We start from the raw sequence: 57,671 nt of genomic DNA on the forward strand, positions 1-57,671 counted from the left end.
GTTTCAACAGCACGATCAACAGCCTCATCTTCAAGAACGACGCCGTCCGCGGCGCGCTGGTCGACGGCCAGCCGATCGACGCCGACCTTGTGGTCGTGGCGCTGGGCAGCTACAGCACGCCGTTCCTGAAGAATCTGGTGAACGTGCCGGTCTACCCGCTCAAGGGTTTCTCAATCACCGTACCGATGACGGATGCGGAGAAGAGCCCCGTGTCGACCATCCTGGACGAGACCTACAAAGTGGCCGTGACGCGCTTCGACGACCGCATCCGCGTGGGCGGCATGGCGCAGATCGTCGGCTACGACAAGCGCCTCGACCCGGGCAAGCGCAAGACGCTGGAGTTCGTGGTCAACGATCTGTTCCCCGGTGCCGGTGATGTGTCGCGCGCGTCGTTCTGGACCGGCCTGCGCCCGATGACGCCGGACGGCACGCCGATCGTCGGCCAGACGCCCGTGCGCGGCCTGTGGCTCAACACGGGGCACGGCACGCTGGGTTGGACCATGGCATGCGGCTCGGGCAAGCTGCTGTCGGATCTGGTGTCGGGGCGCTCACCTGCCATCCGCTCCGATGACCTCTCGGTGTATCGCTATCTGGGCGGCACGCCGACGCCCGCAACCAAGCCTGCGCTGGCCTGATCGCCTGCGCTGCATGCAATGAAAAAGGGAGGCCGAAGCCTCCCTTTTTTGTCCTGCTGGTGCCGCTCAGAACTGGACTTCCGGCACCGCGCCGATCGTCTCGCCGCCGGTCAGGATCGACTGTGCGATACCCGGCGCCTGCGTGAGCAACACGTCTGCAAACACGCGCGCTGTGGCGATCTTCGCGCCGTAGAAGTTCGGATCTTCGCTTTCGCGGTCGATGGCCACCAGCAGCGCACGCGCCATCTGCCAGCCCGACAGCACGATGCCGCACAGCCGCAGATAAGGCACGCTGCCCGCAAACACGGCGTTCGGCTGCGCCTTGGACTGCTCGACCACAAAGCGCACCACCGATTCGAGCGCCTCGCGGCCCGCCGCCAGACGTGCACGCATCGCGTCGCAATGCGCACCGCCCTTCGCCGCCAGGGCCGCTTCCACCTTGGCGATTTCCGCGCAGATGCCCAACGCCACCGCGCCACCGTCACGCACCGTTTTGCGGCCGATCAGGTCGTTGGCCTGGATGGCCGTGGTGCCTTCGTAGATCGGCAGGATGCGCGCATCGCGATAGAACTGCGCGGCGCCCGTCTCTTCGATAAAGCCCATGCCGCCGTGCACCTGCACGCCCAGGCTCGTCACGTCGATCGACATCTCGGTGCTCCAGCCCTTCACGATCGGCACCAGGAATTCGTACAGCGCTGCGTTCTGCTTGCGTGCAGCGTCGTCGGCAGCGTGATGGCCGGCATCACACGCAGCAGCAGCCACATAGGCCAGCGCACGCGCGCCTTCCGTCATGGCACGCATCGTCAGCAGCATGCGCTTGACGTCCGGGTGGTGAATGATCGGCACGGCCTTGGCAGCAGAGCCATCCACCGGGCGGCTCTGCACACGCTCGCGCGCATAGGCCACGGCCTTTGGTACGCGCGCTCCGACACGCCAATGCCCTGCATGCCCACCGCATAACGCGCCGCGTTCATCATGATGAACATGTATTCCAGGCCGCGATTTTCTTCGCCGACCAGCGTCCCGATCGCGCCGCCGTTATCGCCAAATTGCAGCACGGCCGTCGGGCTCGCCTTGATGCCAAGCTTGTGTTCGATCGACACGCAGTGCGCATCGTTGCGCGCGCCCAGCGAACCATCTGCATTGACCATGAACTTCGGCACCACAAACAGCGAGATCCCTTTCACGCCTTCCGGTGCGCCCGGCGTGCGCGCCAGCACGAGATGGACGATGTTCTCGGCCATGTCGTGCTCGCCCCAGGTGATGAAGATCTTCGTGCCGAAGATTTTGAACGTGCCGTCGCCCACCGGCTCGGCGCGCGTGCGCACAAGTGCCAGGTCGGAGCCCGCCTGGGGTTCGGTCAGGTTCATCGTGCCGGTCCATTCGCCCGAGATGAGCTTGGGGACGAAAAGCTGTTTCTGCTCTTCCGTGCCGGCCGTCAACAACGCCTCAATGGCGCCATCCGTGAGCAACGGGCACAGCGCGAACGACAGGTTCGCCGCGTTCAGCATTTCGATACACGCCGTGGCGATCAGCTTCGGCAGGCCCTGGCCGCCGTATTCCACCGGATGCTGCACGCCCTGCCAGCCGCCTTGGCCGAACTGCGCGAACGCCTCCTTGAAACCCGCGGTGGCGGTGACGACGCCGTCCTTCCAGCTGCTCGGGTTACGGTCGCCTTCCACATTCAGCGGCGCAACGACTTCACCGGTAAAGCGCGCGCTTTCTTCCAGCACGGCCTGCGCCGTGTCAGCGGTGGCGTCTTCAAAACCGGGCAGCTTGGCGACGTTGTCCAGGCCGGCCAGTTCGTTCATCACGAACAGCATGTCCTTGACGGGGGCTTGATAGGTCATGTCTCTCTCCAACTCTCGTTAAGCGCGATCAGGACAGCGCCGCATCGGGTCGTGACGCGCTCTCCTGATGGCGCTTGCGTAAAAAAGCCGTTTCCAAACAGGTCGGAAACGGCTTTGCGTCGGGCATTGCGGCGCACCTTAACCAAGGCACGCCGCACGGTGAAATCAGCCCAGTGCGGTCACCAGCTCCGGCACGACGGCGTTCAGGTCGCCCACGAGGCCGTAGTCCGCCACCTGGAAGATCGGAGCTTCCGGATCCTTGTTGATCGCCACGATCACCTTCGAATCCTTCATGCCAGCCAAGTGCTGGATCGCGCCCGAGATACCCACGGCGATGTACAGCTGCGGCGCGACGATCTTGCCGGTCTGGCCGACCTGGTAGTCGTTGGGCACGAAGCCGGCGTCCACTGCGGCACGCGAGGCGCCCAGCGCTGCGCCCAGCTTGTCGGCCAGCGGCGTCAGCACCTTGGTGTAGTTCTCGCCCGAGCCCACGCCGCGGCCACCCGACACGATGATCTTCGCGGCGGTCAGTTCCGGCGGTCGCTCTTCGTCACTTCGCGCGAGACGAATTGCGAGATGCCGGCGTCAGCCACGGCGGTCAGGCTTTCGGTTGCAGCCGAGCCACCGGTGGCGGCAGCGGGGTCGAATGCCGTGCCGCGCACGGTGATCACCTTCACCTTGTCGGTCGATTGCACGGTGGCAATCGCGTTGCCGGCGTAGATCGGGCGCTCGAAGGTGTCCGGGCCGTCGACCTTGGTGATGTCGGACAGCTGGGCCACGTCCAGCTTGGCGGCCACACGCGGCAGGATGTTCTTGCCGTAGGCGGTGGCGGGCGCCAGGATGTGGCTGTAGTTACCGGCAACGGCCAGGGCCTGCTCGGCGACGTTCTCGGCCAGGCCATCGGCAAACTGCGGGGCGTCGGCTACCAGCACCTTGGTCACGCCGGCGATCTGCGCGGCGGCCTGTGCAGCCGCGCCGCAGCCAGCGCCGGCCACCAGCACGTGGACATCACCGCCGCATTGGGCGGCGGCCGTCACGGTGTTCAGTGTCGCGGCCTTGATGGATTGATTGTCGTGTTCAGCAATAACGAGTGCGGTCATCTTGATCTGCCTGTTCGGTGTGCGTGAAGTTGCGTGCGTTGCGGGAGGGTTACAAACCCGCCGCTTACAGCACCTTGGCTTCCGTCTTGAGCTTGGACACCAGCGTGGCCACGTCGGGCACCATCACGCCGGCGCTGCGCTTGGCGGGCTCGACCACCTTCAGCGTCTTCAGGCGCGGTGCAACGTCCACGCCCAGGTCTTCCGGCTTGACCGTGTCGAGCTGCTTCTTCTTCGCCTTCATGATGTTCGGCAGCGTGACGTAGCGCGGCTCGTTCAGGCGCAGGTCGGTGGTGACCACGGCCGGCAGCTTGACCGACAGGGTTTCCAGGCCGCCGTCCACTTCACGCGTGACCGAAGCCTTGCCGTCAGCAATCTGCACCTTCGAAGCAAACGTAGCTTGGGGCAGGCCTGCCAGCGCAGCCAGCATCTGGCCGGTCTGGTTGGCATCGTCGTCAATCGCCTGCTTGCCGAGGATGATCAGCTGCGGCTGTTCCTTGTCGACCAGCGCCTTGAGCAGCTTGGCGACGGCCAGCGGCTGCAGTTCTTCAGCGGTTTCAACGAGAATGCCGCGGTCGGCGCCGATGGCCATGGCGGTGCGCAGGGTTTCCTGGCACTGCGTCACGCCGCACGACACGGCGATCACTTCGGTAGCGACGCCCGCTTCCTTCAGGCGGACCGCCTCTTCCACAGCGATCTCGTCGAACGGGTTCATGCTCATCTTGACGTTGGCAAGATCGACACCGCTGCCGTCCGTCTTCACGCGAACCTTCACGTTGTAATCGATCACGCGCTTGACTGCGACCAGGACTTTCATGCGCTCACTCCACTAATTGATAAGACGATTTTGCAAAACGCCGGCCATTATAAGGGGGCCGGTCGCCCGCGTAATTTTTCCGAACGGTCGTGCTATTTTAACCGCGAAAATTTGCCGGACGCCAGTTAAACGTCCGGCAATCTGTTTGGTAGAACCCTCTACCGGATCACCGAAGGATCACGAAGTGGTTACCAAGCCACAATCACCGCATCTTTGTACTTCGTCTTGACGAAGGACTTCACGGCGTCGGAATGATACGCCTTCACGAGCTTGGCGACCCAGGGTTGATCCTTGTCGGCCACGCGGATGGCGATCACGTTGGCATACGGGCCCTTCGGGTTTTCGATGGCGATGCCGTCCTTGGTCGGGTCCAGGCCGGCCTTTTCAGCGTAATTGCCGTTGATGGCGGCGGCATCCAGATCATCCAGCGAGCGAGGCAGCTGCGCGGCGTCGAGCTCGACGAACTTCAGCTTCTTCGGGTTATCAGCCACGTCGCGCGGCGAAGCCTTGAAACCGGCGTTCGGCTTGAGCTTGATCACGCCTTGCGATTGCAGCAGCAGTAGCGCGCGGCCGCCGTTGGTCGGGTCGTTCGGCAGACCGAAGCGCGCGCCGTCCTTCAACTCCTTCAGCGACTTGATCTTCTTGGAGTAGATGCCCATCGGGAAGGTGATGGTCTGACCGACACTCACGAACTTGTAGCCGCGCGTGGCGATCTGGTCATCCAGATACGGCTGGTGCTGATAGCTGTTGGCGTCCAGGTCACCGGCAGCCAGGGCCGCGTTGGGCTGAATGTAATCGTTGAATTCGACGATCTGGAGCTTCAGGCCGTCCTTCTCGGCAACCTTCTTCACCTCTTCCATGATCTCGGCGTGCGGACCGGCGGTCACGCCGATCTTGATCGGCTTGCTTTGCGCGAGCGCGCTGCCTGCGACCAGTGCCAATGCGGCGCCAAGGCTCGCGGACCATTGCAGCAGTTGACGGCGATTCATTGTGTTTCCTCGTTGTGTCTGTCGATTGAGTGATTAACGGTGGCTCAGGCGGCGCACGAGCCAATCGCCCGCCGATTGCACCGCCTGCACAAAGACGATCAGGATGACGACAACCGCCAGCATGATGTCCGATTCATAGCGCTGATAGCCGTAGCGGATACCCAGGTCGCCCAGGCCGCCGCCAATGGTGCCCGCCATCGCCGAGTAGCCGACAAGGCTGACGAAGGTGATCGTCAGGCCGGCGAGGATGCCCGGCATCGCTTCAGGCAGCAGCACCTTGTAGACGAGCTGACCGGTCGTCGCGCCCATCGATTGCGCCGCTTCGATCAGGCCACGGTCGACCTCGCGCAGCGCAGTCTCGACCAGACGGGCAACAAACGGAATCGCAGCAATCGTCAGCGGGACGATGGCCGCGGCGGTGCCGATGGACGAGCCGGCCAGCAAGCGCGTGAACGGAATCACCGCGACCAGCAGGATGATGAACGGCACCGACCGCACGGCATTGACGACGAGGCCGGCCACGCGATTGAACGCCGGTGCCGACAACACGCCGCCCGCAGTCGTCAGATACAGCAGCACGCCCAGCGGCACGCCGAACAGCGCGCCAATGCCACCGGACACGCCCACCATCGCAAGCGTTTCCCAGAAGGCGGGCAAAAACAGATCGGTCAGGTCAGACCACATGATTGATCTCCTCGACCACCACGCCTTGTTCGCGCAGGAAGTTCATCGCGTTGTTGATGTCGGCGGTATCGCCCGATGCCAGGATCGCCAGCGAGCCGAACGCCTGGCCCTGAATCTCGTCGATATGGCCGTGCAGGATGTTGAAATCGAGCCCGTAGTTGCGGATCGCCTGCGCCAACACCGGCTGGTCCACGCCTGCGCCGGTAAAGGCCAGGCGGAACAGGTGGTCACGGCCGCCTTGCTCACGTGCGGTGAGGCGGCTTTCGACACGCGCCAGAACGGTGGGCGGCAGCTCTTGCGAGATCACCTCGCCGATGAGCGCGCGCGTCACGTCATGCTTGGGTTGCAGGAACACATCGATGACGCGGCCCAGTTCGACCACGCGGCCGGCGTCCAGCACCGCCACCCGGTCGCACACCTGCTTGATGACTTCCATCTGGTGCGTGATCAGCACGATGGTCAGACCAAGCTCGCGATTGATCTTGCGCAGCAGGTCCAGAATCGAGCGCGTCGTCTCCGGGTCGAGCGCGGAGGTTGCCTCGTCGGAGAGCAGCACATCCGGCTGGCTCGCAAGCGCGCGCGCAATGCCGACGCGCTGCTTCTGGCCACCGGAAATCTGCGCGGATAGCGGTCCTTGTGCGCGGACAGGCCCACCAGTTCGAGCAGCGGCAAGACGATCTCGCGGATGCGTTCGCGCGATGTGCCGGCCAACTCCAGCGGCAAGGCCACGTTGTCGTACACGGTGCGCGACGACAGCAAATTGAAGTGCTGGAAGATCATGCCGATCTTGCGGCGCGCCTGGCGCAGCCCATCGGCGTTCAGTGCAGTGAGTTCCTGCCCCGCCACGGTGACGGTGCCGGCGGTCGGCCGATTCAGCAGGTTGATGACACGGACCAGCGTGCTCTTGCCCGCGCCGCTACGGCCGATGATGCCGAAAATCTCGCCCCGATTGATGGTCAGGTCGACGTCGCGCAGCGCGTGGACGTCATGGCCGCCCGCTCCCCGAAAGTGCTGCGATATCCCCTTAAGTTCGATCATGCGTACAGACAAAAACGGCAACCGCCCTGTTTCGAGGCCGTTGCCGTCTCTTTTTTGTTGGAATGAGGCGCTAGTGTAAGGCAGGCCCTACATGCGAGGAACGATTCTTTAACGATGTCTTTATTACTTTTTCAAATGACATCGACGAATCGTCATCGTTCAGCGCTTAAAGCTCGGCCAGCGCCTTGACGTGCGCCACGACGCTGCGGCCGAGCGCGCTGAGGTTGTAACCGCCTTCCAGGCAGCTGACGATGCGGCCCTTGGCATGCGTGCGGGCCACCTGCATGAGCTGCTGCGTGATCCAGGCGTAGTCCGCCTCGACCAGGCCCATCTGGCCCAGATCATCTTCGCGGTGCGCATCGAAGCCTGCGGAGATGAACAACATCTCGGGCCGGAACGCGTCGAGGCGCGGCAACCAGATCGTTTCCACCACCTCGCGCACGGTCAGGCCATTGGTGTACGCCGGCAGCGGGATGTTGACCATGTTGGCCGCCACCGCCTCGGTGCCGGAATATGGATAGAACGGGTGCTGGAAGATGCTGCACATCAGCACGCGCGGCTCGTCGATAAATGCCGCTTCGGTGCCATTGCCGTGGTGCACGTCAAAGTCGACGATCGCCACGCGCTGCAAGCCGTGATGCTCCAGCGCATGGCGCGCGGCCACGGCCACGTTGTTAAAAAGCAGAAGCCCATCGCGCGGCCGGGCTCGGCATGGTGGCCAGGCGGGCGGACGCTGCAGAAGGCATTTTCCAGTTCGCCGGCGATGACCTTGTCGGTGGCATCCACCGCGGCACCCGCGGCCAACACTGCGGCCATGTATGTGTGCGGGTTCATCGAGGTGTCGGGATCGATCGGCATGTAGCCGGCAATCGGCACACTGGCCACCAGCTCGCGCACGTACTCGGTGCGATGTACGCGGCACAGCTGCGCCTCGGTCGCGGGAGGCGCTTCGCATGGAACGAGCAGGTCGTCGATCCGGCTGGCGATGAGCTGGTCTTCGATCGCGCGCAGGCGGTCCGGGCATTCGGGATGATGCGGGCCCATCTCGTGCCGGAGGAATTCGGGATGCGTGTAGAGGCCGGTCGCCATGTTGTTGTGATCCGGTGTGCTTCAGTGTCTCCAGCCGCTACGTTAGCACGGCTGTGCGACAACGCCGCGCGCCCGGGCGATCCCACAGACGCATCCGCTACAATGCCCGATCCCGTTTGAAGCCCGCCCATGAGCCAATCGCCTTCTTTCCGTCGTCCCATATTGCGCGCCCTGGTGGCTGGCGCAGCGCTCTCCGCGCTCTCCTTCCCGGCACTCTCGCTGGCTGCCAAGAAGGCCGCCAAATCGCCCAAGCGCCGCGTCGCGGTGCATGAAGAAGAGATCGACCCCGATCGTTATCGCAACAATCCGCAAACGCAGGCCTTCATCGGCATGCTCGTCGCGCAGTACAACTTTGACCGGACGTCGCTCGATACGCTGTTTGCCGGCACGGCTTATTCCGCCACGGTGGCGCGCCTGATCCTGCCGCCGGCCACGCCGGCGCGTCGCAGTTGGACAGCCTATCGCGGCCGCTTCATCGAACCCATCCGGATTGGCGCCGGCGTACGCTTCTGGCAGCAATACGGCGACACACTGCGGCGCGCCGAAAACGAATTCGGCGTGCCGGCCGACGTGATCGTGGGCATCCTGGGCGTCGAGACCATCTACGGCCGCGACATGGGCAACTTCCGCGTGATGGATGCGCTGTCCACGCTGGCCTTCGACTACCCCGACACGCCCAACCGCGAAGACCGCAGCACGATGTTCCGCAACCAGTTGAAAGATTTCCTGCTCTGGTGCCGGGACACGGGCACGGACACGTTTTCGGTCCTGGGTTCGTATGCGGGCGCAGTCGGCATTCCGCAGTTCATGCCGACCAGCATCCGCGAATACGCCATCGATTACGACCGCGACGGCCACATCGATCTGCGCAACAGCGCGGTGGACGCCATCGGCAGCGTCGCGCGATTCCTTCAGATGCACGGCTGGGAGCCGAACCGCCCCGTGATGTGGAACATTGCCCGCGATGCCGACAGCCAGGGCATTGCGGCCGCCGCTGCAGACGGCCAGCCGTATCCAGGCATGACACTATCCAGGCTCACACGCGCCGGCCTGGCGCTGGCTCCGGGTGTCGATGTCGCTCGCGAGCAGGAAACCGAAGTGCTGATGATCGATCTGCCCACACCTGGTCAACCGACCGAGTACCGTGTCGGCCTACGCAACTTCTACGTCCTGACGCGCTACAACCGCAGCTTCTTCTACGCGGCCGCGGTGTACGAGCTGGGCCAGGCCGTGCGGCAGGCGATGCAGGGTTGATGGCCGTCAGCGCAAATGAAAAAGCGCAGCTTTGGCTGCGCTTTTTTAATGGCGATGCGGCGTCCCGTCAGGCAGGGAAGACGCCCGTCGACAGGTAACGATCGCCCCGGTCGCACACCACGAAAACGATCGTGGCGTTCTCGACTTCCTCAGCTACACGCAGCGCCACGCACAACGCGCCGGCCGCGGAGATTCCGCAGAAGATCCCTTCTTCGCGAGCCATGCGACGTGCCATGTGTTCGGCGTCGGACTGGCTCACCGGCTCGGTGCGATCGATGTACTTGGGATCGTAGATCTTCGGCATGTACGCTTCGGGCCACTTGCGGATCCCTGGGATGCGTGAACCCTCTTCCGGCTGCGCGCCGATGATCTGGATCTCGGCGTTCTTCTCTTTCAGGAAGCGCGAGACGCCGGTAATCGTGCCCGTCGTGCCCATCGCCGAAACGAAATGTGTGATGCGGCCTTCGGTGTCGCGCCACAGTTCAGGGCCGGTGGTCTCGTAGTGCGAGAGCGGGTTGTCGGGGTTCGCAAACTGATCGAGGATGACGCCCTTGCCTTCCTTCTCCATCGCGTCGGCCAAGTCGCGAGCGTATTCCATCCCGCCCTTGACTGGCGTCAGGATGATCTCTGCGCCGTAAGCCGCCATGCTCTGGCGGCGCTCCACCGACAGGTCTTCCGGCATGATCAGCACCATCTTGTAGCCGCGCACGGCGGCAGCCATGGCCAGCGCAATGCCGGTATTGCCCGACGTCGATTCGATCAGCGTATCGCCCGGCTTGATGCGGCCTCGCGCTTCAGCGCGCTTGATCATGGACAGCGCTGGGCGGTCCTTAACCGAGCCGGCCGGGTTATTGCCCTCAAGTTTGCCGAGGATGACATTGCCGCGGCGCGCGTTGCCTTCGCCGGGAATGCGTTGGAGCTGAACCAGCGGTGTGTTGCCGATGGTGTCTTCGATGGTGAGGTAGGCCATGATGCGTGAGGGAGGGGAATCGAAGCATTGTAATGCAGCCCAAATCCCTCCCCCACACATGGCGAAACGCCCCGCTCGGACGGGGCGTTATCGACAGCAAGGCCGGAAGCGCTTACTTCTTCTTCGCGTCCTTGGCGTCCTTCTTGGCCGGAACGGGGGCAGGCGCCGGCGTACCGAACGTCAGGCCCTCGTTTTCCAGCTTGGTGAGCGTCTTGTCACCAATGCCGGCCACCCGCGCCTTGAAGTCGGCGGCGTCTTTGTACGGCCCGTTCTTGGTGCGCTCTTCAATGATCGACTTGGAACGCTTGGGGCCGATGCCGGACAACGTCTCCAGCGCTGCGTGATCTGCGGTGTTCACGTCTACAGCGGCCCACGAGGCCGACAGCATCGACAGCGACATCAACGCGGTGGCCAACAGCTTCTTCAACATGTGTTTCTCCTTGGTGTTGGGAATAAAAAACCGCCACACGGGGTGGCGGTTTCGACACATCTTAAAGAGCGCCGTGGCGACGCCGCAGGAAACGAACAAAAAGTCACACGCTGTCTGATTGTTGGCGGCGGCTATGGAATCAGGCCGGCTGCTTCAACAGCCACTGGCAGTACCGCTCCACGCCTTCCTGGACCGTCAGGAACGGCGCCGTGTAGCCCGCTGCGCGCAGGCGGGACTGATCAGCCTGTGTGAAGCACTGATATTTGCCACGCAATGCATCGGGAAACTTCACATACTCGATGAGCCCTTCCTGTGCCAGTTCTTCGGTGGAAAGCGCAGGCTTGCCTTCTGCTCCGCGCAGTGTGTTCACGACTGTCGTGGCGATGTCGTTGAACGGCTGCGCGCGGCCCGTTCCGAGGTTGAAGATGCCTGACTTGTCCGGATTGTCGAAGAAGAACAGGTTGACTTTCACCACATCTTCCACCGACACGAAATCGCGCATCTGGCCGCCTTGCGGATAGCCGTTGTACTCGCCGAACAGCTTGACGGTGCCTTCAGCGCGGAACTGGTTGAAGTTGTGGAATGCCACCGACGCCATGCGCCCCTTGTGTTGCTCGCGCGGGCCATAGACGTTGAAGTAACGGAAGCCGACGATCTGCGACAGCGCGGTCGGCATGACACGGCGCACGACTTGGTCGAACAGCAGCTTGGAATAGCCGTACACGTTCAGCGGCCGCTCGAACTCGGGCTCTTCGCGGAAGGTTTCCGACGCGCCGTACGTGGCCGCCGATGACGCATAGAGGAACTGCACGCCCTGGTCCAGACACGCGCGCATCACCGCCAACGAGTAGCGGTAGTTGTTGTCCATCATGTAGCGGCCATCGGTCTCCATGGTGTCGGAGCAGGCGCCTTCATGGAAGATCGCGCGGACCTTGCCGAACTCGCCGCGCGCAAAGCGCTCGACAAAATCGGTCTTGTCGAGGTAATCGCTGATCTGGCAGTCGACGATGTTCTTGAACTTGTCGGCCCGCGTGAGATTGTCGACGGCGATGATGTCGGTCTCGCCGCGCTCGTTCAGGCCCTTGACGATGTTGGCGCCGATGAAGCCGGCCGCGCCGGTGACGATGATGGTCATGATCTGTTGATCAGGTGATCAGTTGAAGAGTTCTGCGTGCGTGACGACGGCCGTGCCCAGCTTGCCGACGACGATGCCGCCGGCGCGATTCGCGTACTGCACGGCTTCCTTGATGTTTGCGCCGGCGCCCAGCAGCGTGGCCAGCGTCGCGATGACGGTATCGCCCGCGCCCGAAACATCGAACACCTCGCGCGCCTGCGCCGACACATGCAGCACTTCGTGTTCGGTGTAGAGCGTCATCCCCTCTTCCGAACGCGTAAGCAGGAGCGCTTCGAGCTGCAGTTCGCGGCGCAGATTCTGTGCACGGATGGTGAGGTCCTGTTCCGACTTCCACGAGCCGACCACCTGGCGCATTTCAGCGCGGTTGGGCGTGATCATGGTGGCGCCCCTGTAGCGCGAATAATCGTCGCCCTTGGGGTCCACCAGCACGCGGCGGCCCGCCTGGCGCGACGTCTCGATCATCTTGCCGACATGCGTGAGACCGCCCTTGCCGTAGTCCGACAGCACCACCACGTCGTGCTGCGGCACCAGCGTGGAAAAACGGTCGAGCACCGACATCAGCACTTCGTGCGTGGGCGCGTTCTCGAAATCGACGCGAATCAATTGTTGCTGACGTGCCAGCACGCGCAGCTTGATCGTCGTGTTGACTGCCGGATCCCGATGCAGGTGACCGGTGACGTGGCTCTCGCCGAGCAGCGTTTCGATGCTCCGGCCCGGCTCATCGTCGCCAATCACACCGAGCATGGCCGCCTGCGCGCCGAGCGCCGCCACGTTGCGCGCCACGTTGGCGGCACCGCCAAGGCGTTCGTCCTGGCGCTTGATCTGCACGACGGGCACCGGCGCTTCCGGCGAAATCCTGTCGACGTCTCCAAACCAGTAGCGGTCGAGCATCATGTCGCCGACCACGAGAATGCGGGCGGCGTGGATCTGTTCGGAAGCGAGCGTGGTCATGTGTCTGGGCGTCGGCAGCGGCCGGTGGCTCTTGGTGATTACGATTGGGTGGAACGCCCGATGGCCTGGTATTCAAAGCCCGCTTCGCGCATGGCTTGCGGCTCGAACAGGTTGCGACCGTCGAACACCATCGGCGTCTTCAACAGGGCCTTCACGGCGTTGAAGTCGGGGCTGCGGAACGCCTTCCACTCGGTCACGATGACCAGCGCGTCGGCATTCTTGAGCGCGTCCATCTGACCGGCGCAGAACGTCACGCGTTCCAGTTGTTCGGCAGAAAGATCAAGCGCCAGCGCATGGCGAGCTTCTTCCATCGCAACCGGGTCATACACTTGAACACGTGCGCCACGGGCCAGCAGCGCGGCAATCAGGATACGGCTCGGCGCTTCGCGCATGTCATCGGTGTTCGGCTTGAACGCCAGGCCCCAAATGGCGAACGTGCGGCCCGTCAGGTCAGCGCCCATGCGGTCTTCGATCTTGCCGACCAGCACTTCCTTCTGCTTGTCGTTGACGGCTTCAACGGCTTCCAGCACATGCAGCGTCTGACCGTACTCCTGCGCCGTGCGCACCAGCGCCTGCACGTCCTTGGGGAAGCACGAACCGCCGTAGCCGGTGCCGGCGTACAGGAAGCTGTAGCCGATACGCGGGTCGGAGCCGATGCCCAGGCGAACGAGTTCGATGTCAGCGCCCACCTTGTCGGCCAGATTGGCCATCTCGTTCATGAACGAGATGCGCGTGGCCAGCATCGAATTGGCGGCGTATTTGGTGAACTCGGCGGAGCGCACGTCCATGTAGAACGTGCGCTCGTGGTTGCGGTTGAACGGCGCGTAGAGCGTGCGCATGATGGCCTTGGCACGCAGACCGTCGTTATCGCCATACGTGCCGAGCACGATGCGATCCGGACGCATGAAGTCGTCCACCGCAGCGCCTTCTTTCAGGAACTCCGGGTTCGACACGACCGAGAAGCCGATGTCCGACTTGCCACGCGTTGCCAGCACTTCGCCAACCGCAGCGCGCACCTTGTCGCCCGTTCCCACGGGCACCGTCGATTTGTCGACGATCACCTTGAAGCCCGTCATGTGCTGGGCGATGTTGCGGGCAGCCGCCAGCACGTATTTCAGGTCGGCCGAGCCGTCTTCATCGGGCGGCGTGCCAACAGCGATGAATTGCACATCGCCGTGCGCCACGCTGGCAGCCACGTCGGTCGAAAACTGGATGCGGCCAGCCGCGCGGTTACGCTCGATCAGCTCCTTGAGGCCCGGTTCGTAGATGGGCACGCCGCCGGCGTTCAGCAGGTCGATCTTCTTCTGGTCGACGTCGAGGCAGAACACATCGTTGCCCAGCTCCGCCAGACATGCGCCGGTGACCAGACCGACATAACCGCTACCGATGATGGTGATTTTCATACGAACACTTAAAAATTAAAAAAGCGCCAGCGCGGCCGCTACACACCTACCGCGCCGGACTGAATTACATGCTGGCGCCGCCACTGCCGCCGAGCGTCTCGGTACGGCGGGGAGCATACGTTTCCCAGCGGTTGCAGCCCGGGCACTGCCAATAGAACAGACGTGCGCGGAAACCGCACTCCTGACAGGTATAGCGCGCCAGATTGCGGGTACGGCTTTGCAGCAGATCGCGGATCGCGCCGAGATCCTGCGCGCGCTGGATGTCGGCATTGCTTCCCGCTTCGACCGGGTCAGCCAGCGCACTCTCCGCCACATCGACTGTCGCGGGCGCTTCATGGCCAACGGCCTCAGACGCACGGGTCGCTTCGGCTTCCACCAGCCGCGTCAACGCCATCAACGAAGGCTGACGACGGATCTGGTCGCGCATCAGCGCCACCGCATCATCGATGCCGTGTACGTCCAATTCGTATTTGTAGACGGTATCAAGCAGTTCGGGGCCCAGGCGTGCGTCCATCTTGGAGCGCAGCCAGGCCAGCCCTCGGCGGCGCGGCCTAGCTGCGTGTAGGCCTTCATCAGCCGTTCGGCCACCAGCGGCAAGAACGCCGTGTTTTGCTGCTCGATGCTGCGCCAACGCTTGATGGCGCCTTCAACATCGCCCTGCCCTTGCGCCACATCGCCCAACTGGATGGTGGCGCGCACGTTCTTGGGATTCTCCTGCAGCGCACGCTCCAGCCATTCGACGGCGGTCGGCACGTCCTTGCGTTGCAGCGCTTCCTGCGCGACTTCGCAGCAGAACTGCGCGATCTGCACGGCGTAATCCTTGCCTTGCAGCTTCTGCAACTCTCGGGCGGCGTCAATGGCCTTGCGCCACTCCTTCTCGACTTCATACAACTCGAGCAGCACGCGCTTGGCTGGCTCGGCAAATGTGCCTTCCATCAGCATGCGCAGCGATTCCTCGGCGCGATCCAGCAGGCCCGCGCGCAGAAAATCCTGCCCAAGTTCAAACAACGCGTGATCGCGTTCATTGGACGGCAGATCGGGACGATTGACGAGGTTTTGGTGAACGCGAATGGCGCGTTCCGTTTCGCCGCGCCGGCGGAACAGGCTGCCGAGCGCAAAGTGCAGTTCCGTGGTCTCCGGGTCCAGCCGCGCAACTTCAATGAAGGCGTCGATCGCCTTGTCGGGCTGCTCGTTGAGCAGGAAATTCAGCCCCTTGAAATACGAGCGCGGCAGCGACGATTGTTCGGTGCGCAACTGGCGAGCGTCGAGCCGCGCAGCCACCCAGCCCAAGCCAAACACCAGGGGGATGGCTAACAGCCACCAGAGATCAAAATCCATGCGTCAGACCTTGGGGCCGGGAACGTGATACGGAGAATCGGCAACAACGGGCGTCGGCACTTCGGTCACCTCTTCGGCCTTCTCCATGCGACCGATCTGGCGACGCAGGCGGCTTGCCGTGAAGCGATGCCGCATGACGCGCGGCGCCATCGCCAGCATGGCCAGCAAGATACCGGCGACAAAGAACGCCAAGGCGATCAGGATCAACGGTGCGTGCCAGACCACGCCCAACGGCAGCACGAGCGAGACTTCCGCCGTGTTGTGCAGTGCCAGCACGAAGAGCAGCACAAACAACAGGATGCGGATGACCCAGACGAGAAATTTCATGCGGATTCGGAAACGGGCGGCGGTGCAGCAGCCGGATGCGGCGCGATTGCCGTGTTGTGCCGCATTGTAGCGGATTCATATGCCGGCAAGCCACGCCAGGCTTGGCGGCAGACAAGCACTGCCAGAATAAAAAACGCCCCGGCGAGCGGGGCGTTCCTGAAACTACCAAATGCTGCCTGGCCTCAGCGCGACATGGCCAGCGGCACCGCGGTGTCTACCGGAAAACCGGCAGCCTGGCGGGTGCTGTCAACCTGTCGCGCAGCCTTTACAGCCGCGAGCGACACAGCAGACTCGCCCTCCGAAGAAGGCTCGCCCTGTCGCTCGAGGCTGCGGTCAACCCGTTCGCGCAACTCCTTGCCGGCTTTGAAGTGCGGCACCCGCTTTTCGGGGACCAGCACCTTCTCACCGGACTTGGGATTGCGACCGACGCGCGGCGGACGACGATTCAGACCGAAACTCCCGAATCCGCGGATCTCGATACGGTGGCCGTCCGCCAAGGCGTCGGACATCGCATCCAGGATCGTCTTGACCGCGATATCGGCGTCCCGCAGCAGCAGCTGCGGAAAGCGGGCGGCCAGCTTTTCCACGAGTTCGGACTTGGTCATGGGCATCGTGCGCGCGTCCTCGTCGTTCTTTAGGGTCGACCCAGCGGATGCTTACTGGTTGGTTTCGTTCAGCTTGGCCTTCAGCAGCGCGCCGAGGTTCGTGGTACCAGCTGCGCCGGTATCCGCCGAGAACTTCTGCATCGCTTCCTGTTGGTCGGCGCTGTCCTTCGCCTTGATGGAAACGTTGATGTTGCGCGACTTGCGATCGATGTTGACGATCATCGCGGTCATCGTTTCGCCTTCCTTCAGCACGTTGCGGGCATCTTCCACGCGATCGCTCGAGATTTCCGAGGCGCGCAGGTAGCCTTCCACGTCGTCAGCCAGCTGCACCACGGCACCCTTCGGATCAACGGCCTTGATCGTGACCTGCACGATCGAGCCCTTGTCGTTGGTCGAGATGAAGTTGTTGAACGGATCGCCCGACAGTTGCTTGATACCCAGCGAGATGCGTTCCTTGTCGACATCGATGGCCAGCACAACGGCTTCCACTTCGTCGCCCTTCTTGTACTTGCGAACGGCTTCTTCGCCAGTCTCTTGCCACGACAGGTCCGACAGGTGCACCAGGCCGTCGATGCCGCCCGGCAGACCGATGAACACGCCGAAGTCGGTGATCGACTTGATCTGGCCGGCCAGCTTGTCGCCCTTCTTGTGGTTGCGCGCGAAATCGTCCCACGGGTTGGCCTTGCACTGCTTCATGCCCAGGCTGATACGACGCTTGTCTTCGTCGATATCCAACACCATGACTTCCACTTCGTCGCCCAGCTGGACAACCTTGGACGGAGCAACGTTCTTGTTGGTCCAGTCCATTTCCGACACGTGGACCAGCCCTTCGATGCCGGCTTCGATCTCGACGAACGCGCCGTAGTCGGTCAGGTTGGTCACCTTGCCGAACAGGCGGGTGCCTTGCGGGTAGCGGCGCGAGATGCCGACCCACGGATCTTCGCCCAGTTGCTTGACGCCCAGCGAGACGCGGTTCTTCTCTTGGTCGAACTTGAGGATCTTGGCGGTGATTTCCTGGCCAACCGACAGCACTTCGCTCGGGTGACGCACACGACGCCATGCCAGGTCGGTGATGTGCAGCAGACCGTCGATGCCACCCAGATCCACGAACGCGCCGTAGTCGGTGATGTTCTTGACGATACCGTTGACGATCGCGCCTTCCTTGAGCGTTTCCATCAGCTTCTGACGCTCTTCGCCCAGCGTGGCTTCAACCACGGCACGGCGCGACAGCACAACGTTGTTGCGCTTGCGATCCAGCTTGATGACCTTGAATTCGAGGGTCTTGCCTTCGTACGGCGTGGTGTCCTTGATCGGACGCACGTCGACGAGCGAACCCGGGAGGAATGCACGAATACCGTTGACCATGACGGTCAGACCGCCCTTGACCTTGCCGGTCACGGTACCGGAGATGATCTCGCCGGATTCCAGTGCCTTCTCAAGGTTCAGCCACGAAGCCAGACGCTTGGCCTTGTCGCGCGACAGGATGGTGTCGCCGTAGCCGTTTTCCAGTGCGTCGATCGCGACCGAAACGTAGTCGCCGACTTGCACTTCCAGCTCGCCCTGATCGTTCAGGAATTCTTCGACCGGAACAAAAGCTTCAGACTTCAGGCCCGCGTTCACAACGACGAAGTTGTGGTCGATACGCACAACTTCCGCAGAGATCACTTCGCCAGCCTTCATATTGGACTTGGCGATCGACTCTTCGAACAGGGCGGCAAAAGATTCGTTAGTTTGGGACATAAAAGATAGGCATCCGCACAACATGCCTCGCATTGCTTTCGCAGAATGGGCGAAGACACGCATGCGGGGTTACGAGTTGAACAACCGCCGGCAGCGACATGCCACCGGCACCGAGATCGAACCAGTTCAGCCGGTTCAGTTCGCCTTGTTGGCGCCCTGCACCTGGCGGTACCAGTCCAGTACCTGCGCGACCACTTCATCGACCGTCATGTCGGACGAATCCAGTTGCCGCGCATCTTGCGCCGGACGCAACGGCGCGACACTGCGGGTACGATCCCGCAAATCACGCGCCTCCAAGTCCTGCGAAAGACTTTCCACTGTAGCAGAAAAACCCTTTGCAATCAATTGTTTATAGCGCCGCTCGGCGCGTGCCTGCACGCTCGCCGTCAGGAACACCTTGAGCACCGCTTCGGGGAAAACCACCGTGCCCATGTCGCGGCCGTCAGCCACCAGGCCGGGCGCCTCAAGGAACGCCCGCTGACGTGCGTGCAACGCCTCACGCACCGCGCCATGCACGGCGATGGCCGACGCCTGGTTGCCGACCGACTCATGACGCAAAGCCAAGCTCACATCTTCACCCTTGAGCCAGATATGGTCTGCCTTGAAACGCACATCCAAGTCGCGAGCGATACGCACGAGGCTGTCAACGTCATGGTCGTCGATGTTCTCGCGCATGCTGGCAAGCGCCACCAGCCGGTACAGCGACCCACTATCCAGCAGGTGAAAACCAAGCAGATCAGCGACTTGGTGGGCGACCGTGCCCTTGCCCGATGCGGTCGGACCGTCGATGGTGATGACCGGGTACGGCGTGGAAGCGGCAGTGTCGGACATGGTGGGTGCTGGCAGTTAATTGCGGGTCAAGCGGTGATGCCACCGAACGCCGTGAAGTATTCCGGGAACGTCTTGGCGACGCAGCGCGGGTCGTTGATGCGCACCGGCACCGGGCCGAACGCCGCCAGCGAGAAAGCCATCGCCATACGATGATCATCGTAGGTGTCGATGCCGCCAGCGGGCGGCGTCCATTGCGACGGAGGCGTCACGCGAATGTAGTCTGCGCCCTCTTCCACCTCGGCGCCGAGCTTGCGCAGTTCGGTGGCCATGGCGCTCAGGCGGTCGGTTTCCTTGACGCGCCAGCTCGCGATGTTCGTCAGCGTGGTCGTGCCGTCGGCAAACAGCGCAGCGACCGCCAACGTCATTGCCGCATCTGGAATGTGGTTGCAATCCAACTCGACGGCGTGCAGCTTGCCGTCATCGCGCTCGACGCCGCGCACTTCGATCCAGTTGCCGCCAGCCATGACGTTGGCGCCCATGCGGTTCAGCGCGTCGGCAAAGCGGACATCGCCCTGGATGCTCGACATGCCAACGCCCTCCACGCGCACGGGCCCGCCGCCGAGCGCGCCGGCGGCCAGGAAGTAAGACGCCGACGAGGCATCGCCTTCCACAAAGATCTCGCCCGGCGCCTTGTAGGCCACGCCGGTCGGCACCGTGAACGACGCCCAGCCGTCACGCGCGACCTGCACGCCGAAGCGCGCCATCAGATTCAGTGTGATCTCGATGTAAGGCTTGGAGATCAACTCGCCAACCACTTCGATGGTGACGTTGCCGGCAGACTCCACCAGCGGCAACGCCATCAGCAATGCCGTCAGGAACTGGCTCGACACATCGCCGCGCACGCGAATCGGAGCGTCGATCCTGACCGGCGCGGCGTGGATCGCCAGCGGCGGATAACCTTCGTTGCCCGTGTAGTCGATGCGCGCCCCGACTTGGCGCAGGCCGTCGACCAAGTCGCCGATCGGCCGTTCGTGCATGCGGGGCACACCGTGCAACGTGTATTCGCCACCTTGCAGCGCCAGCGCGGCCGTCAGCGGACGGATGGCTGTGCCCGCGTTGCCCATGAAGAGGTCGGCCGACTTGTTCGGGAAACGGCCGCCGGTGCCGGTCACACGGTACGCGTTGTCGCCCAGGGCTTCGACCGATACGCCGAGCTTGCCAAGCGCATCCAGCATGACCCGCGTGTCGTCAGAGTCGAGCAGGTCGCGCACCACGGTTTCGCCCTGCGCGAGCGCGGCGAGCAGCAGCACACGATTGGAGATGCTCTTCGAGCCAGGCAGCTTGATGGTGCCGCGCGCCGTCTTCAGGGGGCCGACGTCGAGATGTTCCATGAATCCACTCAGTTCAAAACAAAACGTTATTCGGATTGCGCATCCGCGGCATTGCCGGGTGCGACCCGTTGCGGCCACGCCAGGCGCGCTTCGCTGGCCCGGCGGAACACGCGCTCAAGCGCTGCGCCGTCGCGCTCCGCAATCATGGCCTTCATGCGGCCGATCACCGCTTCGTAGGTGGTGAGTTCGCGCAATAGCGCTTCGCGATTCGATAGGCAGATGTCACGCCACATTTCGGGCGACGACGCGGCGATACGCGTGAAATCACGGAAGCCGCCGCCTGCGAAATCGAGCTTGAGCGCACCGTCTTCGGCATTGATGATCTGCGCAACCAGGGCGTACGACAGCACGTGCGGCAAGTGGCTGACAGCAGCGAACACGGCGTCGTGCTGCACGGCCGACATGATGTGGCAGTGGGCACCCGCCGCTTCCCACATCGCCTGCACACGGGCGACATCGCTGCGGCGGTTCTCCTGCAGGGGCACAGCACGGTCTTTTTGCCGACATAGAGATCGGCCAACGCGGCCTCCACGCCGTTCAGTTCACGACCGGCGATCGGATGGGCCGGCACGAACTGGCTGACTTGGTCGCCCAGCGCGGTCTTGGCAGCCATGATGACGTCGGACTTGGTGCTGCCGGCATCCGTGACGATGGTGTCCGGGCCCAGATGCGGTTGCATGGCCAGCAGCAACGGCAGCGTCTGGGCGACAGGCGCGCACAGCACGACCATGTCGGCGCCGCGCACGGCCTCTTCCATCGGCAGGGCTTCGTCGATCACGCCGAGTCGGATCGCCGCCTCAAGCGACGCAGCCGATCGCCCGACGCCGACGACACGCCCGACCACACCGGCTCGACGCAACCCGAGCGCCAGCGAACCGCCAATCAGGCCCACGCCGACAATCACCAACCGGGAACTCGAAAAAGAAGAGGCCACAACACCGCCCTGCCAGAAAAAAGCAAAGCGGCATTGTAGCCCGATGTGCGCGGCGCCCGATGCCTGAAACGGGGCGCCACGGCGGTTGCGACGGAAGCTACGCGGCCGCTTTTTCCTGCGCCAGCGCTGCCTCCAGGGCGGCGATGAATGTGGCGTTCTCTTCCGGCAAGCCGATGCTGATGCGCAGCCATTGCGGCAAGCCGTAGTTGCCGACCGGACGCACGATCACCCCTTGCTTGAGCAATGCAACGTTCACGCGCGCACCGGCGCTCGTGTCATCACCCACGCGCACCAGGACAAAATTGCCTGATGACGGCACGTACTGCAGGCCGAGACGATCGAACGCGTCCGTCAGCTGCACGTAACCGGCAGCGTTCAGTTCGGCCGATTGGCGCAGGAATTCCGCGTCGTTGAGCGCCGCCACCGCCGCTGCTTGCGCCAGGCTGTTGACGTTGAACGGCTGGCGAATCCGGTTGAGCAGATCGGTCAACTGCGGTTGCGCAATGCCGTAGCCCACACGCAAGCCGGCCAGCCCGTACGCCTTGGAGAACGTGCGCGACACCAGCAGGTTCGGGTATTGGCGGACCCACGCAACGGAGTCGTACTGCTGCTCCGGGTTCAGGAATTCGTTGTACGCCTCGTCCAGCACGACGACGACCGTCGGCGGCACCTTGGCCAGGAACGCCGCAATTTCACTTGCCGACAGGAACGTGCCAGTCGGATTGTTCGGATTGGCGATGTAGATCAGACGCGTGTCCGGCGTGATCGCAGCGGCCATCGCGTCGAGGTCGTGGCCGTAATCGCGCGCCGGAACCTCGATGGCTCGCGCGCCCACCTCCTGCGCTGCCAACGCATACACGGCAAACGAGTGCTGCGCGTAAATCACAGCCTGCCCCGGCGACACCAACGCGCGAGCTGCCAATTCGAGGATGTCATTGCTGCCGTTGCCGAGCGTGATCCATGTTTCCGGCACGCCAAACTTCGCATGCAGCGCGGCTTTCAGGCTGAAACCGTTGGCATCCGGATAGCGCGCCAGTTCGTCAATGGCCGCAGCCATCGCGCTCTTGGCTGACTGCGGCATGCCCAGCGGGTTTTCGTTGGACGCGAGCTTGACGATGCGCGCGGCATCCAGGCCGAACTCGCGTGCCACTTCGGAAATCGGCTTGCCGGCCACATAAGGGGCAATGGCGCGGACATACTCGGGGCCGAACTGCAAAGACATGGGGTGCTCCTCCGTTATCGACGCTCTGCCCGTGCAGAGCGCCTTGAATCCCTCAATGTGCCGAGGGATAGGACCCCAACACTTTGAAATACGCTGCGTCATGACGCAGCTTTTCCAGCGCGCGCGCTACTTGCGGGTCGCGCTGATGGCCTTCCACGTCGACGTAGAAGTAGTACTCCCAGGCGCCGCTGCGCGCCGGGCGCGACTCGAAACGGCACATCGACACGCCGTTCTCGGCCAACGGGGCCAGCAACTTGTAGACGGCACCGGCCTCGTTCGGCACCGACAAAATCAACGACGTCTGATCACGCCCGCTCGGCTCCGTCTCGTAATTGCCAATCACGACAAAGCGCGTGCGGTTGTGCGGATCGTCTTCCACATTGGCACGCACCACGTGCAGCCCGTAGCGGTTGGCCGCCTGCACGCTTGCCAGCGCGGCCACCGTTTCGTCCTCGCCAGCCATGCGCGCAGCCTCGGCGTTGCTCGACACTGCCTCGCGCGGCAGGTTCGGATAGTTCGTGTTCAACCACCGTTGACACTGCGCCAGCGCCTGCGCATGCGCACGCACCACCTTCACCTGCGACATGTCGCCCGTCTTGTGCAGCAGGTTGTGATGCACCCGCAGCGCAATCTCGCCGCTGATCTTCAGCGACGTCTGCAAGAACAGATCAAGCGTGCGCGACACCACGCCTTCCGTCGAATTTTCGACCGGCACCACGCCGCAATCGACCGTGCCGGACTCGGCGGCACGAAACACTTCATCGATGCTCGGGCACGGCATCGGCTGGATTTCGTGGCCGAAATGCGCGATCACCGCCTGCTCCGAAAACGTGCCTGCGGGGCCGAGGTAACCGATGCGCAGCGCCTGTTCCAGGCCGCGACACGCCGACATCACCTCACGCCAGATGGCGGCGATGCTCTCGTCGTGCAGCGGCCCCGGATTGCCCGACTGCATCTTGCGAATGACCTGCAGTTCGCGATCCGGCCGAAACGCCGGCGACGAATAGCGCTTCTTCACTTCGCCCACTTCCTGCGCCACCTTGGCGCGGTCGGAAAGCAGGGCAAGCAGCTGGTTGTCGATGGCGTCGATCTGCGTGCGCAACGGCGCAAGCTCCGCCGCCAATGCGGCGTCCTTGTTTTGCTTCGTATCGTCTGACTGACTGGTCATTGTAGGAATCGGGTTCGGCAACGGATTGCAAATTGCCGCGCGAAGCGGGCGCTTCGCGCAATGTTCTGCCGTGATCGAGGATCAGCGTTACGCGGACGCTCTTTCAAAGTCACGCATGAAGTCGACCAGCGCCTCGACTCCTTCCAGCGGCATCGCGTTGTAGATGCTCGCCCGCATGCCGCCCACGGACTTGTGGCCCTTGAGCTGCACCAACCCGCGCTCGCGCGCCTGCGTGAGGAAGGCCTCGTTGCGGGATTCGTCGTTGAGGAAGAACGGCACGTTCATGCGCGACCGGCACGTCGGATGGATTTCGTTGCGGTAGAAGCTGCTGGCGTCGATAAAGTCGTAGAGCATCTTCGACTTGATGATGTTGCGCGTCTCCAGCGCCTCGACCCCGCCCTGACGCTTGATCCACTGGAACACGAGCCCGGCGATGTAGATGGCGTAAGTGGGCGGCGTGTTGTACATGGAACCGTTTTCGGCCACGAGACGCCAGTTGAATGCCGACGGGCACAGCGGATGCGCGTGGCCCAGAAGGTCCTTGCGGACGATAGCGATGGTCAATCCGGCCGGGCCGATGTTTTTCTGCGCGCCGCCGTACAGCACCTGATAGCCGTTCCAGTCGATCGGCCGCGAGAGGATGTGGCTCGACACGTCGGACACCACCACACGCCCGTGCGCCTGGCCGACATCGGGCGTCTCCTGATATTCAACGCCAACAATGGTTTCGTTCGTGCACAGGTGCACGTAGGCCGCATCCGACGACAGCTTCCAGGTCGATACATCCGGGATCTTGTGGAAGCGCTCGGCCTCGCTGGTGGCAGCGATGTTCACCTCGCCGTACTTGCGCGCCTCCTGCTGCGACTTGATCGACCACGTGCCGGTGACGACGTAATCCGCCTTCGGCGCATCGGCCGACAGCCGGCGCATCAGGTTCAGCGGCACGATCGCGTTTTCGGCGATGGCACCCCCTTGCAGGAAGAGGATTTCGTAATTGTCCGGCACCGCCAGCTGCCGCAAATCGCTGAACGCTGCCGCCAGAATGCTTTCGAATTCCCGGCCGCGATGGCTCATTTCCATCACGCTCATGCCGCTGCCGTGCCAGGAGACCATCTCCTCCTTCGCCTGCTCCAGCACCTCGAGCGGCAGCACTGCCGGCCCTGCCGAAAAGTTGTACACACGCGCCTGGCTGGCTTGGAGGGCTCGATCCGCTTGGTTCATAGGACGAAGGGCAAAAGAAAAATGGCTGTCTGGGCGCAAACCCAAACAGCCATTATCTACCAACTGACAGCCCGACGGGGATTGTGTCCCGATCGTCTGTCTATGCCGGTCAATTACTTCGCAGCAGCGGCAACTTCCTTGTCAGCCATGTCGCGCATCTTCTTGCCGACTTGCGGACCGTACTTCTGCATCACGTTGCCCCACACTTCCTGCATCGCCTTGCCTTGGTTAGCCATGAACTTCTGGCCACTCGGCGTCTTCAGGAACGTGGTCAGGTCCTTGATTTCCTGGGTCGAGTAGTACTTGCCCAGCGAGTCATAGTGGGCTTGCAGCGCGTCCTTGCGGAAGGCTTCCGTGTCGAAGTCCTTGCCAGCGCCGTCGGTCATGCGTTGCACGGCGCCGTTCTTCTTGAGCTTGTCGACAGCGGCTTGCTTTTGCTTGTCGTTCAGAGTCTTGTTCTCGACCAGTGCCTGCTCCAGCACCAGCGGGGCTTCCTGCTTTGCGCCGTTGGCCAGCACTTCACCCTGACCCTTGATGGCTGCATCGACGTTCATCGTCGTCAGCAACTCTTTGATGGCCGCCGTCTTGTCGGCGTCGCCAGCCTGCGCGAACGCAAACAGCGGAGCGAAACCCGCCACCACGATCAGATGTTTGAGTTTGAGACTCTTGTGCATTGTTGCTCCCTTGAGATAAGCGTTGCGTTTAGGCCGGGCGTGTGACGCAAAAGTTCCGAGCCCCTGCCGCGCACAGGTCCGGCATCATGACAGAACTGCGCCTAACGGCAAGCAAAAGATGTTTCTAATTATGTCTCGCTGCTGTCATCCGACTGTGCATCGGCACTTGGGGCGGCATCCGCCGCATCGGCGCCTTCAACAGCATCCGCACCTTCAGCATCGGACTCCATCACACGTTGCAGCCCGGACAGCTTGTTGCCCTCACCCACCGAGATGAGCGTGACGCCCTGCGTGGCACGACCCATTTCGCGAATCTCGTCCACACGCGTACGGATCAGCACGCCGCCCGTCGTGATCAGCATGATTTCGTCTTCCGGTGCCACCAGCGCGGCGGCCACCACCTTGCCGTTACGCTCGGAGGTCTGGATGGCGATCATGCCCTTCGTACCCCGACCATGTCGGGTGTACTCGGAGATCGGCGTGCGCTTGCCGTAGCCGTTTTCGGTGGCGGTCAGCACACTACCGGCCACCGACTGGGCACCTTCGCCTTCGGTTTCTGCCGGTGCGACCAGCATGGCGATCACCTGCTGGTTCTCTTCCAGGTTCATGCCGCGAACGCCGCGTGCCTGGCGGCCCATCGGGCGCACGTCGTTCTCATCGAAGCGCACCGCCTTGCCTGCGTCCGAGAACAGCATCACGTCATGCTGACCATCGGTAATGTCCGCGCCAATCAGGAAATCGCCTTCGTCCAGATCCACCGCGATGATGCCGGCCTTGCGGGGGTTCGAGAATTCCGTCAGGGCAGTCTTCTTGACCGTGCCCTTCGAGGTGGCCATGAACACGAAGTGCTGTTCGTCGAACTGCTTCACCGGCAGGATGACGTTGATCTTCTCGCCCGGCGATAGGGGGAACATATTGACAATGGGCCGGCCGCGCGAGTTACGGCTGCCCTGCGGCACTTCCCAGACCTTCAGCCAATACAGACGGCCGCGGTTGGAGAAGCAGAGGATGTAATCGTGCGTGTTGGCGACAAACAGCGTGTCGATCCAGTCGTCTTCCTTCGTCGCAGCAGCTTGCTTGCCCCGGCCGCCACGCTTCTGCGCTCGGTATTCGGAAATCGGCTGGCTCTTCATATAGCCGCTGTGGGACAGCGTCACCACGAGATCCTGCGGCGTAATGAGGTCTTCTGTATCCAACTCCGTCGCATTGTGCTCAATCTGCGAACGACGCTCGTCGCCGAATTCGGCGCGGATAGCGGTGAGTTCCTCGACGATGATGGCGGTAATGCGCTCGGGCCGCGCCAGGATATCCAACAGATCGGCGATCTGAGCCATCACTTCGCGGTATTCCTGGACGATCTTGTCCTGCTCCAGCCCGGTGAGGCGTTGCAGGCGCATCTGCAGAATCTCTTGCGCTTGCGTATCCGACAGCTTGTAGAGGCCGTCGGCTTGCATACCAAACACGGGCAGCAGCCCTTCCGGGCGATACGCCGCACCGCCGCCCGAGGTTTCGCTTTCGGCGCGAACGAGCATGTCGCGCACGAGGCCCGAATCCCAGCTGCGGCTCATCAACTCGGCCTTTGCGACCGGCGGGGTCGGCGCCGCCTTGATGATGGCGATGAACTCGTCGATGTTGGCGAGCGCCACAGCCAGACCTTCCAGAATGTGGCCACGCTCTCGCGCCTTGCGCAGATCAAATACGGTGCGACGCGTCACCACCTCGCGGCGGTGCAGCAGGAAGCACTCCAGCATCTGGCGCAGGTTCAGCAGGCGCGGCTGGCCGTCGACCAGCGCGACCATGTTCATGCCGAACGTATCCTGCAGCTGCGTATTCTTATAGAGGTTGTTGAGCACAACCTCCGGCACCTCGCCGCGCTTGAGTTCGATCACGACGCGCATGCCCGACTTGTCCGACTCGTCGCGAATGTCCGAGATGCCTTCGATCCGCTTTTCGGTGACCAGCTCGGCGATACGCTCGAGCAGCGTGCGCTTGTTAACTTGATACGGCAGCTCGTCGACGATGATCGCCTGACGCTGACCGCGGTCGATATCTTCGAAGTGTGTCTTGGCGCGCATCACCACGCGGCCGCGGCCGGTGCGATAGCCCTCGCGGACACCCGAAATGCCGTAGATGATGCCCGCCGTCGGGAAGTCCGGCGCCGGGATCAGTTCGATCAGCTCGTCGACCGTCGCTTCCGGGTTGCGCAGCAAGTGCAAGCAGCCATCGACGACTTCGTTCAGGTTGTGCGGCGGAATGTTCGTCGCCATCCCCACCGCAATCCCGGACGAACCGTTGATCAGCAAATTGGGAATGCGCGCCGGCAAAACGGACGGTTCAGTCTCGGAACCGTCGTAGTTCGGCTCGAAATTGACCGTCTCCTTGTCGAGGTCGGCCAGCAGTTCGTGGGCAATCTTCGACAGGCGGATTTCGGTGTAACGCATCGCCGCGGCGTTGTCGCCGTCGACCGAGCCGAAGTTCCCCTGGCCGTCGACCAGCATGTAGCGCAGGGAAAAGTTCTGCGCCATCCGCACGATGGTGTCGTATACAGCAGTGTCGCCGTGGGGGTGATACTTACCGATCACATCCCCGACGATACGAGCAGACTTCTTATAGGGGCGATTCCAGTCGTTGTTCAGCTCGTGCATCGAGTACAAGGCACGGCGATGCACCGGCTTGAGACCATCCCGCACATCTGGAAGCGCGCGGCCCACGATCACGCTCATAGCGTAAGCGAGGTACGAGCTGCGCATTTCTTCTTCGAGCGATACCGGGAGTGTCTCTTTGGCGAATTGATCCATTGGGCGAACGGTGGGAGGTCCCTAGTGAGCGTAGTGATGCGCACTACAGGACGCTGCGGTTGCGCGAATAACAGAACATTTTACCATGCCGCAAGCCCCCGCCCCTCCAGCGCGCGAGCGACGCATCGTCAACCCCGGGCACGTTCCCTGCGACGGACGCCAAAACCGGCGAGCCAATCCCCATAAGGGTTTGCGAGCCATTTCCTGCCTTGTTGCGTACACACCACAAGGCCATGGCGCCCCGTTCGAATCGCTTATATTTGCTTTTTAGGAGTGCGTGCTTGTGGCACAATCCCCCAGCGAAGAGGCAGACATTGTTCGAAGTGGAGCCTTCACCACACCGAGAATGTTATACTCCGAAGAATGTATGACTTGTTTTCGTCCCATCTGCTCGCAGTCTTCTGCGGTGATCTCATCCTGAGAGGAGAAATATGAAAAAATTTGCCAAGCTCGCGTTCGCTGCAGCTGCGGTAGCCATGGCTGCGTCCGCTTACGCTCAGTCGGTGCCCTACGAAAAGAAGGCCGTCAACGACAACTGGGGTAACGGCACGAGCGAGTGGGTCTGGAAGAACGGCACGAACGAACTGTGCTGGCGCAATGGCTTCTGGACGCCGGCAACCGCCAACGCTCAGTGCGACGGCGCTCTGGCTCCGGCTGCTGCTCCGACGGCTACCCCGGCTGCTCCGGCTGCTCCGGTTGTGTCGAGCGAGAAGGTTACGTTCGCTGCTGACACCCTGTTCGATTTCGACAAGGCTGTGCTGAAGCCGGAAGGCAAGGCCAAGCTGGACGACCTGGTCTCGAAGCTGAAGGGCATCAACCTGGAAGTCGTGATCGCCGTTGGCCACACCGACTCGTTCGGCTCGGACAAGTACAACGACCGCCTGTCGGTCCGTCGTGCTGAAGCCGTCAAGGGCTACCTGGTCAGCAAGGGCATCGAAGCCAACCGTGTCTACACGGAAGGCAAGGGCAAGCGCCAGCTGAAGGTTGATCCGAAGTCGTGCAAGGGTTCGCGCAAGGCACAAATCGCCTGCCAGCAACCGAACCGCCGCGTGGACGTCGAAGTGGTCGGCACCCGCAAGGCTCAGTAATTCGGTTCACACCGGGAAAAAGCCCAGCGAAAGCTGGGCTTTTTTCGTCTATACATCAGGCGGGCGTCCCTTCAGAGGGCCGCCGGAAACTGGCAAACAAAAAAGCGATGGCGCATTTGGGGCGCCATCGCTTTTTCTGTTTGGGGCAATCCGCTGGCCCTTTTTATGACGCTCGTCTTATTGGTAAGAAGGTGTCGCCTGGTCGTTAGCCACCATGGCGCGATCGCCAACGCGCAGGTTGTTCGGGTTTCGCTGCGTGACGGTCGCGACGCGGCCATCATCGAGGCGCACGGTGATACGGTAGACGGTTTGACCACCGGCTCCGGCACGCTGCTCAACTTGATTGCCTGCATAGGCACCCAATGCTGCCCCGCCAATGGTTGCAACGGTGTTGCCCGTACCGCCACCCACTTGGTGGCCCAGAATGCCGCCGGCCACGCCACCGATGATGGTGCCCAAGATGCCCGGGCTATTTGCGGGGGCCTGCATCGGTTGGATCGATTCGACGCGGCCATAAAGCGCGCCCGTTTGCTGGGGCTGCCCACCATAAGCGGGTTGCTGACCATAGGCAGGCTGCTGACCATACCCGCCGTTGTAGCCACCGCCGTAACCCGGCGCCGCGCAGCCCGCGAGTACCGTGAGGCCCGCAACACCCAGCCCCATCAGAATCTGTTTGGATTTCATTGATCTCTCCTTTGAGCGAAGGTGACAGTTTGAGGAATTGCATGCGCGTTTGTTCACGTCTGTTTCAATGTGAAACCTTTTCGCGGACGCTGTGATTTGGTCGGGGCCACGGTTTTGGTACATTTCCTCACCTAGCCGATACGCCCTGGCGCAGCGCAACATGACGACCACACACGCGAACGCCGATGCCGGCGAACTCGAAAAATTCAGCGAACTCGCTCACCGCTGGTGGGACCCGAACAGCGAGTTCAAACCTCTGCACGAAATCAACCCATTGCGCCTTGACTGGATTCAGTCCATCGCGCCGCTGGCCGGCAAGCGCGTACTCGACGTCGGCTGCGGCGGCGGCATCCTTTCAGAGAGCATGGCGCGTGCCGGGGCCAACGTCAAAGGCATCGATCTGTCCCGCAAAGCATTGCGTGTCGCGGACCTGCACGGTCTCGAGGCCGGTGTTACCGTCGATTACGAGGAGATCGCCGCAGAAGCGCTGGCCGCGCGGGAGCCAGCCAGTTTTGATGTCGTCACTTGCATGGAGATGCTCGAACATGTGCCCGATCCGGCCTCTGTTGTGCGTGCATGCGCGACGCTGGTAAAGCCGGGCGGATACGTGTTTTTCTCGACCATCCACCGGAACGCCAAGGCGTATCTGCTGGCCGTCATTGGCGCGGAATACGTACTGAACATGCTGCCGCGTGGTACGCATGATTACGCCAAGTTCATCCGTCCTTCAGAGCTGAGCGCGTTCGTACGCGGGGCCGGGCTCCAGGCGCAAGAGATGCGCGGGCTGGAATACAACCCGATCACCGACCGCTACGCCCTCACGCGTGACACCAGCGTCAACTATCTGATGGCGACGCGTCGTCCGGCCGAGGCATGACGGCGCGCCAGTTTCCCGATCCGTTGGGCGCCGTGCTGTTCGACCTGGACGGCACGCTTGCCGACACGGCGCCCGATCTGGCCGCTGCCGCCAACAAGGTCCGCACCGACCGCGGCCTCGAACCGGTGGACTATGAAGCGCTGCGCCCCGTTGCCTCGCATGGCGCCCGGGGGCTGATCGGCGTGGCCTTCGGCGTTGGGCCGGGCGATGCGGAATTCGAATCGCTACGATTGGCATTTCTCGCCAATTACGAGGCAGAAATCTGTGTGCGTACGCAGCTGTTTCCTGGCATGGCCGAGGTGCTGCTGGAACTGGGCCGCGCAGGCATCCCCTGGGGCATCGTCACCAACAAATCGGGCCGTCTGACGGTCCCGCTGGTTGCACAATTGCCGCTCCCGGTGCCGCCCGCGTGCGTCGTTGCGGGCGACACCACGCCGCACGCCAAACCGCATCCCGCCCCGCTCCTGCATGCGGCCGAATCCATCGGCGTCGACGCTCGGCAGATTGTTTACGTGGGCGATGACCTGCGCGACATCGAAGCCGGCCGCGCTGCCGGCATGCCTACCATTGCGGCCAGTTACGGCTATTGTGGTAATGGGCCATCGCCCGTGGAATGGCGTGCAGACGCGTTGATTGCCAGCGCGTCCGAGCTGATTCCGTTGCTGCTCGAATCACAACGCGCCTGACCACGATGCCCGGGTGAATGCCCGGGCGCCGCACCTTCAGGACCGCCGCCTCCCATCGGGACGTGGCGGTCGACCGACTGACGAAGTGGGCCACGCCGTGGCCGGACCGACACCAGCATGAGCACCTCCCCCGATTCGCACCCCGATCTGCAATCGAATACCAACGGCTGGCGCGCACGGCTTGATCGCATACGCGGTACGGCAGGCTGGCAACGCGTGGCGCAGGTCGGTACGTCGCGACGGAGCAAGCGCATTGGGATCGGCGTGCTGATCTTCCTGGTGGTGTTCGGGCTGCTGGGCGCCTTCGGCGGCCCGCCGTTGCTGCGCCACCTGGCGCAAACGCAGCTCAGCAAACTGCTGGAACGGCCGGTTTCGGTCGGCAAGGTCAGCATCAACGCATACACGCTGCGGCTTGACGTCGACCAGCTCCACATTGCCGAGCGTGACGGCAAAACGCCGTTCGTCGATGTCGGCCATCTGCATGTCAACGCGTCGTGGAGCTCCCTCTTCCGCCGCGCCCCCGTCATCGAAGAACTCAGCATCGACGCGCCCCACGTGCGTATCGCCCGCACCGCCGAGCAACGCTTCAATTTCTCTGACATCGTCGACAGGCTAAGCCAGCCGGACAACCCGCCCAAACCAAAGTCCAACGAGCCAGCGCGCTTCGTCTTCGCCAATCTGCAGTTGACCAACGGCGCGATCGATTTTGCTGACCAGCCGCTGGGCACACAGCACAAGATCGAAGGCTTGCAGATCGGCGTGCCTTTCCTGGCGAGCCTGCCGGCCGACGTGGACATCTTCGTGCAACCGCTGCTAGCAGCGCGCATCGACGGAGCGCCGCTGCATTTCGCCGGCAAGACCAAGCCGTTTGCCGATTCTCTCGAATCGAACCTCAACGTCAAGATCGACGGCCTGGATCTACCCCGCTACCTCGGCTATGTGCCCGGCCCGTTGCCGGTGGCCGTGCTGCAGGGCAAGCTGACGACGGACCTGACGATCGAGTTCCAGAAGCCGAAGATCGGTGCCCCGATCCTTCGCGTGCATGGCACCGCCGGCCTCGACAACCTGGAAGTGATCGACACCAGAAAAGCACCGCTGGTGGCCGCCAAACAGGTGCGCGCAACGCTCGCCGACGTGCGCCCACTCGACAACGTATTCCACCTCGATGGGCTCTCGCTCGACGGCGTGCGCGTCGATGCCGCGCGTGGTGCCGATGGAGCAATCAATTTCGCGCAGCTCGGTGGCAAGCCCACACCTGCCGAGGCAAAGCCTGCCAAGGCCGAGCCCGCACCGACCACCAAGCCAAAACCGTTGGATGTGGTGGTCAGCAAGCTGCAACTGGCGAACAGCACCGTCCATTGGCATGACGCAACCACGCAGCCGGCTGCCGACCTGACGCTGGAAGACCTTCGCGGCGACATTGGCGTGCGCACGTTGGGCGGCCCGACCACGGTCGATGTGGGCGCCAAGCTGGCGCAAGGCGGCACGCTCAACGTCAAGGGCAACACGTCGCTGGAGAAGAACACCGGCGAGCTGCAGCTGACGCTGGAAGGCGTGAAGCTGGCTGGCATCGGCCCGTATCTGCGCCAGGCCGGGGCGCCGCAGTTGCAGAACGGCGCGTTGTCGGCCGACGGCAAGGTGACGCTCGACTTCGGGCCCGAAAAATTCAACGTGCTTGCCGAGCCGCTGACCGCAAGCCTGGCCGATCTGTCGCTGGCGCCCGCCTCGGGCAAGGACACCGCGTTGCGCGCCAAGCTGCTGCACGCGGATGTAAAGAGCTTCGACCTGAGCGCCCGCACCCTCGCACTGAACGAAGTGCGCGCCGACGGCCTGCAGATCGACGCATTGCGCAAGAAGGACGGCACGACCACGTTGACGCTGCTCGATGGGCCGCCCCCGCGGCAGGCAAGCCGACGGCGCCTGCCAAGTCCGGCGCAAAATCGAACGCCCCAGCCGAAAAGCCGTGGGCAGTGACCGTGCAGACACTGAAGCTGGACAACAGCGCCGTCGGCTTTGAAGACCAATCGAACTCGCGCCCCGTCAAGGTGCGTGTCGAGCCGCTGAATGTGGTCGTGCAAAACGCGTCGACCGATCTCGGCAAACCCGTCAACGTGCAGATTGGCGCGGGGCTGGGTACGAAGGGCAAGCTCGATGTGCGCGGCGAGGTGGTACCGCAGCCGCTGAAGGCCGACCTGCGCGTGAACTCGCAGAACCTGTCGCTGGCGGGTTTCGACCCGTATCTGGACAAGTCGTTGAACGCGGCGATTACGAGTGCGCTGCTATCGATGGACGGGCGCCTCGTCCTCAACCAGGGCAAGGCGCTGACCGTGAACTACCAGGGCAACGCGACGCTTGGCAACGTGCGCCTACAAGACCGTGTGAGTTCGGATGATTTCCTGCGCTGGCGCTCACTCGCGCTCAACCGCATCCAGGCCAACTACGACGGCACCACGCCGCGTGTGCGCGTGGGTGCTGTGGCGCTGTCGACGTTCTACGCGCGGGTCATCATCAACCCGAACGGGCGCCTGAACCTGCAGGACATCCGCGTGCAGCCGACCGAGGAGCGGCGCTCGCTGACCCAAAGCGAGCCTGCATCGGCGGCGGCTTCCGCCCCGGCAGCTGCGCCCGTGGTGGCTTCGGCCCCGGCTGCGCCCCCTGCATCGGCTGTTACCGTCACAGCCACCGGCCCCACGCCCAAAGCCGGCGGCGCCGGCCTGCGCGTTGACGCCATCACGCTGCAAGACGGCAACATTCGCTTCACCGACAACTTCGTCAAGCCAAACTACACCGCCAACTTGACCGCCATCGGAGGCTCGATCGGCACGATCAGCACGGCCGCCAACCAGACACCCGCAGATGTGACGCTGCGGGGCAGTGTCGACGGCACGGCACCGGTGGACATCCACGGCAAGGTGAACCCGCTCGCCCCCACGGCCTTCGTGGACCTGACGGCCAAGGCCGACGGCGTGGAACTGACCAACCTCACGCCCTACTCCGCCAAGTACGCCGGCTACCCGATCACCAAGGGCAAGCTGACGATGGATCTGCACTACCTGCTCGACCAGGGCAAGTTGACCGCTGACAATCACATCTTCATCGACCAACTCACCTTCGGCGACCGCGTGGAAAGCAAGGACGCCACCAATCTGCCAGTGCGGCTGGCGGTGGCACTGCTGAAGAATTCGCGCGGCGAGATCGACGTGCGCGTGCCGGTGTCCGGCTCGCTCGACGACCCGCAGTTCAGCATCGGCGGCGTCATCCTGCGTGCATTCGTCAACCTCATCGCGCGCGCCGTGACGGCGCCCTTCTCATTGCTGGCCAGCGCGTTTGGTGGCAGCGGCGGCGAAGAACTCGGCTACATCGAGTTCGATCCGGGCACGTCGAACATCAGCCAGGCATCGGTTGCCAAGCTGGACAAACTTGCCACGGCGCTCAAGGACCGCCCGGCGCTGAAGGTCGACATCGTCGGTCGCGTCGATCCGGAATTTGACCGCGACGGCCTGCGCCGGGAAGCCGTGAACCGCCAGATTCGCGAACAGAAGCTCAAGGACGCCGGCGATGCTGCCGAGGCAGATACCACCGTCAAGCCGGAGGAGGAGGCCAAGTACCTTGAACGCGCCTACAAAGCCGCCAAGTTCCCGAAACCCCGCAACGTGATCGGGCTTGCCAAATCGTTGCCGCCGGACGAGATGCGAAAGCTGATGGAAACCAATGTGCAGGTGACGGATGCTGACCTACGGGAACTCGCTCAACGCCGCGCCAACGCCGTTCATGTGACGCTGGCCGAACGTGTGGAGCCCGGACGTCTCTTCGTGGTGGCGCCCAAGCTCAATGCCGAGGGCATCAAGGACAAAGGTAAGACGACACGGGTTGATTTCGCGCTGAAGTGACCCATCTGTGGGATAATTCTATTCTTCTCTGGGGCCGACCTGGTTTCGACGTGGGTTGCGAAGCAGTGAGGGCATACCGAGGACCCGTCACCTCGTTAATCAATGGGAATGCAATAACTGCTAACGACGAACGTTACGCACTGGCAGCCTAAGGGCCGCCGTCCTCGCACTGGCTCGCTGACGGGCTAGGGTCGAAAGACTAGCGAGGTCATTTACGTCAGATAAGCTTTAGGTGAGTCACGGGCCTAGAGACGAAAACTTAGTGAATCGCCGTCGTAGAGCGTGTTCGTCCGCGATGCGGCGGTTAAATCAAATGACAGAACTAAGTATGTAGAACTCTCTGTGGAGGGCTTGCGGACGCGGGTTCGATTCCCGCCGGCTCCACCAAATGCAAAACCCCAACCGTTCTCGGTTGGGGTTTTTTCTTTTCGGCACACGCGCCTGCGGGACCTGCCCCGCGGAAGGATCGACCTAGCCGCTTCGGCTCACTGCAAGACATGCATGGCAGACGAGCCAGTCGAGCCGCCTCACGCCGCGCCAGTCATAGCTCATCGCAAAAACGACAGACGTATTCGCAGTGCCCATCCTTGCCTTGCCTTAATTGCGGCACTTTATGTCGAGGCCGGCAGCGGTGGCAACTGAAGATCGTCAAGACCGATGACGTTACGCCCGCCCGACCTCATCGGCAGCGCAGCGTCTGCCTCTGGTAGTTCCGTCCGGGTTCAGCCTGGCGCAACGCATATGGCGCCTGACACTGGTTGTCTTTCCACTTCACCGACAAGGTGCCCTGTTCCTGATTGAGCAGCACAAATGCATTCCCGTTCGGATCTGCGATGCCGAGGTGCCTGCCGGTTTGTGCGTCTTCCACGCTCGCGCCAAAAGGCACCGGCGTCCCATTCGCCTGCTGGAGTGCGAACTGGGCGCGCTGGCCGCTGTAACCCTTGAAGGTCGCCTGCACGATCGCGCCGCGGCGCGGCACCACCTGCTTGACGGTGTCCTCCAGTTCCACATCCGCACCCAGGTTATGCGTCTCGGGGCTCAGCGCATTCAGGCGATACGGCTGCGCATAGGTGATCACTGCGTACCCGTTGCGGCCGACCGACGTACCAGCATCGGTCTTCACGTCCACGCCCTTAAGCCCTTCCACCTTCATCAGCGCGAAGGTATCTCCCACGGTGCGGCTCAAGTTGACGCCGCCGCGATGGACCACAACAGAGCCCGTGGCGCCAACGCTAGTCGATTGGTAGTCGCGTGCAACGTTCACGTTGGCGTTGAGCTGCCCCATGTCGGTGTCACGGGTGATGCTTGCGCCGCCCGTGGCGCCGCGTCCAGTGCCGGTGTAACCGGCCTGCATGGCATACGAGGTTTTCTCGTTGACAAAGCCGCTCAGACCGCTCTGGACGTTGGTGCCGCCGTTGTTACTGTTACTGATATTGGTATACGCACGGCCCGACCGCAGCTTGCCACCCAGCGGAATCGACATCGTCAGCATGATTTGCTTGCTGTTGCCGTTTCCGCTAAACCGGGTGTCCTTCGTCTGGCTCAGGCTGAGGTTGTAGCTCAACTGTTTCCAGTTGTTGCCATAACCCACACTAAGACTGCGGCTCGACCCGGGCTGGTTCCAGTAGGTCTGCTGGCTGACGTTCAAGTAAACGCTGCCGTATCGGCGGTCCACGCCACCCAGGTCCTGGCTGGTCGTCAGGTCAATACGTGAGCGACTGCGCCCGGACTGAAAGCCGAGGCCGTTGACCCAACCATTGCTTGCGGTGCTGCTGAGATCGTTGACGTGATCGTTGAAGGTGCGGTAACCGGACGTCGAATATCGATAGGCAGCAAGCGTGAAGTTAGTGTTAGTGCTGGTAAATGTCTTGGCGTACAGAACCCGCACACTCTGCCCGGTGTCCCGCTTACCGCGCACCCGGCTGGTGGATTGGGTCACATCGACGGAAAGCGCGCCAATGGGTGTGTTGGTGCCGACACCCACGTTCACTGCCTGGAAGTCCTTTGATACCTGCAAGCCCCCAGCTACCGTACTGTTATCAGTCAGTCCATAGACGAGCGAACCGCTGACAAGATTGGGCGACGGGCCCTGCTCGCCATCGTATTTACCGGCGGCAAAGTTGTACTTGAGCCGCCCTTTGCGCAGCATCAACGGCAGGCTTGAAAACGCCTGGTGCGTGACACGCCTGCTGCCGTCGGCTTCGATCACGGTGATCTCAAGATCGCCGTTGGAACCGGACGGGAAAATATCGGTGAGTTGGAATGGGCCAGGCGGGACATTGGCCCGATAGAGAACATAGCCACTCTGACGTACCTCGATCACCGCATTGGTAGCGGCTTGTCCGCGCACCACCGGCGCGTAACCACGCTCGCTGTCGGGCAGCATGGCATCGTCGGCGCCGACTTGCACCCCGCGAAACCGCACGCTGTCGAACAACGTTGAATCGGAGTACTGCTCGCCGAGACTCAATTGGCCCTTGATGGCATCGACGTCGCGCTGCACCAGCGTGCGGTTGCTCTTGAAGCGGGTCTGGCCGCTGTTGCTTCCACTGACCGTGGACTCGTTTCTCAGTCGCCAACGGCCAATGTTCACGCCGTTCTGCAGGCCAATGAAATAGCTGCTGCTGTCGCTACCAATGCGAGTGTGGCCGTAGTTGCCGCTGAACTGGTAATTGACGTAGCCAGCTGTTACACCTTCGTCCCACAGAGCAGGGTCCACGTAGCCACGTGCTGCACGCGAGAGAAATGCCTGCGGAATGCTCAGATTCAGCTGCAGTCGGCCGGCGTCGAAATCGACTGAGGCCTGATCCATCACGTGTGGCAGATCAAGGCACGCCTGGCTATTGATGTCCAGCGGCGGGGTAACGCTGCTCAGATTGACGCCGAAGTCGTGCAGCATCTTGGCTGTCAGGCATGGGCGGAGCTGGGTTTTGTCACTGTCCTGATAAAAGTCGATATCACGGCGGCCCACCAGATTACCGTTGACTTCCACCTCGACCCGATAGGTGCCAGGCGGCACGCTGCTGCCGGAACTGAGCACGGCGCTCAGGTCCGCCGGGCGCCCTTGGCCATGCAAAAAGCTCGTGTTGTACGCGAGCAGCATTGAATCAGCCTGCGCAACGACCGTCTCCCCTTCGGAGGCCCGCGCGCTGTTCATCATCGCAAGACACACGGCCAGGTAGAGCGGCGTTGCGCTCGGGCGTGCAGCAGCCGCTTTTCCATTGGTCCTTCTGGAGACCGATTTGGTCGTCTGGCGGGTAGACATCGCAATGCTCGCTTCTGGCTTGGTGAATCGGGGGGGCTGTCACATAGGCAAGCTCCGCTACGGTTGGCGCGGGCTTATCCAGCCCGGGCGGGCTGGCGCAATCGAACCGGCTGGCAGCCGGCTCGATCAGTTGCCGGTGGAAACCGGCGTGCTCGGCTGACTGCCGTGCAAGGTGACGCGGTAGCTTTGGCGGCCGCCGTAGTCATTGATGACGTCGTAGCGCAGCTCCGGCACGGCGGTACTGGCCGGCAATTTCACCGGCAACGCCACCGTGGCGCCGGGGGCAACCATCTTCGCGTCGATGACTGGTTCTTCTGCGCTGCCGCTGTACCTTTGCATCGACCACGGTCACGTGGTAGAGACTCGGGTTGCTCAAACGCAGCATCGCCTTGCTGCCATCCTGGTTGAGCTGCCATTGCAGGCTGGCCGGAGCCTTCTGGGGGTCCGCGTTCAAACCAGCCGGCCGATAGAACACCTTGATGCGCTGGCGGACAGCCAGTTGCAATACGTTGTCGTTGTGGGCTGTCTGCGGAACCTCTTGTACATTCAACCAGAAGGCCGACTCACGATCTGCCGGCATACCCACGCCTTCGTACAGCACCCGCAGCATCTGCTGCTGCTTTGCTGCCAACTTGGCCAGCGGCGGAGTGATGGCAAACGGCAGTTGACCGTGCGCGCCTTCATCAAGCGGATCAAGCCACGCCTGGATCAATGCATCGCCACCATCGTTATTGACGACCACGGAGGTTTCCTTGTTCTTGCCGTCAAAGATCAGCCGCGTGGTGCTGAGGGAAATGCTGGCGTGACTCGCGGACGCAGCCAACGCGCACGCCAACGCCGCGCCAACGGCGCATCGTTTTGCTCTCATATCCGGAATAGCCTGTGAAGAATAGACGGCAGCGGCGTAATGACCGCTGCCGATTGAAGCCAGCCGTGTTGGCTGGCGCTTGTCTTACGCTTACTCGTAGGTGAGCGTGAACGGCAGGCTGGCGTTTGCAACACCCGGCTTGATCTTCGTCGGGTCTGCAGCCACATAGGCTGCGGCGAAGCGCACGTTGACTGCGCCGCCGGTCGACGGCACCGTGGTCTGCGCCAGCAGATCGCCATTGCTCAGGTCGAACGCGTTTGCGCCGGCGCCCGTACCTTCGTACACGGCAATGCTCACGCCTTGTGCGAAGCCTGCGGCGGTGTTGCCGTTGTTCACGCGCAGCGTCTTCTTGTCTGCGCTCAGCTCAGCCGTCTTGCCGGCGAACTTCATGCTGACCTTGGCGCCCGTCTTGCAGACCACGTCAATGTTGGCCGAGCCAGCGCCGTTGGCGAGGTTCTTCGGTGCAGTCAGCGTACCGATGTCATCGGCAGCAATGGTGCCCATGTCGACGTTGATGGTGCCTGCATCGCCTGCGAGCGAGGACACCTTGCAGGTGTCGCTCAGGATCGTGCCTTGGAAATTGATGACGCCATCCACCGACGTAGGCGTCGTTTGGGCCATTGCGGCGGCCGACAGCGTAGACATGGCGACGCCAGCCAGGAACAGTTTTGCTTTCATTGACTTACCCTTAGATTGAATCCGCGGCACGAACGTGCGGGATCTGGTCGAGAACAAATGCCTATCGAAGAAGGCAGGCGCAAGTATTCCAAGCGTGGCGGTCGCGCCATATCAGACTGTTCTGAAAAAGCGGGCGAGATTCGCGTTTTTGCTCGCACGTCGACGCTTTTGGCCATTCAGGCGCGACGCCTTTCACGTTGCGGAAGGTGGGGCTCGCTAGGCGGGCTGTCGAACGCGGAAATCGGAGCAGCACAAGGCTCCGTGCCGCCTCAGGTGAGGCGTACAAGGCATATGTGGGAATGCAAGGCGGGGTGAGGAACGCCCCGATGGCAGGCTCAGGTGTCAGTGCTGTCCATCGGGTGCAGCGATTGAAGCTCCGCCAGAAGCGCCTGTGCGTCTGCGGTGATGCTGGCAGACGGTTCTGAAAGATGCCGCTCCAACTCGCTTGCGGCCTCACGTGTTTGCAGGTCATCCACAACGGCGGCGGCACCCGATATTCGATGTGCCGCTCGACGTGCCTGCTCCACATTCCGATGTGCGACGCCCTGGGCAAGCATCTCAAGATCGGTTTTCATGGTCTGTCGATAGATCGCCAGCACGTCCACCGTCGGTGCCGCGTCGCGCTCTGCCGGCACCGTGTGGGCGTCAGAATCGCCATGGCCGCACCAGAGTTCGATCAGCTCCCGTAATGCGGCAAGGCGCAGCGGCTTGCCCAGAACGCCGTCCATGCCGCTGTCGAAGCACCGTGTGCGATGAGCATCGTCAGCCGCGGCGGAGATCGCCACAATGGGCGTGCGTTCGCTCCCGCGCCGGTGTTCGATTTCACGCATGCGCTGCGCGACGGTATAGCCGTCGATGCCCGGTAGGTTGCAGTCGAGCAGCACCATGTCAAACGCTGTCGAAGCGAATTGTTCGAGCGCCGCCTCGCCGGTGCCTGCGACGGTTGATCGGCAAGCCAGCGCATCAAGTTGATGCTGGATCGCGTGTTGCACGGCCTCGTGATCATCGACGATCAGGACTAGCGGTCCATCGTTCGATCCCGACAAGAGCGGTTTGATAGGCGGAGCCGGCGATGCCGCTTGCGCGCCAAGCGACGGATCCACGGGGGCCTGCGGTGATACCGACTCCGCGCCAGGTTCGCGCACCGGCAACATGACGGTGAACACCGTGCCGATCTCGGGGCTGCTGCTGACCGTGATCACGCCTTTCATCAGGTCGACTAATTCGCGGCAGATCGACAGGCCCAGCCCGCTGCCGCTGGCACCGCGGTTGCCTGGGCTTTCCACTCGCGCGTACGGCTCGAAGATATGCCGTTGGCGGTCCGGGGGATGCCCATGCCGGTGTCCCGGATTTCAAGCACAAGCGTGCCAGTACCCCGGCGCTTTCCGGGCAGGTAGTCGACGCGCAGAACCACCTTGCCGGCCTCGGTGAACTTGATCGCATTCACCAACAGGTTCAGAACGATCTGCCGCACGCGCATGGGGTCGATTTCGACGCTGAAATCTGGCGCGCACGCTAGATCGAGGAACAGCGCCAGCTGCTTCTCCTCCGAGCGCCAACGCACCATGTCGAGCGTCTGCTCGGCCCATGGCCCGATCTCGGTTCGCTGCAGCGCGAGCGTCACGCTGCGCGATTCGAGACGAGAGTATTCGAGAACATCGTCGAGCAGCGCGAGGAGTGTTTCCGATGCCGAGACCGCTGCATTCGCGCGGCTCGCCTGTTCGCCAGTCAGCTGCGAGCGCTGGAGCAGCTCCAGCGACGCAAGGATGGTGTGCATCGGCGTGCGGATTTCGTGGCTGATGAAGGCGAGGAACATCGCCTTGTCGCGCTCACTACGTACGGCCGCAACGCGCGCGCGCCACAGCACGTACGCCAGGATCGCGAAGGCCAGCACAACACCGCCAACCAGCGCAACCTGCCACCATCGGTAATGGAGGATCGACGAAAGCGACGGTGCGCCGTAGTCGGTGGTTTCCTGCCATCGGTGCCGGATGGCATCAGCCTCTGAGGCCGGAATGGCGGTGAGCGACTTATCGAGAATCGACGCGAGCACGGTGTTGTCCTCGCGCGTGACCATCGTCAGCGCATACGGACGATCCCAGATGCTGCCTGAGAGAAAAGCCGGCCCTTGAACTGGCGATTCAATTGCGGAAGGAGAGACGCGTCGGTCCCGAGGGCGGCGTCCGCCTCTTCGTTTGCGACGGCCTCCAGCGCATCGGACTCATCCTGAAACGTCAGCAACGTAACGGGTACATCGCTGTGGCGAATGGCAAGTTCGAGCCCGCCACCGCCTTTGATTGCAACCCGCTTGCCGGCCAGTTGCGGGAAGCCGGCAAACAGGTTTTCACGCTCGGCCGTGACGATTGCGATTGTGCCGACGTAGTACGGCGTACTTGCAGTGAACCCGTCTCGTTGGGGTGCCGCGTCGTAGTTCTTGCCCCAGTCCGGCAACATGTCGATGCTGCCGGACTTCAACGCTGCGACGGACCCTTTCCAGCAGGCGCCGTCGACATATTCGAAGCGCAACCCGCTCAGATCCGAAACCGCCTCGAGAAACGACGGAACGATGCCAACCACCTTGCCGCCTTCGACAAACTCGAACGGACGCCAGTGCGCGTTGACGCAGGTGCGCACCACCGGATGCGCAGCAATCCATGCATGTTCTTCCGGCGTGAATAGCGAGGTCGCTGCCGCATGGCTGCCCGCGGACGTCAAGCCAAGCCAACCGCCCAGGATCAGCGCGCGCACCATCGCCGCTACATTATTCACAGCATCCCCAGTCGCCATATCGGAATCGATTGCATCAGCGCGTCGCGTTTGCGACGTTGCCGAGCTGCCATTCCACAAGCTTAATTCAGTCCCGAGCCAGATGGCCGGAAACTGCCTTCAGGCCGTGTGGAGCGGTCAGCGAACGCACGGATGCGATTCGACCGGTGACGGGGCTGTCGCTTGTCGCCCGGGGAAGAACGCGGACGCTCAAGACCGACACGCGCGACGCCGCGCCAGGGCTACTGCAGCGGCGGCCAGCGCGAGCCCGACGATCGGGTCCACCGCACCGGCACCTCCCTCCCCTGGGCTGCCTGGGGCACCGCCCGCCGCCGCATCGCCTTCCGGACTCGTGCCGCCACCTGCAGCTTGCGTAGTGAGCGCGAGGTCGACCAGCACCGGATCGTGGTCCGACGAGCGGTACGCGTCCGGCGCGTAGAACGTCTGCTGCTGCTCGGCGCTCTTGTAGGCAAAGGAATATTCCAGCGCAATCGGCTCATCGGCGTTGATGTGCCATTCGTGCACGGCACGCACACGCTCGGCCAGGCCCGAATCAGCCAGCGCATGGTCGATGTAGCCGGCTTCGCCGCCATAGACGTAGCTGTAGGCATTCTTGCCGACGAACTTCGCCACCATGTCGGCATAGCCCTTGTCGGCGAACAGCACGACGGGGTCTTCCTTGGCATAGCTGTTGAGGTCGCCGATCAGGAGCTTGCCGATGTCTGCCACACCGGTCGGCGAGGTCGCGAGCCAATCGGCGATCAGGCCGGCAGCGCGGACGCGGGTGGGGTTCCAGCAGCTTTGGCCATCGCCCTGGTCGGCGTCCTTGCCGGTCGCGCCGGAGCAGCCCTTCGACTTCAGATGATTGACGACCACCGTGAAGTTCTGCGTGCCGCCGATGCGCCGGAAGCTGCGCGCCAGCGGCTGGCGGTTCTTGTCGTCGATGGCCAGGGTGGCCGGCACGCCAACCGGTTCCACGGTGCGGCTGTTGTAGAGGATCGCCACCGTGATCGCATCGCTGCCGAGCTTCGGCACGCCCGGATCGACGTAGCGCCAGTCGGCACCAAGCTGGCTCGTCAGCCGGCGGATGGCGCTGAGGCTGCCGTAGCCGTCGTTCTCGATTTCCATCAGGCCGACCACGTCAGCGTCGATGGCGCGGATGGCGGCGACGATCTTGGCCTCCTGGCGTTCGAACTCCGCCGGTGTCTTGGCCCCTCGATTAGCCGGATCATCGAAGCCGGCGCCTTTGCCGTCACCGTTGAAGTAGTTCAGCACGTTGAACGACGCCACGCGCACATCGGCCTGGGCGTGGCGAGCCGGTGCGCCAGCACGCGGGTTCGGGGCGGCATTGAAAGCCGGTGCAGCCGCGCCCGGCACGGGCTGCAGGCGCCAGGCGTTGTAGCGCATTTCCAGCGCGCCCTGCACGCCGCTCACCGTATAGCCGGCGCGCACGGGGTTCGCGGCCGACAAGCCCGGCGCCGGATAGCGAACGGTGCCAGGATTCTGCTGATTGGAGCCGTCGTCGAGCACGATGCGGTTCAGCGCATTGGCCGCCGCCTGCGCTGCCGCCCCATTCCCGGGAGGCGCCACGTTTGTGGGCAGCGGCAGGCGCCCGTTGCTGAGCAGGACGCTGCCATAGCGCCCCAGCTCGTACGTTTCGCTCACCGTCAGCGTTTGCGGCAGGCGCACGAGCATCCCTTCATATGCCGACAGCGCCTTGGCATCCGCCACGGGCAACGTCACATCGACGGGCGTCACGCTGTGGCCGCTGGCGCAGCTTGCGATGCCATTCGTGGCCAGCGTCAGTTGCGTTTGGCCGTACTTTTCCTCGACCTGGCCGACGAGGTGGACGAGGTCGCCAGCGCGGGCGCTAACGCCGGGCGCATAGACGAACAGACCTTCCGACACGCCGGGCAACCTGCGGCGCTGTGCGTCCGGTTGTTGCACGAAGAAGCCGTTGAAACCGTTGGTGCCGCTGTAGTCGGCGGTCACGACCGCTTCGATCTCGACGTTCTGACCGGCCAGCGGCGAAGTCGCGCCCGCGCCCTGCACATCCGCAAGGTGTGTTGCCGGCGCGCCGCACACGGCAACGACCGGCGATGGCGGCGTGACCGTGCCCTGCCCGTTGTACAGGCCAAGATCGGAAAAGTCGTCGATGTTGAACGCGTCCCATTGGACGGATGGATCGAAGGCCGCCGTGATGTTCGTGTCGCCCGTCTTCACCGTGCCTTTGCGGCGCAGCGTGTGGTCCTTCGTACCAGCGCTGGCTGTGCCCCAAAAGCCGGACGGCGGCTGATAGCCGACTTGGCCGATGCGATCGACAACGACGCCGGAGCGTGTCAGCGTGAGCGCGTCGTCGCCGTTGAACGAGAACGCCGTGGTCTGGTTGACGCGCGTGCCGAGCGCGCTTGCCAGCGTGCTGTGGGCCATCACGTGAACGGCCCCGGGCGCCAGCTTGCCCGAGAGCGAAAACGAAGCGGTGGGCGTGCTGGCGCCATTGTTGTACTGCTCGATCTTGTAGACCGACAGATCGGCCTCGGTGCCGTCCGGGTTGTAGATTTCGATGGCTTTGTTGTTCGAACTGCCTTCGACGTACTCGCTGATAAGAAGCTCGGCACGAGCAGGCAACGCCGCGAACAGCACGACGGGAAGGAGGAAATGCAGGCGCATGGGGATCAGGGGATGGGGAGAAATGGTTTCGGCATACCTTCAACAACGCCGATGACGCACGCATGGCGCGCCGTCGCCGGTCGTTCAGCATTCTGTAAGCCGAGCCATCCAGGCAGCCCGCCCTCACCAAAAAATGAAAAACCCGCGACGCTTTCGCAGTCGCGGGTTTTTTATGCAACGGATCGCTTATCAGCCGCCGATCGTCACATTGAAGACAAGGCCATCGGGCCTCACGAGGTAGTAGCCGCCATCTACACCGACCCAGTGGTAACCGCGCGGCGGGGGTGAAAGACGATGCTCGCGCCAGTCGTCAATGATGTATGGCGATCACGGTATTCGGGTGGAATGCGCTCACCGCGGTGCCACCGGTGAGCCATCTCGCGATCGGCTCGACGGTCCATATCGACACGTTCTTCGTGGCGGTCGCGGTCCCAGCGGTGGTCGCGCTCTTGCGCATGGCTGGCCAGCGGTGCAAGCGCAGAGACGGCCAGCATCAACGACATCAGTAACTTGGTCTTTTGCATGGATTGGCTCCTTGAAGCGTCCGGACATGCCGGACCTTGTTTCCACTCTATGCCGCCCCTCCGCTCCAGGCTGTGACGAAGCACGTTAAGGATGTAACAGTGGATTTTCGAGTGCCGCGTGCGCCGCCTGAGCCGTCAGTGGACCAATACAGAATTGCCAGTTTTTGTGATTTTCTGTACCTGTCGGGCCATCGACACCGGGTGCTAGCCTGCAAGCTCCTCACCTTTGCCGCCGATTGCACATCTGCCATGCCCACCCTCACCAATCTGCTGACCTTTGCCTTGGTTGCGCTCGGCATGGTGCTGACGCCAGGCCCGAATATGATCTACCTGATCTCGCGCTCGATCTGCCAAGGGCGCAACGCGGGGCTGGTGTCGCTGGCGGGCATCGCCACAGGCTTTGTCTTCTACATGCTGTGCGCCGCATTCGGCATCACCGCCTTGCTGATGGCCGTGCCGTTTGCCTACGATGCGCTGCGCTTTGGCGGGGCCATCTATCTGCTGTACCTCGCCTGGCAGGCAGTGCGGCCGGGCGGCCGGGCGCCGTTCCAGGTGCGCGAACTGCCGATGGACAGCCCGCGCAAGCTCTACACGATGGGCTTGCTGACCAGCCTGCTCAACCCGAAGGTGGCGGTGCTGTATCTGTCGCTGTTGCCGCAGTTCATCGAGCCGGCGCACGGCAGCGTGCTGGTGCAGTCGGTCTGCCTGGGGGTCACGCAAATCTGCGTGAGCGTGACGGTCAATTCGATGATCGCGGCGACGGCGGGCAGCATCGCCGCGTTTCTCTCGCGCAAGCCGAGCTGGCTGTCGGTCCAGCGCTACCTGATGGGCACCGTGCTGACCAGCCTGGCGCTGCGCATGGCGATGGAAGCGCGCAAGTAGCCGCACACAGTCGATCAAAAGATCTGCCGCCGAATGAAAACGGGGCGATCCAGCCAAACCGGATCGCCCCGTTTTCTTTGAACGCGCTGCCAGATCAGCGACGGCGCATATAGAACGTGAACACCTTGTCGTGCTCGCTGTGCTCCAGCAGCTCGTTGCCGGTCTGCTTGGCAAATGCCTGGAAGTCCCGCGTGGCGCCGGGGTCGGTGGCAAGAATCTTGAGCACGTCGCCGCTTTGCATGTCGGCAAGCGCCTTCTTCGTGCGCAGGATGGGCAGCGGGCAATTCAGGCCGCGCGCGTCGATTTCCTTTTGAAACTCCATGTCTTCCTCAGTGGTACGGGCAAGCGGCGCAGTACCGCTCGCATCAGTCATTCCGGGATTGTAACGAGCCGCGTGGGTTGCCACTGGCGCGGCGGCGGCTCGGCTGGTTCGCCGGTACGGATGTCGATGTAATTGACCGGCAGGCCGCGCGCGGTCAGGAAATCGGCGACGGCATAGCCGGTGCCGGCCGTCCACGGACGGACTTTCTCAAACGGCTTCAAGCGGTATTCGACCAACTCTTCCGACAACGCGATCTCGCCATCGGCCACCACGTGGTACGCGATGATCAGTTCGTTCTTGCGGATGAACTCATACACGCCGATCAGCGAGATCGATTGTGCGTCGAGGTTCGTCTCTTCCTTCAGCTCGCGCGCGATGCCCTCTTCGGGCGTCTCGTCGCGTTCGAGAAAGCCCGTGACGAGCGCGAACATGCCCTCGGGCCACAATGCGTTGCGCGCCAGGAACATCTGCCCGCGATATTCGACAACCGCCGCCAGGACGGGCAGCGGATTGTTCCAGTGCACGAAGCCGCAGTCCTGCGCCGGGCACGCGATGCGCAAGCGCCCGGCGTTGTGCTGCTCGACCAGCGGCGTGGCGCATTGCGGACAGAAACGGTAGTCGAAGCTCATGGCAATCAGATCGATTGAACGGCCTGCGCGCAGGCTGCGCGAATATCGGCGGCGAAGGCTTCCACCGTCTCGGGCTGCACGTCCCACGAGCACATCAGGCGGCAACCGCCCGCACCAATGAACGTGTAGAAGCGCCAGCCGCGCGCGCGCAGCGTCTCGATGGCGGGCAGCGGCAGCTCGGCGAACACGGCGTTCGATTCGGTCGGGAACATGATGCGCACGCCCGGCACGTCGGCAATGCGCGCGTGCAGCAGCTGCGCCATCGCGTTGCCGTGACGCGCGTTGCGCAGCCACACATCGTTCTCGAGCAGACCCAGCCACGGCGCCGAGATGAAGCGCATCTTCGATGCAAGCTGCCCGGCCTGCTTCACGCGATAGGCGAAGTCCTCGGCCAGGCGGCGGTCGAAGAAGACCACGGCCTCGCCGACCGGCAGACCGTTCTTCGTGCCGCCAAAGCACAGCACATCCACGCCGGCGCGCCAGGTGATCTCCGACGGATGCACGCCCAGCGACGCCACCGCATTCGCAAAACGCGCGCCGTCCATGTGCACCCGCAACTGCCGACGCTTGGCAATCGCGGCAATCGCGCGCACCTCGTCGACGGTGTAGACGGTGCCGACTTCCGTCGACTGCGTCAGCGAAACCACCTTCGGCTTCGGGTAGTGGATATCGGAGCGCCGCGTGACGAGCGCTTCGACCGCATCCGGCGTCAGCTTGCCGTTTTCGCCTTTGGCGGTCAGCAGCTTGGAGCCGTTGGAGAAAAACTCCGGGCCGCCGCATTCGTCGGTTTCGATGTGCGCCAGCTCGTGGCAGATCACGGAGTGATACGACTGGCACAGCGACGACAGCGCCAGCGAATTGGCCGCCGTGCCGTTGAAGACAAAGAAGACTTCGCAGTCGGTCTCGAACAGGTCGCGGATGCGGTCGCACACGCGCTGCGTCCAGGAATCGTCGCCATAGGCCGGCTCATGGCCGCTGCCGTTGGCCTCCAGGAAATACTTCAGCGACTCCGGGCAGAAGCCCGCGTAGTTGTCTGAGGCGAAATGCTGCATGGGCTGCATGGCGGACCGGCAAATGAGAGTGGAGGACGGGTTACTTCTGTTCGGACCACAGCACGCCGCCGGTGGCCCAGTTTTCGCGCTTGATGTCGGTGATGATGATGTCGACGGCAGCCGGCGCGCAGCCGAGCGATTCGCACGTGACGCGCGTCACTTCTTCGACGAGCTTCCTCTTCTGCTCAACGCTGCGGCCCTCGAACATCTCGATATGGAAAGTCGGCATGGTGTCTCCTGTTTAGTGGGTCGCTTTGACAGTCGCGTCAGTCACGATATGAAGCGTCGATTTTATCCAGTTTGCGCAGCAGCGCCGGCCACTCGATCACGCCTTCGATGGCGCCGCCATCTTCGAGCTGCTCTGCCGCGCGGTCTGCCACTTCCGGCGCGGGCGAGACGACCTCGCCGCCGGCAAGCGCCTGAATCTGGATCTCGCATGCCTTGATGAGCGTGGCCATCAGCACGTGTGCCTCGGCCACGGTCCGGCCGATGGTGAGTGTGCCGTGATTGCGCAGCAGCATGGCGAAATGATGGCCGAGCGACGCGGTCAGCCGCGCGCCCTCTTCCGGCGTAAAGGCAAGTCCTTCGTAATCGTGATAGGCGATGCGCCGGTGAAACCGCAGCGCATGCTGAGACAGCGGCAGCAGCCCGTGCTTCTGCGCGGACACGGCAATGCCCGCCGTGTTATGCAGATGGATCACACACTGCGCGTCGGGCCGCGCGGCATGCACGGCAGCGTGCAACGCAAAACCCGTCACGTTGACGGACGGACGCGCCGCTGCATCGGGCCAATCGCCGACGAGTTGGCCGCGGCCATTGATCTTGACCAGGTTGGATGCGGTGATCTCGTCGAACGCGAGGCCGAACGCGTTGATCAGGAAGTGATCGGGCTCGCCCGGCACGGTGGCCGACAGATGGGTGTAGACAAGGTCGTCCCAACCGTTGAGCGCGGCCAGTCGGTACGCGGCCGCAAGGTCGACCCGCACGGCGCGCTCGGCCTGGCTGATCTCGCCGCCGGGCACAACGGCATCGGGGCGCAAGGCAAAAGACATGAGGCTCCTCCAATGGAGGAGGCATTCTAGAACGGGCGCGTCGACCGCGTGGTGGGCGCCTTCACATGCCGCGCATCACGCACGCGCGGGCGACGCGCGCCTGACCGCAACGAAGATCATCACGCCCGCCACCAGCGACACCGCCGCTACCGCCAGCGATGCATTGAAGCCGCCCGTGGCGGCAAACAGGCGGTTTGCCAGCGGCGGCCCTGCGATCTGGCCGATGCCATACGCGGCCGTCATCAAGCCCATCAGACGGGGCGCGGCATGCGGCCACAGCCGGCGCGCCTCGCGCATGGCGAATAGCGTGATCGCGGTGAACGGCAGGCCGAGCAGCGTGCTGGACAGCGCCAACCCGGCCACCGTGGGCCACACGATGCTGATCGCCACGGCCACCGCTTGCATTGCGTATGCCGTGGCGAGCAGCGAGCGGTTGTCGCGCGCCAAACTGATCCGGGTCGATAGGAACGCGCCGAGGGCGACGCCCGCACCAAACATCGGCCAAAACAGATCTGGCCAGACGGAACCCGCGGGCAGCACCTTGCGGGCGATCACCGGAAGAAACGTGGCGGTGATGATGTAACCGAAGCCCGCCAGCCCGTAGGCAATCGTGAGCGCGCTGGTGGGCGCATCCAGGCCGGGTGCCGTGCCGGAAGCTGCCGGCGCCGGAGCAGCATGCGCGTGGGTTTCCGGCCGGATGGTCGACCACACCGCCGCAGAGAGCAGCGCTGAGAGCACGCCAAACGCCAGCCATGCCGACGTGGCGTGCCAACCCAGCGCCACCATGCCGCTGGCCGCCAGCCCCGGAATGGCGATGCCCAAGCCGGGCCCGCAGAAGATGATGCCGCCAAGCGCCGCATGCCCAAGCTCGGTCAGCCGATGCAGGCACCAGCCGGCCGTAAAGACGAACACGAGCGCGCTGGCCATGCCTGCCGCAAAGCGCAGCAGAAGCCACGCCGGCTGCCCTTGCAGCACGCCCATTCCGGCCGTCAGCAGCACCGTCGCAACCAGGCCGGTGCGGATAAGCCGCGCCGCGTCGCCACGCACCGCCATGCAGGCCAGCGCGCCCACGAAATAACCAAGGTAATTGCCGGTGGCCAGCCAGCTGCCCTGCGCCAGCGTCAGGCTGCCGTCGTGCAGCATCATCGGCAGGATCGGCGTGAAGGCGAAGCGGCCGATGCCCATTGCCACCGACAGCGCGACCATGCCCGCAATCGCCACGCGCCAGGCGGTGGCCCGCTGGGAATGCGCGGCGGACACGGCGGAGGTGGACGACAGGATGTGCTCCATGGAAAGGCCTGGATGAGGAAATCGGCACTTCATCGTACGCAAGGCCGCTCATCCTGAAAAATGAATTATATTGAACAAACCCATTAGCATTTGAGATACATCATGGATCTGTCCTCGCTCGAGATCTTCCGGACGGTCGTGCGCGAAGGCGGTGTCACCCGGGCGGCGCAGCAGCTCAATCGCGTGCAGTCGAATGTGACGACCCGCATCCGCCAGTTGGAGACTTCGCTCGGCGTGCAGCTGTTTGTGCGCGAAAGCAAGCGCATGGTGCTGACGCCGGCCGGGCAGACCCTGCTGACCTACGCCGACGACATCCTCCGCCTGGCCGCCGAAGCGCGCCAGGCCGTGCAGCCGCGCGAGCCACACGGGCGCCTGCGGATTGCCTCGATGGAAAGCACGGCGGCCAGCCGCCTGCCGGCCCTGCTCGCCACCCTGCATCAACGCTGGCCGCGTGTGCAACTTGAACTGGTGACGATGACCACGCGCCAGTCCCTTCAGGCGTTGTCGAACTTTGAAGTCGATTGCGCGTTCGTTGCCGAAACCGCGTGCCTGAACAACACGCGCGCCGCCATGACGACGCTGCCGGCCTTTGCGGAAGAGCTGGTACTGATTGCACACCGCGCCCATCCGCCCATCCGTCGAGCTTCGGATGTGCAGACCACGGGCCTGCTCGCATTCGAACCCGGCTGCGCCTATCGGCAGCTGATCGAAGACTGGTTTTCAGCAGACAGTGTGGTGCCGTCGCGGGTGTTGGAGCTTGGCTCGTACCACGCCATCATCGCGTGCGCGGCGGCCGGGATTGGCGTGGCGCTGGTGCCGCGCTCGGTGCTCGAGCTGTATACGAATGCGCCGGAAATCAGCATCCACTCGCTCGGCAAGCCGGGCCGTGTCGACACGCTGCTTGCTTGGCACCGCGACATGGCTGGCCCCGCCCTGCAGGCGCTGGTGCAACTGCTGAGCGAGCCGCAGCCGACGGTAAAGGCCTCCGCGCGCGAAGCCGTTGCAGCCTGATGGGAAAGCAGAGATCGAGACTGCACCGCCCTCAGCGGACCGATCTCACAGATCGATCTTCATGCCCAGCTTGAAGAGCCGCGGCGCCCCCATCGACAGACGATTGTTGCCGGCGCCCGCCCAGTAGCGCTTGTCGGTCAGGTTGTCGACATTGAATTGCAGCGTCGCCCGCTTGCCGGAGATGCGCGTCACGTAGCGCACGCCGGCGCTGAAGAGCGTCGTGCCGCCCAGCTCTGCCTGGTTGGCGTCGTTCACGGGGCGCGGGCCGAGGTAGTACGCGCCCGCGTTGAACGAGACAGAACGCAGCATCGGCAATGTGTATTCGGCAAAAACGCTGGCGGTGCTGCGCGGCGTGTTCTCCGGTGTTTTTCCGTCGAGACCGTTGCCGACACCGCGGAACTTCGCGTCCGTCCAGCCGGCCGAGGCCAGCAGCGCCAAGTCCTTGGTGACGCGGCCCTGCGCGGTCAGCTCGATACCCCGAATCCGCTCGCGGCCGTCCTGCACGAAGATGTTCGCGTCGTTGGTGTAGCTCGCCGCACGGTCGATGTCGTACACGGCGGCGGCGAGTTGTGTGCCGGCCGGCGTTTCGTAGCGCACGCCCACTTCCTTCTGCTCGGACAGCGCAGGCGGCATGGCCACGTTGGCGTTGGCGGCCGTGTTCGAGCCCGCGCGCCGGCTTCCAAGCCCTGCGCGTACGACGCATACGCCGACAGCGCCGGCGTGAACTTGTAGATGACAGCCCCAGCGGCGTGGTCTTGCTGGCCTCGTAGCGGTTGGGCGCCTGCTCGCTGGTGTAGCGCGTGTAGCGCAGGCCGGCAATGACTTGCCAGTGCTCCGACAACGTCATGCGATCCAGCGCGTAGACACCCGTGTCCACGGCGCGCTGCTCGGCCGTAAAGCCGGTGCCGGTGGTCGGCAGCCAGCCGAGGTCGACGGTGTTGTACAGATTCTGCGTGCCGGAAAAGCGGTCGGAGTACACGGCCGCCTGGCGCATGTCGGAACGCGCAATGCCGAAGGTCAGGTCGTGCGTGATCCAAGCCGTCTTCTCGGTGCCGGAAACGTCGGCTCGCACGTGGCTGGTGTTCCAGCGACCGTTCTGGCGCTGGCCGGACAGCGTGCCGGCGCCCGTCAGCGCGTTGGTCAGCTTGAATTCTGAGAACGCCCGCGTGCGCGCCGTCTCCGACAAGCCGCCTTCCACCGTCAGCAGCCACGCATCGGCGAGCGCGTAATCGGCACGCAGCAGCGCGTTGGTGTTGTTGCCATCAAAGTCGGCCCAGCCCGGCGCAATGCGTTTGCTCGGATCGGGCATGGCCGGCAACGTGATGACGCCGTTTTTGGCGGCGGGTAGCGTCACCACCGACTGCTCGGTGATGACCTTGCGCGAATATTCCACGTCGGCCTTCAGGCTCAGGCGGCTGTTGATCTTCCAGTCGAAGGCCACGGCGGCAAGCTGCCGCGTGCCGTCAATGCCGCTGGTAGGCGACTGCAACGAGCCGCCCGCCGCGTTGAAGCGAATGCCGTACTGATTGTCTTCACCGAAGCGCCGGCCGACGTCGAGCGTGCCGACAGCGGTGCCGTTGCTGTCGAACTGCATGCCAAGCGTCGTCACCGGCGTGTTGCCCGCCCGCTTGGTCACGAGATTCACCACACCGCCCGGCGTCGTGTAGCCGTAATACAGCGCCGACACGCCTTTGAGCACCTCCACGCGTTCCTTGTCTTCCAGCGGGATCGCCGTGAGTGCTGCCATCGGCATCGAACCGTTGAAGCGGAAATTGGTCCGGTTCTCCAGCGTCACGCCCCGGATGGCGAGGTTGTCGAACGTTTCCCCGACAGCTGCTGGCGCGTCACGCCCGCCGTATTGCGCAGCGCGTCGTACAGCGACGTGTCTTGCTGCGCGTCGAGCGCCTCGCGCGTGACCACGTTCACGGTGGCAGGAATGTCGCGCAACGCCATGCCGCGGAACGCCCCGACCTGCGCCGTGCTGGCTGCAAAGCCCCGCTGGCTGCCTGCCGTGACGGTCGTCTCGTTGAGGTCGACCGTCGCGCTGCCTGCGGCCGGCTGGCCTGCTTCGGCATGCGCCAATGTGGAAACGGCAAGAGGAATGGCGGCGAGCGCGCAGCAAAAGCGCGGGCCGTGAGATGACGGTTCATCGCAGGCAACAGGGTCGATCAGGATTGGCGAAACCGGACGCGCGGCAATGCGCTGAGAGAAGAAAAACGCGCCGCAAAACATCACGCGGCGCGTCGATCTGTTGGCTGGCAGGTGGAAACCCGCTGGCTCGCCCGGCTGGAGCGATGGTCAGCGGGTGGGCATTCGCCCGTGGCCTTCCATCAAATGAGAATGATTCGCATTATATAGATTGAAATGTGATGTCAGCAACTGTTAATTCGCCGGCACCCCTGCTTCCACTGGGGCCAGTGCTGCACGATGTCGTCCAGCAACGGCTTGGCCGCATTGACGAGATTGTGCGTGGCCGGCACGAAACCACCCTGCTGCGCATAGTTGATGAGCCCGTCGGAGGCAGTCTGGCCGTCATACGGCCGGTCGAAGTCGGACCCGGCGCGCAGCAATGCCACACGGCTGAAGTCGACCTTGCCGGCACGGGCGCCGCGCGTCAGGACTTCCAGCGTGGCGTTGTCTTCCTGCGCCGTCGTGCAGTAGGTGCCCTTGTTGTCGGTCATCGTCTTCACCCAGTCACGCGCCCGCTGGCCGAGGTTGCGGCCCGCCCACCATGTGTCGGCGGAAGCCACGTCGCACTGGATGACAGCGGGTGGCTGATTGGCCGGCGCATATGCGTAGTTCTTGCGGAATGCGATGGCCTCGGGGCTGTCTTCCAGCGTCGCGGATTTCGACAGCGTGTACGCCTTCTGCAGCAGCGTCTCGTTGAGCTGGAACACCTCGGTGCGGTAGTCCATCGGCGGCTTCTGGCCGGGGCCCTTGGTGCCGATGCCGAAGTAGCCGTACGGCCAGCCGGCCGGCATCTCGCGCGCATCGATCTCGTGCGACAGGCCGTAATCAACCGCATACCGCGCCCACGCCGCAGAGCCTACCGTCCCCTGCCCCGGATCGATGCCCGCAATGCCGGCAATCACAAAATACGTGTGCGAGAGGTCCAGCTTGCTGCGATAGAGCAACGCGGAAATCGTCGACGCGGCATTGGCGTAGCCCATGCCCGTGGTGACCTGACAGATGCCGTCGTAGTTGCATAGCATGTTCGGCGCATCGGGCGACAGGCCGGAGATATAGACCTTCTCCTTCAGGTCGTAGCGGTCGATAAAGGTTGGGCTTCGCCCTGGAACATGTTGATGACGATGACCTTCACTCCGTCATACGCGCAGCTGTTCAAGGTCAGCGCTGCGGCACCGACGGCGCAGAGCTTCGCGATCGTACGCAAACGCGGCATGGGCATCTTGAGTCGGGAATCGATCATGGCGAGGGCACTCCGTGTTTCCACACGCTCCAGCGCGTGACGATCTCGTTGACCAGCGGACCGCCCGCCAGGTACAGGTTGTTGAGCGACGGCACGAACCCGCCCGAGTTGCTGTTGACCAGCGAGTCGTACGGCGTCTGCCCCGGATACGGCCGATCGAAGTTGGACGCGGTGCGCAGCACGGCCACGCGTTGCAGATCGAGCAGGCCCGCCTTCGCACCGCGTGTGAGCGCCTCGAACGTGGCGTTGTCTTCCTGCTGCGTGGTGCAGTAGGTGCCCTGCCCGTCCGTCAGCAGCTTGACCCACGCAGCTTCACGCTCGCCCAGCTTGGCGCCGTGCCAGTACGTGTTGCCGGCAGCGGTGTCGCATTGCACGACAGAGGGCGGCTGGTTGGCCGGTGCGCTCGGGTAGTTGGCGCGATAGGCCCGCGCGGTGGCGTTGTCGTCCAGCACCGCGCCCTTGGACAGGGCCAGCGCCTTCTGCAGCAGCGCCTCGTTCACGCGAAAGACTTCGGTCTTGTAATCCAGCGGCGGCTTCTGCCCGGGGCCTTGCGTGTTGATGCCGATGAAACCGTTCGGCCAGCTGGCGGGCACCTCGCGCGCGTCGATCTCCCACGCGATGTCGCTGTCGACCAGGAAGCGCGCCCACGCGGCGCTGCCGAGCGTGCCCTGCGACGGATCGATCCCCGCAATGCCCGCCACGAGGAAATACGTGCGCTGCAGATCGAACTTGCCGCTGTAGATCAGCGCCGACACCGACGACGCAGCATTCGCCTTGCCCATGCCGGTGGTGAGCTGGCAGACGTCGCTGGCGTTGCAATGCACGTTCGGATAGTCGATGGACAGGCCCGGCACCGGCACGTCCTGCGTGAGGCCGAGCTTGTCGATCCAGGCTGCGCCTCGGGCGCGAACATGCTGATGATCAGCACCTTGACCTTGCGCGCGTGCGACTCCGGCGCAAGTTGCGCACCCGGCTGCGTCGATGCGCCAACGCCTGCCGCCAGCAACGCACCAACCGCGACGGCACGCGCCAATCGTTTGCCTTTGCGCCCGAGCAGCCGGTGCGGCGGCTGCGGCGGCGGGGCGTCGACCTTCTCAGATAGGACGCTCATGGTTCTCCTCGGATTTTGGGGATAGGGATGGGATCAACCCGCGCTGTGGGGAACAGCGCGCGCCACCGATGCAAGTTGCCTGCCAGGCGGCACACAATCTCTACGCAATCGGCAACGTGTTCCGGTATAGGCCATGGCGGCGCCTGTCTCCAGCTGGGCACCGTTCCGGAGCTTGTTCTTACGGCGCAGACAAGCCCCACAGCGGGGCGCGCCTTGCCCTGAAATTCAGGCTACCGCCCTACGGAAATCCGTTGATGCGTTGCGCAAATGGTTCCGCGTCACGCCGATCGCCGGTGCCTTGCGACCCAGCACCGTCCGCCACGACCCGGGGAAGCAGGCCGAGGCCACTACGTTCGGCATCTTTG

At 63.4% G+C, this 57,671-nt stretch carries 38 protein-coding genes, 1 other RNA gene and 12 pseudogenes; 10 read left to right on the top strand and 41 right to left on the bottom strand.

All coding sequences use genetic code 11. The features are described 5' to 3' along the window. Positions 1–635: FAD-dependent oxidoreductase (locus OWR21_RS01535; protein WP_332394444.1), on the top strand; the 635-nt coding region annotated here is incomplete at its 5' end. A 66-nt stretch (positions 636–701) separates the two neighbouring features. On the opposite strand, the pseudogene OWR21_RS01540 reads toward OWR21_RS01535, so the two are convergent. The 7 genes and pseudogenes from OWR21_RS01540 to OWR21_RS01570 all read right to left on the bottom strand — a co-directional run bounded on the left by OWR21_RS01540 (position 702) and on the right by OWR21_RS01570 (position 8,199). Continuing rightward, positions 702–2,485 (bottom strand): annotated as a pseudogene (locus OWR21_RS01540) (acyl-CoA dehydrogenase). Between the two features lie 165 nt (positions 2,486–2,650). Beyond that, positions 2,651–3,585, bottom strand: a pseudogene (locus OWR21_RS01545) (electron transfer flavoprotein subunit alpha/FixB family protein). 64 nt (positions 3,586–3,649) lie between these two features. Beyond that, complete coding sequence (locus tag OWR21_RS01550) at positions 3,650–4,399, bottom strand: electron transfer flavoprotein subunit beta/FixA family protein (RefSeq protein WP_147216743.1); 750 nt, start codon at positions 4,397–4,399, stop codon at positions 3,650–3,652. Between the two features lie 188 nt (positions 4,400–4,587). Next, entirely contained in the window at positions 4,588–5,388 is an 801-nt protein-coding gene (locus OWR21_RS01555) for a MetQ/NlpA family ABC transporter substrate-binding protein (protein ID WP_316874180.1), read from the bottom strand. A gap of 33 nt (positions 5,389–5,421) precedes the next feature. Further along, entirely contained in the window at positions 5,422–6,072 is a 651-nt protein-coding gene (locus OWR21_RS01560; RefSeq protein WP_332394445.1) for a methionine ABC transporter permease, read from the bottom strand. After that, positions 6,062–7,110, bottom strand: a pseudogene (locus OWR21_RS01565) (methionine ABC transporter ATP-binding protein). The gene OWR21_RS01560 and the pseudogene OWR21_RS01565 overlap by 11 nt, the downstream one beginning before the upstream one ends. Before the next feature lie 166 nt (positions 7,111–7,276). Beyond that, positions 7,277–8,199: pseudogene (locus OWR21_RS01570) on the bottom strand (histone deacetylase family protein). A gap of 129 nt (positions 8,200–8,328) precedes the next feature. Here OWR21_RS01570 and mltB point away from each other — a divergent pair. Continuing rightward, entirely contained in the window at positions 8,329–9,453 is a 1,125-nt protein-coding gene (gene mltB / locus OWR21_RS01575; protein WP_332394446.1) for a lytic murein transglycosylase B, read from the top strand. Positions 9,454–9,520: 67 nt separating this feature from the next. On the opposite strand, the gene cysM is transcribed toward mltB, so the two are convergent. From cysM to gyrA, 17 genes and pseudogenes are all read right to left on the bottom strand, one after another. Then, positions 9,521–10,423: a cysteine synthase CysM gene (gene cysM / locus OWR21_RS01580; RefSeq protein ID WP_332394447.1), complete on the bottom strand. Its 903-nt coding sequence runs from the start codon at positions 10,421–10,423 to the stop codon at positions 9,521–9,523. 112 nt (positions 10,424–10,535) lie between these two features. Next, entirely contained in the window at positions 10,536–10,853 is a 318-nt protein-coding gene (locus OWR21_RS01585) for a ComEA family DNA-binding protein (protein WP_147218070.1), read from the bottom strand. Positions 10,854–10,992: 139 nt separating this feature from the next. Further along, positions 10,993–11,988, bottom strand: a complete 996-nt coding sequence (gene rfaD, locus OWR21_RS01590; protein WP_147218072.1) for an ADP-glyceromanno-heptose 6-epimerase — start codon at positions 11,986–11,988, stop codon at positions 10,993–10,995. 18 nt (positions 11,989–12,006) lie between these two features. Next, a complete protein-coding gene (gene rfaE1, locus OWR21_RS01595) occupies positions 12,007–12,939 on the bottom strand; it encodes a D-glycero-beta-D-manno-heptose-7-phosphate kinase (RefSeq protein ID WP_051530813.1) in 933 nt (310 codons plus the stop codon). Positions 12,940–12,977: 38 nt separating this feature from the next. After that, positions 12,978–14,342 (bottom strand): UDP-glucose dehydrogenase family protein, encoded by a 1,365-nt coding sequence (locus OWR21_RS01600; RefSeq protein WP_332394448.1) that lies wholly within the window; start codon positions 14,340–14,342, stop codon positions 12,978–12,980. Positions 14,343–14,406: 64 nt separating this feature from the next. Beyond that, positions 14,407–15,680: pseudogene (gene lapB, locus OWR21_RS01605) on the bottom strand (lipopolysaccharide assembly protein LapB). 3 nt (positions 15,681–15,683) lie between these two features. Next, positions 15,684–16,007, bottom strand: coding sequence for a LapA family protein (locus tag OWR21_RS01610; RefSeq protein ID WP_147218081.1), 324 nt, complete (start codon positions 16,005–16,007; stop codon positions 15,684–15,686). A 182-nt stretch (positions 16,008–16,189) separates the two neighbouring features. Next, positions 16,190–16,618, bottom strand: coding sequence for an integration host factor subunit beta (locus OWR21_RS01615; protein WP_147218083.1), 429 nt, complete (start codon positions 16,616–16,618; stop codon positions 16,190–16,192). Positions 16,619–16,663: 45 nt separating this feature from the next. Beyond that, positions 16,664–18,352 (bottom strand): 30S ribosomal protein S1, encoded by a 1,689-nt coding sequence (gene rpsA, locus OWR21_RS01620; RefSeq protein WP_027677877.1) that lies wholly within the window; start codon positions 18,350–18,352, stop codon positions 16,664–16,666. A 135-nt stretch (positions 18,353–18,487) separates the two neighbouring features. Next, positions 18,488–19,183, bottom strand: coding sequence for a (d)CMP kinase (gene cmk / locus OWR21_RS01625; protein WP_147218088.1), 696 nt, complete (start codon positions 19,181–19,183; stop codon positions 18,488–18,490). Between the two features lie 26 nt (positions 19,184–19,209). Next, positions 19,210–20,514, bottom strand: coding sequence for a 3-phosphoshikimate 1-carboxyvinyltransferase (aroA, locus tag OWR21_RS01630; protein WP_332394449.1), 1,305 nt, complete (start codon positions 20,512–20,514; stop codon positions 19,210–19,212). A gap of 26 nt (positions 20,515–20,540) precedes the next feature. Further along, positions 20,541–21,448, bottom strand: a pseudogene (locus OWR21_RS01635) (prephenate dehydrogenase). Between the two features lie 97 nt (positions 21,449–21,545). Next, the gene (gene hisC / locus OWR21_RS01640) at positions 21,546–22,670 is read right to left on the bottom strand and encodes a histidinol-phosphate transaminase (RefSeq protein ID WP_332394450.1); all 1,125 of its coding nucleotides are present in this window, start codon (positions 22,668–22,670) and stop codon (positions 21,546–21,548) included. Between the two features lie 52 nt (positions 22,671–22,722). Beyond that, positions 22,723–23,838: a prephenate dehydratase gene (gene pheA, locus OWR21_RS01645; RefSeq protein WP_027677882.1), complete on the bottom strand. Its 1,116-nt coding sequence runs from the start codon at positions 23,836–23,838 to the stop codon at positions 22,723–22,725. Between the two features lie 87 nt (positions 23,839–23,925). Continuing rightward, complete coding sequence (gene serC, locus OWR21_RS01650; protein WP_332394451.1) at positions 23,926–25,059, bottom strand: 3-phosphoserine/phosphohydroxythreonine transaminase; 1,134 nt, start codon at positions 25,057–25,059, stop codon at positions 23,926–23,928. 113 nt (positions 25,060–25,172) lie between these two features. Continuing rightward, positions 25,173–25,733 carry a DUF2059 domain-containing protein gene (locus OWR21_RS01655; RefSeq protein WP_232042285.1) on the bottom strand — a complete coding sequence of 187 codons (561 nt, stop codon included), beginning with the start codon at positions 25,731–25,733 and terminating at the stop codon, positions 25,173–25,175. Between the two features lie 128 nt (positions 25,734–25,861). Further along, complete coding sequence (gene gyrA, locus OWR21_RS01660; protein ID WP_332394452.1) at positions 25,862–28,531, bottom strand: DNA gyrase subunit A; 2,670 nt, start codon at positions 28,529–28,531, stop codon at positions 25,862–25,864. 431 nt (positions 28,532–28,962) lie between these two features. Here gyrA and ompA point away from each other — a divergent pair, with 431 nt between their 5' ends. Beyond that, a complete protein-coding gene (gene ompA, locus OWR21_RS01665) occupies positions 28,963–29,619 on the top strand; it encodes an outer membrane protein OmpA (protein ID WP_147218106.1) in 657 nt (218 codons plus the stop codon). Positions 29,620–29,796: 177 nt separating this feature from the next. Here the strand turns inward: ompA and OWR21_RS01670 are convergent, their stop codons facing one another. Beyond that, positions 29,797–30,303, bottom strand: a complete 507-nt coding sequence (locus tag OWR21_RS01670; protein WP_147218109.1) for a glycine zipper 2TM domain-containing protein — start codon at positions 30,301–30,303, stop codon at positions 29,797–29,799. 160 nt (positions 30,304–30,463) lie between these two features. Between OWR21_RS01670 and ubiG the strand changes: the two genes are divergently transcribed. The 5 genes and pseudogenes from ubiG (at position 30,464) to ssrA (ending at position 36,143) form a co-directional block, all read left to right on the top strand. Continuing rightward, the gene (gene ubiG / locus OWR21_RS01675; protein ID WP_332394463.1) at positions 30,464–31,180 is read left to right on the top strand and encodes a bifunctional 2-polyprenyl-6-hydroxyphenol methylase/3-demethylubiquinol 3-O-methyltransferase UbiG; all 717 of its coding nucleotides are present in this window, start codon (positions 30,464–30,466) and stop codon (positions 31,178–31,180) included. Further along, complete coding sequence (locus tag OWR21_RS01680; RefSeq protein ID WP_316874163.1) at positions 31,177–31,866, top strand: HAD-IA family hydrolase; 690 nt, start codon at positions 31,177–31,179, stop codon at positions 31,864–31,866. Before ubiG ends, OWR21_RS01680 begins: the two co-directional genes overlap by 4 nt. A gap of 117 nt (positions 31,867–31,983) precedes the next feature. Further along, positions 31,984–33,656, top strand: a pseudogene (locus OWR21_RS12530) (AsmA family protein); the annotation flags it as partial. Between the two features lie 54 nt (positions 33,657–33,710). Further along, positions 33,711–35,756, top strand: a complete 2,046-nt coding sequence (locus OWR21_RS12535) for a DUF748 domain-containing protein (RefSeq protein WP_442968589.1) — start codon at positions 33,711–33,713, stop codon at positions 35,754–35,756. Between the two features lie 30 nt (positions 35,757–35,786). After that, positions 35,787–36,143: a transfer-messenger RNA gene (ssrA, locus tag OWR21_RS01690) on the top strand. 292 nt (positions 36,144–36,435) lie between these two features. On the opposite strand, the gene OWR21_RS01695 is transcribed toward ssrA, so the two are convergent. The 7 genes and pseudogenes from OWR21_RS01695 to OWR21_RS01725 form a co-directional block, all read right to left on the bottom strand. After that, entirely contained in the window at positions 36,436–39,021 is a 2,586-nt protein-coding gene (locus OWR21_RS01695; RefSeq protein ID WP_316888182.1) for a fimbria/pilus outer membrane usher protein, read from the bottom strand. A 126-nt stretch (positions 39,022–39,147) separates the two neighbouring features. Continuing rightward, positions 39,148–39,291, bottom strand: coding sequence for a hypothetical protein (locus OWR21_RS01700; RefSeq protein ID WP_332394453.1), 144 nt, complete (start codon positions 39,289–39,291; stop codon positions 39,148–39,150). Beyond that, a complete protein-coding gene (locus OWR21_RS01705; RefSeq protein WP_332394454.1) occupies positions 39,224–39,844 on the bottom strand; it encodes a fimbrial biogenesis chaperone in 621 nt (206 codons plus the stop codon). The genes OWR21_RS01700 and OWR21_RS01705 overlap by 68 nt, the downstream gene beginning before the upstream one ends. Positions 39,845–39,979: 135 nt before the next feature. Then, positions 39,980–40,567: a fimbrial protein gene (locus tag OWR21_RS01710; RefSeq protein ID WP_232042276.1), complete on the bottom strand. Its 588-nt coding sequence runs from the start codon at positions 40,565–40,567 to the stop codon at positions 39,980–39,982. A gap of 335 nt (positions 40,568–40,902) precedes the next feature. Continuing rightward, positions 40,903–43,354 (bottom strand): annotated as a pseudogene (locus OWR21_RS01715) (ATP-binding protein). Between the two features lie 189 nt (positions 43,355–43,543). Then, entirely contained in the window at positions 43,544–46,003 is a 2,460-nt protein-coding gene (locus tag OWR21_RS01720; protein ID WP_332394455.1) for an ExeM/NucH family extracellular endonuclease, read from the bottom strand. A 189-nt stretch (positions 46,004–46,192) separates the two neighbouring features. After that, positions 46,193–46,527: pseudogene (locus OWR21_RS01725) on the bottom strand (RcnB family protein). A 249-nt stretch (positions 46,528–46,776) separates the two neighbouring features. Here OWR21_RS01725 and OWR21_RS01730 point away from each other — a divergent pair. Beyond that, positions 46,777–47,409 (top strand): LysE family translocator, encoded by a 633-nt coding sequence (locus OWR21_RS01730; RefSeq protein ID WP_027677897.1) that lies wholly within the window; start codon positions 46,777–46,779, stop codon positions 47,407–47,409. A 94-nt stretch (positions 47,410–47,503) separates the two neighbouring features. Here the strand turns inward: OWR21_RS01730 and OWR21_RS01735 are convergent, their stop codons facing one another. The 6 genes from OWR21_RS01735 to OWR21_RS01760 all read right to left on the bottom strand — a co-directional run bounded on the left by OWR21_RS01735 (position 47,504) and on the right by OWR21_RS01760 (position 51,754). Continuing rightward, positions 47,504–47,731: a sulfurtransferase TusA family protein gene (locus OWR21_RS01735; protein ID WP_004629370.1), complete on the bottom strand. Its 228-nt coding sequence runs from the start codon at positions 47,729–47,731 to the stop codon at positions 47,504–47,506. 47 nt (positions 47,732–47,778) lie between these two features. Next, positions 47,779–48,360 carry an NUDIX hydrolase gene (locus OWR21_RS01740; RefSeq protein WP_147218133.1) on the bottom strand — a complete coding sequence of 194 codons (582 nt, stop codon included), beginning with the start codon at positions 48,358–48,360 and terminating at the stop codon, positions 47,779–47,781. Positions 48,361–48,365: 5 nt separating this feature from the next. Then, entirely contained in the window at positions 48,366–49,412 is a 1,047-nt protein-coding gene (locus OWR21_RS01745; RefSeq protein WP_147218238.1) for a threonine aldolase family protein, read from the bottom strand. Positions 49,413–49,452: 40 nt separating this feature from the next. Then, positions 49,453–49,641 carry a 4-oxalocrotonate tautomerase gene (locus tag OWR21_RS01750; protein ID WP_147218136.1) on the bottom strand — a complete coding sequence of 63 codons (189 nt, stop codon included), beginning with the start codon at positions 49,639–49,641 and terminating at the stop codon, positions 49,453–49,455. A gap of 37 nt (positions 49,642–49,678) precedes the next feature. Next, the gene (locus tag OWR21_RS01755; protein ID WP_316901934.1) at positions 49,679–50,464 is read right to left on the bottom strand and encodes a class II aldolase/adducin family protein; all 786 of its coding nucleotides are present in this window, start codon (positions 50,462–50,464) and stop codon (positions 49,679–49,681) included. 75 nt (positions 50,465–50,539) lie between these two features. Continuing rightward, positions 50,540–51,754, bottom strand: coding sequence for a YbfB/YjiJ family MFS transporter (locus OWR21_RS01760; RefSeq protein ID WP_332394457.1), 1,215 nt, complete (start codon positions 51,752–51,754; stop codon positions 50,540–50,542). 102 nt (positions 51,755–51,856) lie between these two features. On the opposite strand from OWR21_RS01760, the gene OWR21_RS01765 reads away from it, so the two are divergent. Next, positions 51,857–52,765 carry a LysR family transcriptional regulator gene (locus tag OWR21_RS01765; RefSeq protein ID WP_332394458.1) on the top strand — a complete coding sequence of 303 codons (909 nt, stop codon included), beginning with the start codon at positions 51,857–51,859 and terminating at the stop codon, positions 52,763–52,765. 45 nt (positions 52,766–52,810) lie between these two features. On the opposite strand, the pseudogene OWR21_RS01770 reads toward OWR21_RS01765, so the two are convergent. From OWR21_RS01770 to OWR21_RS01780, 3 pseudogenes are all read right to left on the bottom strand, one after another. Continuing rightward, positions 52,811–54,915: pseudogene (locus OWR21_RS01770) on the bottom strand (TonB-dependent siderophore receptor). 222 nt (positions 54,916–55,137) lie between these two features. Then, positions 55,138–56,195: pseudogene (locus tag OWR21_RS01775) on the bottom strand (purine-nucleoside phosphorylase). Next, a pseudogene (locus tag OWR21_RS01780) lies at positions 56,192–57,306 on the bottom strand (purine-nucleoside phosphorylase). Before OWR21_RS01780 ends, OWR21_RS01775 begins: the two co-directional pseudogenes overlap by 4 nt. Between the last annotated feature and the right edge of the window lie 365 nt (positions 57,307–57,671).

The organism is Ralstonia sp. 1B3 (assembly GCF_036631435.1).

Excerpts from the sequence above, each read along its gene's own strand:
- OWR21_RS01550 (WP_147216743.1), bottom strand. The coding sequence starts at position 4,399 with ATGAAAGTCCTGGTCGCAGTCAAGCGCGTGATCGATTACAACGTGAAG.
- OWR21_RS01555 (WP_316874180.1), bottom strand. The coding sequence starts at position 5,388 with ATGAATCGCCGTCAACTGCTGCAATGGTCCGCGAGCCTTGGCGCCGCA.
- OWR21_RS01560 (WP_332394445.1), bottom strand. The coding sequence starts at position 6,072 with ATGTGGTCTGACCTGACCGATCTGTTTTTGCCCGCCTTCTGGGAAACG.
- mltB (WP_332394446.1), top strand. The coding sequence starts at position 8,329 with ATGAGCCAATCGCCTTCTTTCCGTCGTCCCATATTGCGCGCCCTGGTG.
- cysM (WP_332394447.1), bottom strand. The coding sequence starts at position 10,423 with ATGGCCTACCTCACCATCGAAGACACCATCGGCAACACACCGCTGGTT.
- OWR21_RS01585 (WP_147218070.1), bottom strand. The coding sequence starts at position 10,853 with ATGTTGAAGAAGCTGTTGGCCACCGCGTTGATGTCGCTGTCGATGCTG.
- rfaD (WP_147218072.1), bottom strand. The coding sequence starts at position 11,988 with ATGACCATCATCGTCACCGGCGCGGCCGGCTTCATCGGCGCCAACATC.
- rfaE1 (WP_051530813.1), bottom strand. The coding sequence starts at position 12,939 with ATGACCACGCTCGCTTCCGAACAGATCCACGCCGCCCGCATTCTCGTG.
- OWR21_RS01600 (WP_332394448.1), bottom strand. The coding sequence starts at position 14,342 with ATGAAAATCACCATCATCGGTAGCGGTTATGTCGGTCTGGTCACCGGC.
- OWR21_RS01610 (WP_147218081.1), bottom strand. The coding sequence starts at position 16,007 with ATGAAATTTCTCGTCTGGGTCATCCGCATCCTGTTGTTTGTGCTGCTC.
- OWR21_RS01615 (WP_147218083.1), bottom strand. The coding sequence starts at position 16,618 with ATGCCCATGACCAAGTCCGAACTCGTGGAAAAGCTGGCCGCCCGCTTT.
- rpsA (WP_027677877.1), bottom strand. The coding sequence starts at position 18,352 with ATGTCCCAAACTAACGAATCTTTTGCCGCCCTGTTCGAAGAGTCGATC.
- cmk (WP_147218088.1), bottom strand. The coding sequence starts at position 19,183 with ATGTCCGACACTGCCGCTTCCACGCCGTACCCGGTCATCACCATCGAC.
- aroA (WP_332394449.1), bottom strand. The coding sequence starts at position 20,514 with ATGGAACATCTCGACGTCGGCCCCCTGAAGACGGCGCGCGGCACCATC.
- hisC (WP_332394450.1), bottom strand. The coding sequence starts at position 22,670 with ATGTCTTTGCAGTTCGGCCCCGAGTATGTCCGCGCCATTGCCCCTTAT.
- pheA (WP_027677882.1), bottom strand. The coding sequence starts at position 23,838 with ATGACCAGTCAGTCAGACGATACGAAGCAAAACAAGGACGCCGCATTG.
- serC (WP_332394451.1), bottom strand. The coding sequence starts at position 25,059 with ATGAACCAAGCGGATCGAGCCCTCCAAGCCAGCCAGGCGCGTGTGTAC.
- OWR21_RS01655 (WP_232042285.1), bottom strand. The coding sequence starts at position 25,733 with ATGCACAAGAGTCTCAAACTCAAACATCTGATCGTGGTGGCGGGTTTC.
- gyrA (WP_332394452.1), bottom strand. The coding sequence starts at position 28,531 with ATGGATCAATTCGCCAAAGAGACACTCCCGGTATCGCTCGAAGAAGAA.
- ompA (WP_147218106.1), top strand. The coding sequence starts at position 28,963 with ATGAAAAAATTTGCCAAGCTCGCGTTCGCTGCAGCTGCGGTAGCCATG.
- OWR21_RS01670 (WP_147218109.1), bottom strand. The coding sequence starts at position 30,303 with ATGAAATCCAAACAGATTCTGATGGGGCTGGGTGTTGCGGGCCTCACG.
- ubiG (WP_332394463.1), top strand. The coding sequence starts at position 30,464 with ATGACGACCACACACGCGAACGCCGATGCCGGCGAACTCGAAAAATTC.
- OWR21_RS01680 (WP_316874163.1), top strand. The coding sequence starts at position 31,177 with ATGACGGCGCGCCAGTTTCCCGATCCGTTGGGCGCCGTGCTGTTCGAC.
- OWR21_RS01695 (WP_316888182.1), bottom strand. The coding sequence starts at position 39,021 with ATGTCTACCCGCCAGACGACCAAATCGGTCTCCAGAAGGACCAATGGA.
- OWR21_RS01710 (WP_232042276.1), bottom strand. The coding sequence starts at position 40,567 with ATGAAAGCAAAACTGTTCCTGGCTGGCGTCGCCATGTCTACGCTGTCG.
- OWR21_RS01720 (WP_332394455.1), bottom strand. The coding sequence starts at position 46,003 with ATGCGCCTGCATTTCCTCCTTCCCGTCGTGCTGTTCGCGGCGTTGCCT.
- OWR21_RS01730 (WP_027677897.1), top strand. The coding sequence starts at position 46,777 with ATGCCCACCCTCACCAATCTGCTGACCTTTGCCTTGGTTGCGCTCGGC.
- OWR21_RS01735 (WP_004629370.1), bottom strand. The coding sequence starts at position 47,731 with ATGGAGTTTCAAAAGGAAATCGACGCGCGCGGCCTGAATTGCCCGCTG.
- OWR21_RS01740 (WP_147218133.1), bottom strand. The coding sequence starts at position 48,360 with ATGAGCTTCGACTACCGTTTCTGTCCGCAATGCGCCACGCCGCTGGTC.
- OWR21_RS01745 (WP_147218238.1), bottom strand. The coding sequence starts at position 49,412 with ATGCAGCATTTCGCCTCAGACAACTACGCGGGCTTCTGCCCGGAGTCG.
- OWR21_RS01750 (WP_147218136.1), bottom strand. The coding sequence starts at position 49,641 with ATGCCGACTTTCCATATCGAGATGTTCGAGGGCCGCAGCGTTGAGCAG.
- OWR21_RS01755 (WP_316901934.1), bottom strand. The coding sequence starts at position 50,464 with ATGTCTTTTGCCTTGCGCCCCGATGCCGTTGTGCCCGGCGGCGAGATC.
- OWR21_RS01760 (WP_332394457.1), bottom strand. The coding sequence starts at position 51,754 with ATGGAGCACATCCTGTCGTCCACCTCCGCCGTGTCCGCCGCGCATTCC.
- OWR21_RS01765 (WP_332394458.1), top strand. The coding sequence starts at position 51,857 with ATGGATCTGTCCTCGCTCGAGATCTTCCGGACGGTCGTGCGCGAAGGC.